Raw genomic sequence first — 57,671 nt, forward strand, 5'->3', positions numbered from 1 at the left:
CCACCATTAAAATAGTGGGTTTTCTCGCCCGTAAATTCTATAATTTCCCATTGAAAAACCTCCTAATGTTATTTAAAACGCATCCATTCATTAAAGACAGGCAATCCGCAAAATTCTACACTAAAGTCATCCGCTAACACACTGACGAACAATTGGGCTTTAAAAAAGTTGGTAAATAACGAGTTCACGAAAACGATTCGATATGATCATCTCTTTCCAATGACCCTGATATTCCTTTTTTGCACTCCATTTCTTTAAGTAATAAATAAGATATTGTGATATTTTTCACTTATATCATTAGCTCTTTAGTTCATTTTCGAAGCGACTCTTCTACTGATTGATCAGCGACTTCAGCAATTTCGTAGCCACCACTTCGTATAAACTAAAAGGTAAAGTATACAAGTCTTCTCCTTTCGATGATGATCAATCCTATCTGATTTGAATACACGTTTTTAGCATTTTTGACTTCTATCACGAACCTATGACTGACGATAACCCTTCAAAAACCGATGATAACGAGCCTTCATCGCCATCTAGCGTTCTGTTTTTTCATCGATCAAAACACTCAAAAATTCGTTCTTGAATCGATCAACAGAGTCCTCCACTATCTCGCCACACTAAATGTAAGCGATATCATTTAACGATAAAAAGAATAAGGCAATTCCCGATTTACTCGTCCGGAACTGTCTTATGGAAAACATTTGTTATGTTTTTCATCATAACACATTCATTCACAAACTTCTACTGATTTTGAAATTTTTATTTAAACAAGCTAGTTGTTCTAAGAACTCTTATCTAAAAAATCTTGAGATATACCCTCTTGTGCGACAATTACTTTGAATTTACGTAAATCAAAATGACTGCCAGTAGTTTTTGGTAATTTAGTGATTTTCTAGGTATGTGAATTCTTTTTAAAATAACGGTAGACAGAAAAGATTGATCCACTTGATTAAAGTCCATTTCTTTGGAAGATAATCTTTTCAAAGAAGACGCTTCGAAAATTCATTCACTTCTCGCTAGGAGAATTCTCCTGGATTTGCAAAATAGTTATTGTTATCATTAATATTGCTGATATTTTATCTTTTTTTAAGAAAATTATAAAAATTGTATATAGTCTGGTGAATTTTTTTAGTTTTTTGCAACTATGGATGCGGCGGTTTCTTGATGATAATATGCTTCTATCATTACAAGCTCGTTTGGTGTAAGATGGGTATAAGTCATTTATGTTCACTCTCCTTGTATGCTTTAGCGGGTATTACAATTTGAGTGTAACATAAATGGCTCTTTTATTTGTCTCACTTAATTATACAATCGGCGTAATCAAAAGAATTATGTATAATCGTTGTCCTTTTTTAAACACTTAAATTAAAAATGATTCTTTCTGACTGTTAGTGTCACAGTCAGAAAGAATCATTTAATTACTACTATTTGCGAAAGCGTTTTATTTCAGATTATTTAAAATTTTTAACAAGCTATTTTTTTCATTTATAATAAACGTTGGGTGAATATTACTGTTAGGATTTTTTTTGTTTTTTCTGTTACTCCAAACTGTATTCCAACCAGCATTTGATGCACCCAAAATATCGTTGTCAAAAGAATCTCCAACATAATAAGTTTTATTAGGGACTAAGTTCAATTTCTTTTGAACTAATTCAAATATTCTGATATCTGGTTTAGCTATTCCAACTTCAGAAGAGATAAATATATTTTCTCTTGGAATCCATCTTTCTAAACCCAGTTGCTTAATTTTATTTTTTTGATGTTCCTTTGGGCCATTAGTGATAATTCCCATAGTGATGTTATTATCTAATAGAAAATCAAATGAATCTTGAATATCTGATAATAACTCTATTTCTTTTTGATTATTTTGATAGTCGTTCTGAAAATTAATTGCATCTTCTATACTAATAAACATTCCAAAATGTTTACAAGCCTCTTGAATTCTGTATATATGCATCTCTTCTAAACTCATTTCGCCGCTTTCAGTTAGTTCAAATACTTCATCACTAAGTTTTCTACTCATTTGGTATAGTTTTTCTACATCGATATTATTATTTAGAAAATTTTTTTCAACTGCTTTTTTAAATGGAACTACTTGATCATATAGCGTATCATCCACATCAAATATTATTGCTTTCATTTTTCACACCTTTCGATTAATTAAATAGATTATAAATATTAACGATATTTTCAACTGTAAATCCATATTCTTCAATAATTTCATTACCCGGAGCACTCATGCCGAATCTATCAATACTTAATACTTTACCTTTATCTCCAACAAGTTCTTTCCATCCAAAACTTGATCCCATTTCAATTGAGATTCTATTTTTTACATTTTCTGGTAATACTGATTCTTTATAATCATCGCTCTGATTATAAAATAATCTAAAACATGGGACAGAAACTACTGAAACATCTTTACCATCTAGTAACAACTCTTTTTGAGCATTGATGGCTAAGTTTACTTCCGAACCTGACGCAATCAGTATTCCTTCAGGCTTGCTTCCTTTTTGCGGAGAAACTACATATGCTCCTTTAGAAACACCCATTCTTGCTTTTTCTTTGGTTCCTTCAATAACGGGTAAATTTTGTCTACTTAAAGCTAATACTGTAGGTGTTTCACTTGAATTTAACGCAATCTTCCAAGCTTCTACAGTTTCATTACCGTCTGCTGGTCTAATTACATTTAAATTAGGCATGGATCTTAAACTGGCTAACTGTTCAACAGGTTCATGCGTTGGTCCATCTTCACCCACAGCTATTGAATCATGAGTTAAAACATAAATTACTGGTAGTTTTTGTAAAGCACTTAATCGAATTGCGGCTCTTAAATAATCAACAAAAACAAAGAATGTTCCGCCATAAATTCTGCTTCCACCATGCAATTGAATTCCATTCATTATAGAAGCCATTGCAAATTCTCTTACGCCAAACCAAATATTCTTTCCGGAATAATTATCTGGAGCATAATCTGATTCACCTAGTATCATTGTATTATTTGAAGCTGATAAATCTGCTGATCCACCCCACAAAAATGGTATGTTAGATGAAAGTTTTTGTAAAGTTTCACTACTAGTAACTCTACTAGCCGAACTCTCTCCAAAATTATAAGAAGGAAGATTGGCATCCCAATTTTGAGGTAGCTTGTCACTGTGAGCTATCTCATATTCTTTTGCTAAGTCTGGATATTCTTCTTTATATTTTTTAAATAACGAATTCCAATTCTCTTCCATTTCGATTCCTTTCTCCATCTCCTTCAAAATATGAATTTTGATTTTATTAGAAATAAAGAAAGGTTCTTTGCTCTCTACATCATAAAAATCTTTTACTGAGTTTACGTCTTCTTGTCCTAATGGAGATCCGTGTACTTTTGATGTTCCTTGATTTTTTGAACCGAATCCTATAATTGTTTTAACTTCAATCAATGTTGGTTTATCTGAAATTTTTGATTTTTCTATAGCGTCAAAAATCTCATCTAAATTATTACCATCCTTAACAAGAATATGCTCCCAACCATATGCTTCAAATCGTTTTCCTACATTTTCTGTAAAAGCTTTTGATGTCGGTCCATCTAATGAAATATCATTTGAATCATATAAAACAATTAATTTATTCAACTTCAAGTGGCCTGCTAAAGAGGCAGCTTCTTGAGAAACTCCTTCCATCAAATCTCCATCACCACATAATGCATAAGTATAATGATCCACAATCGGGAAACATTCACGATTATATTTTGCTGCTAGATGAGTTTCTGCCATAGCCATACCAACTGCCATGGCAATTCCTTGGCCTAAAGGTCCTGTAGTAGCTTCAACACCATCTGTATGATTCACTTCAGGATGTCCAGGAGTCAACGAATTTAATTGACGAAAATTCTTTAAGTCATTCAATGTAACATTGTAACCAGATAAATGCAATAAACTGTATAATAGTGCTGATCCATGCCCTGCTGATAAAACGAATCTATCCCGATTCTTCCAGTTTCTTGATGTAGTTGGGTTTACTTTTAAAAATTTTGTCCATAAAACATAAGCCATTGGTGCTGCTCCCATAGGTAAACCCGGATGACCTGAGTTTGCTTTCTCAATGGCGTCTATACTTAACGTTCTAATTGTGTTTACTGCCTCTTGATCTATTCTTGTAAACATAAAATCCTCTTTTCCAAAAAATAGCTAATCAAGAATGATTAGCTATTTTTCTTTTTATTAATATAAAATTCTGAGCATTCAAGATTTATCTGTTTTATTAGGTCTTCTTGTTATTTATAAACTAGTAATTCTTGTTGTTACCCCTTTCAAGTTATAGCATTCAGCATAATCACGAATCGGTCTCTTAATATGATCAACCACATATCTTTTCCCATTAATGTTATGTGAAGCTAAATTATTATATAGAATTTCGATTTCTTTTTTTACTTCATCATCATTAAATGTGTAATGACCAGCAATATCAAGAATATCTTCTTGTAACGCAGTATCACCTGAATTTAATATTTGATCAACTGTTAAATCTTTTTGATCGCCTACCATCCATTTTCTCCAACGTTCACTTTTAATTGCATGAACTAGTAAGGTTTCACGAATATTAGAAGCTTTTTCGATTAAGTTATTTTCTACTAGTCGTGCCTCCACAGATGCAAGATTTAAATATGCTCTAGTTTCTTCAGTACCGTATTGTGGTGCAACGTTAGTAGCTGTAATTTCTGAAGGGATATGCTCGAGTAAAGTAACATCATCAAGATAATCTCCATTATGTTCTTTTAATCCTACACCATATTTTTTAGCCATTTGTGCTAAATCGTAAGCATTTTTGAAGTTAAACGTTCCAACTTGTTCCGTTTTGCGTGTTAGTGTACCTGTTTGTCCAACAATAAAAGTTGGCATTGGTAAGTCTCGCTTCTCTAACTCTTCTTTTAATTGTGTAATAAACGTTTCATAAGTTTCAGTTGAAGTTAATCCTCCATTTGTTTCTTCTGTTCCAACTTCATAACCAATTTCTGGAAGGTTTCGTTTTTTTCTCTCAATCTCGCAAAATTCAATTAAATCAACAGTTCTGCTTAAAACAACATCTAACGGAATAACTTTACCAACTTCAAAAGGATCTTTAGTGGGATCAATCATCAATAAATCAAATCCTGCTTCAATATCTGCTACATAAGATTTTTTCCCCAATTCCATTGCTATATCGATTGGTAAATGGTCATTACGTTCTTTATCTCTTTGCCACGGTCCTCCGTGATCTCGACACAAGTAATACATATTATCATAATTAATCTCATTTGCTACTTCTTCTACAGCTTTAGCAAATGTAAACTGATTCCATCCGTTTACATATCCACCACCTAGTTCATCAGAATCAACTTGATTACGACTTGCAATAAACATTACTGGATAATCATCTTCTTTTGATAATTCAAGAGTTGCTTGAACACAGTTTTTCGACATTGGTCCAATTCCTAGCAGTGTTGCACTATCACCAGTTTTTTGTAATTCTAATAAATTTTCTACGACAGTCTTAATTGGTAATTTTTTCATAATATTCTTCATCTCCTAATTATTTTTCATTTAGTCCATCTTTACTCTCAAGATTTGGTTTAGTGAAATGTAGAATAGCCACTGACACTACGGTACCTATTAACATTGATAATACGAACCAAACTTTTCCATTAACTACAGGTAAGATAATTAAACCTCCATGAGGCACTAATGCTTCTACACCATTCGCCATACTTAAAGCTCCACCAACTGCACTACCTATAATGATGGCTGGTAATACTCTCTTCATGTCTTTAACCGCGAACGGAATTGCTCCTTCTGTGATACCAATTAATCCCATAAAGAATGCTGAAATACCTAAATCACGATCTTCTGAAGTATATTTTTTACGATCAATAAATGTTGAAATTGCCATTGCTAAAGGAGGAATAGCTACAGCTACTCTATGGGCTCCATTTGGGGCATAAATTCCTTCTGCCATTAATGCTAAAGTAAATGCAGTCGCAGTTTTGTTAATCGGACCACCCATATCTATTGCAGTCATTGCTCCAATAATTAATCCTAAAAGAATCGCACTCCCACCTTGCATATTACCTAAAACTTCTACTAACCAATTCATAGCTGCTCCAATAGGAATAGAAATTACATAAATGTAAATTAATCCTAGAACAAAAGTTGTAATCACTGGAACAATTAAAATCGGCATAATTGTTCGAATAGTTGCAGGAACTTTCCAGGTTTTAATCCATCTAACAAAATATCCTGTAGCAACCCCTAAAATCATTGCACCTAAGAATCCTGTTTTAACTTGATTTTCACCAATTGGATTATTTGCTATAAAACCCAAAATCATGGCTGGCGCTAAAGCCGGTTTACCTGCTAATGAGTTGGCGATATAACCAGAAAGAATAGGAATCATCATTGCAAATCCCGCAGACCCCATATCTAAAAGGTTCTTCATAAAAGGATTTGTTACCTCCATCCCTGCATCTGTTGCTTCACCAGTTGCTAAAGATACTGCTAAAAAAATACCACCCACAACAACTGCCGGTAACATAAAAGAAACACCAGTATTAAAAGCTTTTTGTAAATCTTTCCAAAACTTATTTTCTTTTTTCATAGTATTTTACCCCTTATTTTTTATAGTTGCTCTGCTTTATCAATTGTTTTAACTGGATGTTTAATTACTTCTCCAGGATCAACATTCAATACTTTTCCAGCATTCTCCTTTTCTTCAAACCTTTCTTCTCCTTCAATTCCAATTGCTACCGCTAAAATAACAACATCAGCTGCATCAACGTCTTCTTGTTCTAATTCATTTTCAATTCCCATACTACCTTGAGTTTCAACTTTAACTTCGTATCCTCTTTTTCTACACTCTTTTTCGATTGCTTCTTGTGCCATATAGGTATGGGCGATTCCTGTTGGACATGCTGTCACTGCTACTACTTTCATTATTACTTCCTCCTTTTAAATCTCGATTGAACTTAATTGTTCAAAGATTTCATTTTTATTTTTTTTATTTAGTAATTTTCCTCTAAAACTATCATCTAAAAGTTTTTTACTTAATTGAGAAATAAATTTCAGATGTAGTTTCCCTTCACTTTTTTCAGGTACACCGATCAAGAAAACTAATCTAACCATCTCATCATTATCTTCAGTCCATTTTACTTTTTCTGAAGTTCTCACCATTGAAATAAATGGTGATTTAACTGCTTCCGTTTTTCCATGTGGTATAGCGATCAAGTATCCTATTGCTGTTGAAATTTCATTTTCTCTTTTCTTAACTGCTGTTAAAAGTTTATCTTCCTCTTCGACATAATCATTTTCAAAAGCACTTTTAACGATAAACTTTAAAATGTCTTCTTGACTAGTTAACTCTTTATCTAGAAAAATCATTTCTTCTGATATCACTTTCTTTTCATTTTCAGCCATTTAACTCACTCCCTAATTTAATAAACAAGTCTTCTTTACATTGAGCCTGTTTTATATCTTCAAGCTTTTTTGATGTATCTATTATATTGTAAATATCTGATAGTATTTTCCGTGTATCTGCTCTATTTTCATAAGATATTCCTATGACAAATATCACATCAACATAATAAGTATCCCATTTAAATTTCTTCTTATTTTTAACAATAGCTATTGTAGTTCTTTTTACGTCACTAGGATTGCCATGTGGCACAGCTACACCAGCAGGTAAGTCAGTTCCACCAAGTTCTTCTCTACTAATCAAACTTGTCACAAAATTTTCAGTGACATAGTTATTAGAAACTAATTCTTTTCCAACACTATTTAACAATTCTTCTTTAGTTGAGAAATCAGTATCTATATAAACAAACTCTTTATTTATATATCTTTTTAAATGAGAAGCATCAATTAAATAATCTAATTGCGATTTATGTTTCTCTCGGTCAAATCCTAATTTTTTTATTTTTTCAATATCAATATCTGTCAGAAATGGTGATACAAATATCACTTGTTTTTCAGGAATGTTTATTTTAATAGTTGAAATAATAAAATCAAATTGATCTAAATCCATATGGTCTAGTTCAGGGACTGATGCTACCTCTATTGAGTCTAATGAAGGAATAATATTCTTCATTCTATTCATTAATAATTCCGATGTGGCAACTCCCATTTGACAAATAATTAAAAACCTGCGATTTATTTTTGCTCGTTCAATTGCCGATTGAAAGTATATTGTTAAAAATGCTATTTCATCTTCATTGAATCTAATATTTAGTTCATTTTCATATTCACTTAGAATTACCCATATCACATTAAATGTTAAAGAAAATTCGACCTTAATTTGTTCAGTAAAAGGATTCTCAGTCTTATTATTATTTTGTAATCGATAAATCATTGGTGGAATATGTTTTTTTAACTGGTCCTCCAACTTAGCATCATTAGAAAAATCGATATTTAAAGCCGTAGAAACTTGATTTAATAGGTCCTCTACAAGATTGTTATCAATACTATCTTCAGGAAATGCTTCAAATCTATTTGCTATCATATGATGAGACAGGTATACAACGTCATTTTCTGAATAAGAAAGATTAAGTCTGAACTTTGCCTTCATCAAAAGATTAATCGCACTTTTATCAAAAAAAGTAGATTTAGTTGAGAACTTAAATTCTTTTTCAAAATCAATATGATAATCGTTAGTGATTCTATAAACTAAAATTATATAAATATTTAAGATATTTTGGATATAATAATCTGAAATTGCGTTAACATTCTCTCTTACATAGCTATACAAACTATTGGTACAAACTGAAATTATTTTTTCACCATAAAACGGAATTAATAAATTCATTTTTTGATGAATCGTTTCTTCATGATAAAGATCAGAATTGCTTAGTATGTATCTATTGAATTGTAAGAATGCTTTCTGCTTATCAATTTCACTACCACAAATTCTTGTTCCAGTCACATTACTTTGTAACTCAACGTTAGAACCTGCTTTCAAAATTTCCATGATAAACTCTAAATCTTTGATAATGGAAGTCTTACTAACAAAAAATAGATCAGATAAATAATTAAAGCTAACATTACTTTCTTCAAATAATAATAATCTCATTATTTCTATTCTTCTTGTTACAGTACTCTGTGGATCATAGTCTACTTCAACATTTTTAGATGAATTCTTCTCTTTTAATTCTCTTAGTACTATACCAACTCCTCTTTTTTTATCTAAGTATTTACCTAAGCTTTGAACGTATTCTTCTATTCTATGTAAGTCAGAATGAACAGTTCTTTGGGACACACCTAATTGGTTTGCGATTGCACTTACTGTTAAATAATCACTTTGTGATTCTAATAGTTCTAACAATCGTTTTTGTCTTTTCTTTAACATTATTATTCACACTTCCAATCTTTTTCATCAACTGTTAGCGCTACCATGAATACACTTACATTGTAGCCACTAATTTTCTTACTGAATATTACAAATACTTGCAACAAGTATTTGTTAAAAAATACTTGTTGCAAGTACGCTGTACCTTTTTGTAAATCTCTTTACTTTATTAGATAATATTCTTAGTACCGCGCGGTCCTAATCTAATACATTAAATTGACCTAGTTAAACATACATATTATTAAAATTACTAACTTTAGAAATACTCGGAAAAAATAAAAATGTCACTTATGTTACACTCAATTGTAATACTTGATAAAGCATTCAAAGAGAGTGATCATAAATGATTATCACTTATCTTACACCAAATTAAATTGAAATTATAGAGGAATTCTGTAACATGGACTTTTCAACGATTCAACGATTATTTGGATGATCTTACAAATTAACAGGTGCGATAGACTGTTTATTTTTTTCCAAATTAAAAACCTCCTGTGTACTTAAGATATCTTAAGTACACAGGAGACCATCAGGAATCACAGGCAGCTAACTATTTATCGCTTTCAATCACACCTTCATCATCCCCAATAACAAATCCAAAAAAGACTCCCCTCCGCCATAGGTTAGTCCCCTAACACTACATCCAGAAAGGAATCTCAAAAACGTTGCACACTAGAAATTGTTTTCACTTCAATCAATATCATATTCCATTTACTTTGCTATCACTAATTCAACTTCTTCTAATGTCGGTAAGGCGGGAATGGCGCCGTATTTGGTACAGGTTAAGGCGCCGACGACGTTTGCGACTGCTAAAAAGTCGATTAGTTTGGCAAAGGTTAGTTCTGCGGTGCCGGCTTTTTGGATTTGATACAAGAGTCCGCCGGTGAAGGCATCGCCTGCGCCTGTGGAATCAACTTGTTTAATCGCAATCGAACCGACTACTGCTTGTGCTTCCACGCTTTGTAGAAGGGTGCCTTCTTTTCCTAACGTGACTGCCAGGTATTTCGCGCCGAGTGCACAAATCTGTTGTGCGCCTTGACGGATGTCTGTCTCACCGGTAATTAAGGTTAATTCTTCGTCGCTGAGCTTCACAAAATCGGCTACTGCAATAAAGCTGCGCACTTTTGCTAAATATGCGGCTAAGTCCTCTGGGGCAATCAATGTCTCCCTGTAATTTGGATCAAAACTAATGAAGGCGCCTTTTGCGATTGCTTCATCTCGTAAACGGAAATAACTTTCTTCTAAGGCACCACCACAAAATCCTAAGGCCGCTCCAAAGTGGACGATGTCTGTAGCATCAATCTCAGATAATGGTACGTTCGCAGCTTCATAGTCGCCATCTGCTCCTCGCACGAACGAAAAGTGTCTTTCGCCCGTTGGATCGATGCCGACAAAGGCGAGCGTCGTGGTGCCCGCTTGAATCATCCCTTGCGTTTGCACGCCATGTTCAATCAACGTGTTTTTTAAGTGATCCCCAAAATCATCTTTCCCCACTTGGCCTAGGAAGCTGATGTCGCCGCCTAATTTTGCGACTGCGGCTGCGACGTTGGCGGGTGCGCCGCCTGCATTTTTTTCAAATTGTTTGCCTTGACGGAGTCCTAAAGAATCCGTACAAGCAAAGTCGATTAATGCTTCGCCAATACAGTAGATATGTCTCGTCATCAGATGGCCTCCTTATTCGAAATTTCCCATTGGGTTGCAATAACGCTCGCTTGTCCGTCAGCAAAAAATGCGACTTGATTCTGGTCTAATTGTGAATATATCCGAGCGGTAAAGACCTCTAAGCCATCATTCACAAAAATCTCAACGGAAGATTCGTCCATAAATAATTGAATCGTGAGTGTTTCTTCTGAAAAATCACATCGACGAATCGTGCCATATTCATCCGTGACAGATTTGCCAGATTGACTGCGATCAAAGACGAGTTTTTTAGCAACTAGGTCATAATAAAAGATGGTGACTTCCTCGGCTCCTTGACGAAAAGCCAAACCAACACGCGTTCCTTTTATGTCATTAAATGCGACTTTCAGTTCATAGGTTCGCGCGGTAAAATCTTCGACGACGACCGTTTCATTGTCTAGTGTCATGGCTTTGGTGACTTCTTTCCCACGGAGTGCCGCGAGTTCTGGGACGGGTCGTTGATATAGTTGGCCGTTTTGAAGACTGAGTTCTCGAGGAATCGTTAAACAGTGCGCCCATCCGAATTCATCGGTCACACAATCAACTCCTGGCAAGCCGAGCCAGCCAACTAATAATTGGCGTCCCTGAGGATCTGTCATTGTTTGTGGCGCATAAAAATCAAAGCCACGATCGAGTTCGTTAAAGCGCTCGGTCACTTCAAATTCACCGGTGGCAAAATCAAGCGGTTCGCCGATGAGATAACCCGACTGAAAAATATTATGATACTTGTCTCCCTCTGGTGCCATTCCTTGAGGCGAGAACAATAAAATACCTTGACCCGCTAATTCAAAATAATCCGGACATTCCCACATGAATCCTTGATTCTCTGTGGGAATGTTTCCTTTTAGTTGAATGGCTTGTTGGTACGTCCAGTTCGTTAAGTCATCTGACACGTAGTACGCGATGGCACCTTGGTGATCACTCGTTTCAGCGCCGATAATACAGTAATAACGCGGTCCTTGCTTCAGGACTTTCGGATCTCTAAAGTTATCGGTATATCCTGCCGGCGAATCACTGATCAACGGCTCAGCGTCTTTTTTGATTTGGTTATCATGCCCCATAACGGCGTGACATTGATACGGAATACGCGTCCAATCTGGCGTTCGCGTATTGCCGGTATAAAATAAATGCAACTGATCGTTTTCCACAAATCCCGTTCCAGAAAAAACGCCATGACTGTCATAGGTCGTATCCGGTGCCATTGCGATGCCTAAATCTTGCCAATCCACCAAATTGTCTGAAGCGACATGATACCAATATTTCACACCATGCACAGGTCCCAAAGGAAACCATTGGTAAAACAAGTGATATTGCCCGTTATAATAGCTAAAGCCATTCGGATCATTTAATAAACCGGTGTTCGGTTGAATATGAAAGGTTTGTCGGTAAGGACCCTCACTTGTCTTTTTTGCCAGTTTTACAATAGATGCTTCAGAAACATCTTCCATTCGTTGATAGCGTTCTTCTCTTGACCATTCCATTCTATTTTTCCACATCCTTTCTCTTTTCTTTTCGTATCTTAAGCTAATGGATTTTTTTCGCGACTCATCTTAGCAAATAAGATCGTCATCGCAAAGGCCACGATAAAGCCAATGGCCATTGAAACCAAGTATTGCACCATTGATTGCGGTCGAATCACGATAACGCCTGGTAAGCCTGCAGGTCCTTGCGATAACGAAAGAACTTCCATCCAAGTCGCATAAGCCGCTCCGACAGCAGAACCGATTAACGCTGCTACAAATGGGTATTTCAGTTTTAAATTGACCCCAAAAACAGCTGGTTCTGTAATGCCAAGTAAAGCCGATACGCCAGCAGCAGAAGCAATAGCTTTCATTTTCACATCTTTTTTGTAGAGGAAAAAGACAGCCAGTGCCGCAGCCCCTTGTGCCACGTTTGACGCCGCTACAACCGCAAAAGTCGGTGAGCCACCAAGTGTTTCGATGTTCGCTAAGATTTGCATTTCAGAGGTCACCAAACTGTGGTGCATCCCGGTAATCACGAGTAAGGGATAAACCACACCATAAATCGCACCACCAATTGGGCCTAATTCAAAAAATAACCACATCACACCGTTCGTCATCCAATCACCCACCACACGCATGATCGGACCAATGGCGATAAACGTAAAGCTGGCGGTAAATAAAACCGCGATTAAAGGTGTCACAATATTGTCTAACATCATTGGAATAAATTTACGTAAGACTTTTTCCGTTTTCGCTAACACAAAAGCCGCGCCAATGACCGGTAAAACCGTCCCTTGGTAACCGACTTTCGCGATTTCAAAACCAAAGACAGTCCAAACTGGTAACGTATTGTCTAAGACGGCCTGTCCGTAACCGTAGCCATTTAATAAATCAGGGTGAATCATGATCGCGCCAATGACCGCCCCTAAAACAGGTGTGCCACCAAAAATCTTAGCCGCATAAAAACCAATTAAAACCGGTAAAAAGACAAACGCCGCATTCGCAAAAATATTGATCATATCCGCTAAATCTGCAAACTGTGGATAGGCTTCAATCAGCGTTTTACCTGAAACAAACAACCCTTCAGCCGTTAATAAGTTATTTAGCCCCATTAACAAACCGGAAGCGACTAATGCTGGTAAAATCGGCACAAAGATATCTGCCAACGCTTTCAATACGCGTTGTCCAACGTTTAATTTCGAACTGGCAATCTCTTTTAATTCTTCCTTGTCTACTTCCGAAATATTCGTTTGTGCGACGAATTCTTGATAGACTTGATTGACTAATCCCGTACCCAAAATAATTTGGAACTGTCCCCCATTATTGAACGAGCCCTTTACGCCATCGATTTGCTCGATCACTTCTGTCTGGACAAGCGAATCGTCTTTTAACACAATTCTTAATCGCGTCGCACAATGGGCAGCCGAAACAATATTGCTTTCTCCTCCAATTGCCTCAATGATTTGTTTTGCTATTTGTTTGATATCTAACTTACTCATGACACACCTCCGTATTTTCGTTAAAAATGAAACGTTTCATTTTTATAATATAAACAACGAACTTCAAGTTGTCAACCTTTTTTCCTAAAGGTCCCCACTCGAAGTTCGTTCAGCTTGAATCTCTATTTTATTGCTTCGTCGTCATACCCGCTTGATACGTGACCGGTAAAATGGTTTCTAACGGTGTCTCTTTTTTTTCGATGATGTTCATTAAAGACTTCACCGCAGCGGCCGCCATCGCCGGAATCGGTTGGCGAATACTCGAAAGCGTTGACGGAATATTCGTCGATTGTTGACTGCCATCAAAGCCAATCACTTGGATCTCTTCTGGCACGCGAACATTATTTTGCTGCAGTAAATTTAATACTTCATAGGCCTGTTCATCATTGACCACAAAAATCCCATCGACCCCTTTACTGACAATCGTTTCTTGTACCAGTTCAGGCAACTTTTCATTAAATTCATGGTGATGCCCTTCATAATAAATGACCTCCGCTTCAAGCCCATGCGTTTGACAATACGCTTGAAACCCGCGATAGCGATCCCTTGTCGAATTATCATAAATCGAACCATAGCCAATAAATGCCAATTTCGTCGCGCCCGCTTGGATTAACTTTTCAGCCGCAAGCCCGCCCCCAGCAAAATTATCACTCATAATCGTTGGAATCTTCTCCGAGAAATACCGGTCAATACTGACAATCGGTAACTCACTCGAAATATACTCATCGACATTACTATACGTTAAGGCAATCAACCCATCGACCTTATTTTGACGCGCCATTGAGATATACGCAATCTCATTTTCATAATTATTTTGCGTATTACACAAAATTAATTTCGACTGATAATGCCGCAACTCGGTTTCAATATGAAACGCTAATTCACTAAAAAAAGGATGCCAAATCGTTGGCACAATTAACGCAATCGTATGAGTCCGATTCGTTCTTAAACCCGTCGCATACTCATTTTTTTCATAATTCAGCGCTTGAATCGCCTGTTCAATCGCAAGCGTCGTTTTTGCTTTTAACTTCCCGCCATTCAAATATTTTGAGACACTTCCTACCGAGACATCCGCTAGTTTTGCCACATCCTTGATTGAAGCCATCTTTTTTCTCCTTCATCCACACTTGATATACCTAAGAATACCATTGCTGGGCAGATTGCTCAAATGAAGTTGGGGAAGAGTTACTGATAAATAGAACAAGATAGAATCATTTTAATTCTTGTCTTTTTATTAGTACTTCATATTCATAAAAAACATCAAATTCTTTGATTAGAAGTTCATATAATAAAATTTTCCACTGTGGATCTAACCCATCCATTAAACCATCTTTCCTAGTCTTTAAAAATTCCTGTACCTGCTTCTTACTTAATTCTGTTTTATTTATTAAAATGCGTGAAAGTTTTATTATTTCATGTCCTGCTAGAGAGGATAATACTTCATTAAATTTAAAAACTTCCTCAAAATTATACTTAAAACTAATATTAGCGTTTTGACCAAGCTTGTAAGATGGAGAAAAATAAATATTTTTTCTAATTTTATAATCAATCACTAAGCCATGCATATCACCATAATCATGAAAATATGGATGGAATATTATTTTATTCTGATTTGTAACTTTATCTTTTTTTACTCTATTACACCTGGAACAGAGTGGTACTAAATTTATTGGAGTTATCGTATATTGTACGTACTTAGACTTAGGAAGAACATGGTCTAGCGTATCAGCATGAGAATCACACACCGCACAGATTCCGCCACTATTTATTAATATATTACTGGAGATATTACCTATTTTATTACCTATTATTTTATTCGTATAAAAAAAAGTAGCTATTTTCGAATCAACTCTATCTACAGTTTTTACCGCTTTGATTTCATGAAATCTCTCAGCTGCATTCTGATACTCTTTTTCATAAGCAACTGATTTTATAATATAATTTTCAGTAATATAAGATACATAACCTATATTATCTGTTTGATATGATTTCTTGATAAAACTAACAACTTCTTCTACGCTTATATCGGGAATTTTTTTCCTTTCAAACATATTAATTCTCCCTATCGCTTAAAAAAATATTTAAAAATAATTCAGCTTCTGATCCTAACCTACTCTCGTCCATTAGAGTTTTTGCTTTATCTTCTTGCTCGCTCAATTCAGATAAATATTGATAAAAACCCGTATTTCTTATATCTAGACCAAAAACATCATCCATTATCATGCCAATATTTTCACCAAAGGTTTCAATTTTAGGGTTTCTAACATTTAATTCTTTATTTTGATTTCTTTCAAGTATCCATACACACTTTCTAGGTATCTCCTGTAAAATTACTGGTGAATGAGTCGCTATAATAGCTACACCGTTTTTCTTACTTAGTATATCTGAAAGTATTCTTATATATGCAGAGACTAATGGAGGATGTAAATAGGACTCTGGTTCATCTATAATAATTAAAGTTTTTTCATCAATTTTAGATATCAAAGTTGATAAACCTAAAAGAATCATTTTTTGTCCTGAACTTAACTTCGCTACCTCATTAACATCTAGTTCGTTATCATTTAACATATTACTAATAAAATTACTAATTTCATGATCAAAATATAACTTAACAATTTCTTCTTCCCATAATTTAATTCTTTCAGGAGATTTTTTAATTTCTTTTATATTTTTAATAAGATCTTCTGCAAGTTCCGTTGGATTTTTCATCGCTTGTCGACCATTAATAAAAGTACTATTCCCTATATATTTAAATATTTTTTGTTCTTGAAAATCATCTTTTTTCTGACGATCCATTTTAGCAAAGTAATTTTCATTTATCATATCAAATGCACTAAATGAAACAAATAAAACACTCTCAAAATCTTCATTATCATAATCATCATAAATTTCTAAAGTTGCTCTAGAATCTTTTATTAAATAGCTATTGATAGGTTCCTCCTTTAAATAACATTTTACTATATCTTGAATAAGTGTTGTTTTTCCGGTTCCGTTATTCCCTATTATTCCATGTACATTTGTTGGAAGTAATGACTCTGGGTCTACTTTAAAAGTAAGTTCCGTACTTCTTGAATTTTCTACAGTATACTTTAATTTAAAATTGAAAGGAATTTGGCGTACACCATTTGTTGCAACACGATGTAACTGCTGCTTTAATTTTTTCACTGAACTTCCTCTAAGAAACGAGGTATGTATAACATCTACTGTTTTGTTTTCCTCAAATAATTTTAAATCGTAAGAAATATCTCTCAATTGTTCTAAGATTTGTTTAACTTCAGAAACAGAAAATTCTTTATATAGGTTTTCGTAATATTCAATACTCCCTAAAGAAATAATATTGTCAAAACTAAATGCTTGAACAAGATAAATAAATGATTTGTATGATACGCAATAGTCTGAAGGTTTTTTAGCTTCATAACTTTGGATTGCTTCAGCAACAGTCGCAATACTAACTGGTCCTAATTTCTTTTTTTTATTATCTTCTGAAACATAATAAGCCGTATATAATGTTTTATATCCAAAGTCATCCCAATTATCATAAATAAAGTGAATTCCTATTTTCATAGTGTCTAAATATTCGCTAAAATAGTATTCCATATATTCCCTCCAAATAGTTATTTTAATATTATATTTTGCAATGTAAAAGTTTAGAAGAATGCAAAGGAAGTTAAGAACTTTGCCAATCACTTTTGATTTAATTTTTCTGCATGGATAATGCGTGATTTACTCAGTAGCTATAACCGGTAAAGCTTAGTACATGAGCATGATGTATCACTCAATCGACCAACTCAGATTTCAAACGAGAATCGATAAAAATACGATTCCATTGACTGAACTCTAAATTCGACGTAATGACTAACTGCGTCTCTCATACCAATCCGATATGAATTAAAACAAACATTCTGCGCATTCTTTACTAAACGAAACGTAGCCCATTTCATCAAGAATAAGTATATAGACCTTATCGAATTTCCGGAAAAACGACTCAAAACGAACATCCTCCCCCCGTAACGAGATGTGTTTTACCCGTTCAAGGCAAGTCGGAAAGAACGATATTTTGCTTCTGATTAATAAACTCCGTCGACTCTAGTTCTTTCTGATTAAGTTGAGGTGAGAATCTTATATATTCATTCGACTGATATCTTTCTAATTCTTTTTCATTAAGAAAATTTACTTTTTTGAAATTGCGCTCAGCGAGAGCTAAATCTAGCATTTCTAATTCTTATTCTTATTCTAATAATGCTATGACATATTGTTCAGGTTTTTCAAAAGGAATCTTTTCATATAACTCAGCTACGTAGGCCACTCACAAGGATTTAAATCTGGTTTTTAGTCTATCTGAAATCTCATGCTTCTCCCTCAGATTTAGAATGACTGACGGGTTGAAGAGAATCATACAAAGTCCAATTCACATCAAAGGGATGAGCGACATCAATTTTACTCATTGCCAGTTCATCTTGTGGAACGTGTTCATAAAAGTGATCATCTATTTCTTCCAAACTATACGTGGAAAAAAGCTCGAGAATCCACTTATCACGTTTTTTTCTTAACTGAACAGAATCAATGTTCAAATTATAGGTATTCCGCCCCGGAAGATACGGAAAGTATCTTGAGTAAACAATAGATATTGGTTTTATCCGCCAATTAATTAAGATAGAAAGCCAAGGGGGAACCAAGTAGCTTCTAATTGATTGAAAGTGATTGTATTGTTGAGTCGAAGCCTCTTCTTTAATGTACGATTTTCCATCAACTAATCAGATACGATTTCTCTCCATTTTTCTTGATACATCATACTTTTTTAAGGAGTTTTTTTTTTGAGGGTAATTGATAATCATCTGCGCATTCCTTAACAGTTGACTAACAAAAACCAGTTCGTTTTGATATTTCATTAATAGATAGTGATTTATTATTTCTTAGATTTTTGATATGATTAACTTCAGGCATTGCCAGCATCCTTTCACTTCCTCCACCATTATTTGTTTAGTCACTAATAACGGTAAGGGATTTTGATTGTGCTTGTATGCCTTTGGTCTTTATACAACTTCTAAGATTTTCTTTACAATACTACCTACTTTTATTATGCAATAAACAACATGTTTGAAGACTTTATCAAAAGACTAACCGGTGCAAATAAATTGTTATATTAAAATCAGTGACATCTTTCAAGCTTGATTCTGTCTACACAAATTACAGACTTATTCTACTTTTGATTTCTTAACTTCCCCATATTTCAAAAGTTTTAACTTTTCCAGAATTAGTAATATAATAATTTGTCGCTGCTAATACTTCTTGAATTTTATATGGTATTGCCTTACTCTTACATATAGAAGGCTGTACCATTACTATCTTACCTCGAAATACTTTATCTTTTAGTTTCATATCTTTTAAAAATGTCTCATAATCTCCTCTTATGAATTCGCAGTGAGAAGTTTTTCTCCGACTCCTAATTTTATTAAGAAATGTTGACTTATTTTTTAGCCATATTATTGACTTAGTAGCCTGACCGGCTACTTCGTATACATCTCCTATGCTCGAATTATAATTTTTAGCACTCATTGCCTTGACATGATACAAAGTAATTTCAAATTCCGTTTCTTTACTCTGAATTGTAATGAAATCTGCTATTTCTCCAGAACTATGATCGTATATAATATAATCAAGCTCTGCGTTCTCAAAAAGAACTTCACGGAGCGTGTCCTGAATTGATTTTCCTTTTTTTCGAGTCTTACTTGTTCTAAATTCAATACTCACATTTGTATCATATTTTTCTTTCCAAGGTATTGTTGTGATATTGTCGCTTGTAAAAACTATAGCTTCTGGATTTCCCACGCTGATTTCATTCCCTTGAATCATAATATCATCAGTAGTACGGAGTATTAACGGATAGCTTGATAGATATGAAGATAAACTAATCTTCTGTCGTCCCTCGTATATCAGAATTTCTTCGTTTACTGATTGATAGTTCCCATTTATGTCACAAATGAGGCTCTGCTCTTTCTCCTCAATAGAGGCTTGTATCGTAATCATATCATTTTTGATATTAATGATTCTAATCTTAAGATCAGTTATAATACCAAGTGTGCTTTCAGTATTGTCATAGACTATTGGTGGATTTGCATAAGATTCTCCTGAAAGATCCGCAAAATAAATATTTTGAGGATACTTTTCAAGTTTTTTCGGAATAGGCAAAAAGTCAAAATTTGTATTAGTTTTTACAACCATTTCAGAATTAAATATTTTAGCTCCATTTAAATCACACCAAGATACAAAATCTTTAAGATTAGCATATGAACTACTCCAGATTTTCGAACCGCTACTATATCCAATTGTGATTCGTTGCTCCTCTTGGACTGCCTTACAAAATACGTGTCCCGCAGAATATAGCCTACCTGTACTTGGATCGATTGCTTGACTAACATCAGATCCAGCAGATATTCTGTATGATTCACCAGATTCATTAAATCTATTTTGCATACCAGAATTGAAAATTTCAAATTCTTTTAAATTTCCTAGAACCCTGTGTATTTCATGTTTTGGAATCTTATCAAAATTACTAGAAAAAGATTCAACTATTTGCTCATAGACACATTCACTTTTTACTTGTGAATATATATAAAGGATTCTAGTCTCTTTCTGATAGTGGATAATATATAAATGATTTTCTTCGTTTTTTATAAGGTTACCAGCATACCATTTGGGTTTTTCATACCCCTTTCCTATAGCAACGATAGTATTATCTTCTTCGTTCAAGAATGGCCCGTAGGCTATGTTGCAGATTTCAGGAAAAGTACCATGTATATTAAATCCTGTTACCTTGTATAGCTTTGCATGACAATTAGGTCTGATAGTATGTAACGATAAATTTAGGTCTGGGTCGATTTGTTCATTTTTATCGATAGAATAATCACCAATATATTTTCTTTCTATCTCTTCCTTATTTATTTTATTTTCACTTAAATCAATTATAATATCTTGCCAAATAGCATCACTTTTATATAAAGCTTTATTTTCTATTACTAATTCTTCATCATTCATCGCAATAAACTTTGCTATGTCAATATTTTCAGTATTTGTACGTGCAAATCTTCCAATGAATTGAAGAGTATTTCCTAATGATTTATGTGGATCATGGATTGCTGCAATCTTCAGATTGGGGAAGTCAAAACCTTCACCTAGCATATCCACACATATTATACCATCCAGTTTTTTTTCCCGTAGAGTATCAATAATTTTATCCACAGTTTTTGAACTCATAGAGCTATCAACTCTTTGTAAATTTAAGATTGTTTCAGAGCTATATAACTCCTGTAATTCTATAGCTCGATTTCTACTGCTCGCCCTCACCATTAAAAAGTGTTCATATCCCTTCTTACGGTCAAGTAGGAAAATTGACTCTGCTTTTTTAGCAATAAGATAGTCTTTATTTGGTTCATTGGGTATAGGTATGTATTGGATTTCACCAAAAATACCGTCTTTATAAGCTTGGGATAGTGGATAATTATAAACAAAAACTCCTTTTATCGTCTTATTATCCATTCGAAAGGGAGTTGCAGTAAATAGAACGTGTTTAGCTTTATTTATATTTTCTAATATTTCAGTCCATGTTTTTGCTGGGACATGGTGTGCTTCGTCAATCAAAACTAAATCGAATTTTTTTCTAATATTCTCTACTCTGGATAAGCTCAATCCAACTTGAGGTGTTGCAACAATTACATCTGAGTTTTCAATTTTATTGTAATGATTTTCTTTATAAAGACTTTTCATTTCAAATACTTTTGGTTTTTTTATATTTTTATTAAGAACATTTATTTTAGTTAGTGTTTTTAATGTTGAATATTCTCCTGAAACCTGACTTCGCACTAACTTACTCGAGGTAATAACTAAAACTTTGTTAGCCTCTAAGGCATAAGGAGTCATCATCAAAACAGCAGTTTTTCCAGAACCCGTAGGCATCACAATAACCGCTGCTTTTGTTTTATTCAAAGTGAAAAATGATGAAATTGAATGAATAGCTCCCAATTGTGCATTCCTTAATCCATTCGTTTTATTATTAAGTTTTGGATATTTTAGTTTCTTATAGTTTTCAAAAAAATAACTATTCAATTCAATTACCTCCTCTTATACTATTACATATTTAATGGTCTAAGGTATCCTCAATTTTCTTAAATTAAAGATCTACTCAACCTCAACAATCAGATTACATTTTATTATCGTAAAAACTGCGGTTTCCAATGGGAAAAACTATTACTATAATCTATGTAATATCTCACAAAAAAATAAAATAGAGTGATTTAACTAGTCACGACTGATAAAAATTATGACTAACTATTACATAACTGTAGCGTAATATAAAATTAATCTAGGTATAAAGAAAACGCTACCAATAAACCTTGCAATATAGAAACATCTTCCTACCACCAGTCCTGAATAGCTTAACCAGTGATAGAAAGACATTACAATTTTATAACTCTATTAATCCTTGCTTCTGCTCAAAATTCCAAGCGTCTCTTACCATCTCATCAATCCTAAATTCAGCTTTCCAATCAAGTTCGCGTTCAGCTTTACTGACGTCGGCGTAGCAAGTTGCGATATCTCCAAGACGCCTGTCGACAATCTCATAAGGAACTGCGGCTTGATTGACTCACATAAAAGCATTCACCATCTCTAAGACAGAGGTTCCTTTACCAGTTCCAAGGTTGTAACAATTTATCCCTTTAGTCAAATTCACAAAGCGTTTAGTTTATAAAGTATATTAAAACTAGACATCATGAGTACTCGACTTTAATCTTAAGCTTTAATCCCTACTAAATAAATCTCTTGTATAAACCTTATCAACAACATCTTTAATCTCATCTGATAAACGATTTGTCACAATCACATCAGAGATAGCTTTGAATTCATCAAAGTCTTTAATGACTCTCGAACTGAAAAATTCTCCTTCAGCAAGTGCAGGTTCAAAGACAACGACTTCAATTCCCTTAGCTTTAATTCGTTTCATCACACCTTGAATAGCAGACTGACGGAAGTTGTCAGAATCCATTTTCATTGTTAAGCGATAAATGCCGACCACTTTTGGATTACGCTTGATAATCATATCAGCGACGTGGTCTTTACGTGTCCGATTGGCATCGACTATAGCAGACATGATATTTTGAGGCACGTCTTGATAGTTAGCCAATAATTGTTTGGTATCTTTCGGTAAGCAATAACCGCCATAACCAAATGATGGATTGTTATAATGTGTGCCAATTCGTGGATCAAATCCGACACCTTCGATAATCTGTTTCGTATCTAATCCTCTGACCTCGGCGTAAGAATCAAGTTCATTGAAATAGGCTACTCTAAGTGCTAGATAGGTATTTGCGAATAATTTAATTGCCTCTGCTTCAGTTCCATCGGTGTAGAGAATAGGAATATCTTTCTTGATTGCTCCTTGAGCTAATAACTCCGCAAAGATTCGTGCTCGTTCAGATTGTTCTCCCACGACAATTCGAGAAGGATGGAGGTTATCATATAACGCTTTTCCTTCTCTTAAAAATTCTGGTGAGAAAATAATATTCTCGGTCTCAAATTTTTCTTTTACTGACTGCGTATATCCCACGGGTACCGTTGACTTGATAATCATCACTGCATCTGGATTAATGGATAAAACACTCGCAATGACAGCCTCAACTGTTCGAGTATTAAAGTAGTTTTTTTCGACATCATAATTTGTGGGTGTCGAAATAATCACATATTCAGCATCCTTAAATGCCTCATAGTTATCTGTTGTAGCTGTTATGTTTAAATCTTTTGTAGCAAGATAGTCTTCAATTTCGGGATCCGAAATTGGCGATTTCTTATTATTAATCATATCTACTTTTTCTTTAATAATATCCAACGCAATGACTTCATTATTTTGTGCTAATAGAATCGCATTGGATAATCCCACGTAGCCTGTTCCTGCAATCGTTATTTTCATAAGATTTCTACCCTTCATACTTCCATACTTCTCTTTTTATATAGTCTGTATAAGATAAAATAATTCTCAGAACTTTATCCGAAACATTCGGCATACTATAATCCGAAACTAATCGTAAAGTATCTTTTTCTTGTGTCTCCAGCACTTCTAATCCTTGAAGAATTCTATCTTTTTGTAGTCCTACCATCATCACAGAAGCTTCTTCCATCGCTTCCGGTCTTTCATGTGCTTGGCGGATATTTAAGGCTTTAAATCCAAGAATGGAGGACTCTTCACTAATCGTTCCACTATCGCTTAAAACGGCTTTCGCATATTTTTGTAGTTTCACATACTCATTGAATCCGAGTGGTTTCATTGTTTTCACTAATGAATGAAACGTAATCCCTTTGGCGTCAATCATTTTTTTCGTTCGAGGGTGCGTGCTGACAATGACTGGCATTTGGTATATTTCAGCGATAGTATTCAAACTGTCCACTAAATCCATAAAATTTTGTTCAGAACTAATATTTTCTTCTCGATGGGCAGACACAACAAAATAGTTTCCTTCTGTAAGTTCTAGTCTTTCAAGAACATCTGATTTTTCAATATCTTCTTTTCTAGAATGTAGAACCTCGAACATTGGACTACCTGTTTTAATGATACGATCTGCGGGGAGTCCTTCTCTTAACAAGTATTCCCGTGCGATATCACTATACGTAAGATTGATATCTGCTGTGTGATCAACAATCTTGCGATTCGTTTCTTCCGGTACACGTTGGTCAAAACAACGGTTTCCTGCTTCCATATGGAAAATTGGAATTCGTCGTCTTTTCGCCGCAATCGCACATAAGCAACTATTCGTATCCCCTAATACAAGAAACGCATCTGGTTTTACTGCTTCCAAAATTGGATCAATCTTTACTAAAATATTTCCAATGGTTTCAACCGCAGTCCCAGTTGCCGCGTTTAAAAAGTAATCTGGTTTCTTTAACTGAAAATCATTGAAGAAAACTTCGTTCAGTTCATAATCATAATTTTGTCCTGTATGGACGAGGATGTGTTCGATTGCTTCTGATTGATCTAATTTATTAATGACTGCTGATAACCGAATAATTTCGGGTCTCGTTCCGACTACTGTCATCACTTTTAATTTTTTCATGTATTATACCTCCAAGTAATGTGTATCGGGATGTTCAGGATCAAAGACCTCGTTGACCCACATAATCGTCACCATATCGCTGTCACCCAGATTTTCGATGTTGTGCGTATAGCCTACCGGAATATCCACCACTTCTAATTTATCGCCACTGACAAAGTACTCTATGATTTCATCGCTATCAAGTTTTCTAAAACGAATAACCCCAGAGCCACTAACGACTAGAAACTTCTCATTTTTCGTGTGATGCCAATGATTGCCTTTTGTGATACCTGGTTTCGAAATATTAACCGACACCTGTCCACGATCTGGCGTGCGAATGAATTCTGTAAATGATCCTCGAGCATCCACATTCATCTTCAAGTCATACGAAAACTGATCTTCGGGCAAATAACTTAAATAGGTACTATATAATTTTTTTGTAAAAGGTTCCGACATGTCAGGAATGGACCGTTCGGCACGACTTGCTTTAAATGATTCAATTAAGTCCACAATTTTACCGAGAGTCGTTTGATGCGTTATAGGCACGACACAATACTTCCCTTCGCGTTGTTCTTTTCCTTCTGATGCATCCATTAATGATTTTACGACGTCATCGATATACACAAGTGTCATCTCGACACTTGGATCATTAACTTGAATTGGTAAATCATGCGCAATATTATGACAAAATGTTGCTACCGCACTATTATAGTTCGGACGACACCATTTCCCAAAGACATTCGGGAAACGATAGATCAAAACGTTTGCTCCCGTTTCTTCGCTGTAAGAAAACAGTAACTCTTCTCCCGCTTTTTTACTCTGTCCATATGGATTATCTAATGCTGCTTGGATTGAAGATGAAATCATGACCGGGCAATTATTTTGGTATTGTTTTAATAAGTCTAAAAGTTCCGACGTAAACCCGAAGTTTCCTGCCATAAATTCCGCTTGCTCTTTTGGTCGATTAACGCCTGCAAGATGAAAAACAAAATTGGCTTCTTGACAATACTGTTTTAAGAGGGAATACTCCGTGTCTTGGTCGTATTCAAAAATCTCATGATTTGTTTGAGTTTTTAATTCTGCGATAAGATTCTTTCCAATAAAGCCTTTTGCTCCCGTGACTAATATCTTCATTAACGATTCCAACTTTCCAATTGTTCTCTTACGTAATCTAGTTCAAGAAGTTTGGCTTTAATTTGTTCAATAGTTAATCGCTCTGTATTGTGCGAGTTGTATTCTTCTTCTGAAGATAACTTTTGATCGCCATCAACAAAATATTTATCATAGTTTAAATCGCGCTTATCCGCAGGTACTCTGTAGAAGTTTCCCATATCTTTTGCTACCACATTTTCTTCTTTTGTAAGTAACGTTTCATAGAGTTTCTCTCCATGACGAGTCCCAATGACTTTGATTTCATTTTCGACATCAAATAACTCTTTAATCGCTTGTGCCAAGTCTCCAACTGTTGAGGCTGGTGATTTTTGTACCATAATGTCCCCGGCTTGCGCATTTTGGAAAGCAAAAATCACTAATTCTACCGCTTCTTCTAAACTCATTAAAAATCTAGTCATCTCAGGATCGGTTACCGTAAGTGGTTGACCTGCTTTAATTTGATCGATAAACAAGGGAATGACAGATCCTCTTGACGCCATGACATTCCCATAACGGGTACCACAAATTAACGTGCTCGTTGGATCGACCGTATTTGCTTTTGCAACAAAAACTTTTTCCATCATTGCTTTTGAAATCCCCATGGCATTGATGGGGTACGCTGCTTTGTCAGTAGATAAACAAATAACTTTTTTAATCCCCATTTCTATCGCACCTGTTAGCACATTATCCGTTCCAAGTACGTTCGTTTTAACCGCTTCTAGTGGGAAAAACTCACACGATGGTACTTGTTTTAATGCCGCTGCATGAAACACATAATCGACATCATGCATCGCATTTTTGACGCTTGCCAGATCACGAACATCTCCAATATAAAATTTTAATTTGTCATTTTTATAAAGCTTACGCATATCATCTTGTTTCTTTTCATCACGCGAAAAGATCCGAATTTCTTTGATATCAGTATCCAAAAATCTTTTCATGACAGCATGACCAAATGAACCAGTCCCACCTGTGATTAGTAAAGTCTTTTCTTTAAACATTAATTTTTTCCTCCATTCGATTTATTTAATTCTAGAAGCCTTTTTCAAAGACCCCATTAGTATTTTTTTTTCATATTCGTTGAAAGAAAATTTATAAAGTAGTGTGCCATATATGATTACAAATGTGCTTGCTTTGATGATAAAGTAACCTACTGTATCTTCTAAAATTAACGCTAGTGGGAAAGATAGTAAACTTGCAATAATTATACTAGAAAAGGTGCCCCTGAAAATCTCTTTGAACATTCTAATAACATTCAACCCTATAACTTTGTGATAATATAAGTTCATAAGTACAATATTGCCTATAACCAGAGAGATGGATGTACTTATTGCAGCCCCCATATACCCTAATTCCCCCACTAATATAATCGTTAACACAATGTTTAGCCCTGCCATAATTGCCAGGATGAGTGATCTAGTCATCCTTTTTAACATTGCATCTAGAATAGCTATAGTAACATTCTGTACTAAAGTTATAGTTGTTGGCACTAGCAAAAGAATTGTAGGAATATAAGCATCTAAAAAATTGTCCCCCACCCATATTTTAATGAAATTCTGACCGAATAATATAAAACCTGCGACTGCAGCTCCTGCAACCATAAACTGTAATCTTCCTGGTCGAATAACAAGATCAGTGAGTTCTTCTCCAGTTGCATTAGCTGCAATCATTTTGGTTGCTTGAGGGAGAAAAACTCCCCCGATGACTCCAGTTATATTGCTAAACATGGTAAAAAATACCAATGCAATAGAATATAACGCTACCGTTTCTGTATCAGTCATTGCTCCAAGAACTACCCTATCAACATTTTGATTCACTTGGTTTATGATAGCTTGTAAAAAAACAGCAGAAGAAAATGAGAATATCATCCACAATAATGCTTTATCATAAAAATGAAATTTAATTTTTACTTCTAACTTTTTGAAACTATAACTTGCTTCAAAAACAGTTAAAATAATTGTTAGAAATAGATCAGTTGCAACAATGGCTATAGATTTGAATCCCAGCAATAGAAGAATTACCAATAAGATAACGCGTAAAACGATTCTCAATAGTTTGAATATATTTGTAACTGCGAATTTTTCATATCCAGTCAATATGCCCGAAAAAGCATTAGTGAAAAATGAAAATGCAATATTGGTCACCATCAATATAAATAATTGCTTTGCCTTAACAAGTTCAACTGTTGTTAGAGAATTTCCAAATAATCCATCAATACCAACATAGAGAGCTGAACTTACAAATATTGTCAAAATAGATAAAATACCGGTAATCATAAATGCCTGAAACAAAAAATTCTCTTGACCTAAGGAATCTTTTTTTGTTCTGTACAAAGCAACATATCTCGATATTACAGCACCTGTTCCAAAGTTAAGTATTACTAGGTACCCCGCAAAAGAATTGACTAACTGATAAAGACCATATTCTGACGCACCTAATGATGAAATCAGAAAAGGTGTGAAAAATATCCCAAAAAATGAATTTATAAAAAGCGTCAAGTATGATATGACTATTCCTGATTTTTTTTGACTTCTCAATCCGATCCACGTCACTTTCATGTATTTCAAAATTACTTTAAAAATTGCCACTATATTCAGTTAAAATAATTTCGATTCAAATAAACTACTTAAATATTATTCTTCTGATCAAACTCTCAATTCTTCGCTTCATTGCGACCACCTTATTAGGGTTCATTATTTTATTAAGCTTCCTATCAAATTCAACATCTTGAACAATATATTTGGGGTGTTTAAGAGGAAAGTCCAGCTTATATGTTTTCATGTAAAACAGCTTCTGTGTTGCTTTAGGTATCTTTTTAATGGAATTCACAGCATGGACAGAATCATCAGTTAACCCAATATTAGTAACCAAATTTTTATGTGGAACTATTATTAAACCATGATGTAAATAGGTGTTTATTCCCTTTTGGTAAGACCATGATGTCAACTTACCACCTGTTTTCAGAACATCATATTTTTTCTTACCATTCTTAATCAAATCATTTGCTATCCTTCTAGGTTTAATTAAATTTTTAATAAGTCTGATCGCATCCTCATCCTCCATGAAACTCAGATCATAATCTACTGTATCCCACACTCGCTTCCATGTGGCCCATCCCCAGATTGACCCTGTCCTCGCAAAAATATAACTATATGGAGTTACGTCATATGTCTCTAAGTTGTTCATTCCACTTATCATGTCTATTCGCTGATCATCTTTATATTTTTCAAGCAACTCTTCACAAAATTTAAAGTAGTCTATAGTCGGTTTACAATCATCTTCTATGATACATAATCTATCAACATGTTCAAAACACCAAGATATACCTGAGTAAATTCGCATCCCACAACCTAGGTTTGTTTCAGAGTAATTTCGATAAACTTCACATTCCCAGTCAATTTCCGCTACAATATCTTTACACTTCTTAATATTTAGCTCATCATTAGGCCTTGCTTCCCTAGCACCATCTTGAATTAAAAAGAGCTTTGATGGTCTAGCTTCTTTTATTGCATCAAATACTTCGCGTAAAGGCTCTGGTCTATTAAAAAAAATCAGAGCTACTGGTACATCTATTCTATACGGTTCCATATTATTTTCTCCCTTCATATCGCGCTCCATCTCTATATTCTATATTTAATGACTTTTGCGGGTATTCCAACTGCAATTGCATAATTATCGATTTTCTTATTTACCAAACTCTTAGCTCCAATGACTGCTCCATTTTTTATTATACTGTTTTTTAAAATAGTACAGTTTTCTGCGATCCAAACATCATCCTCTATACAAACCTTTCCACTAACAAGTCTCTGATTTCTAATCAACTTGTCTTTCTCAATTCCATGGTCGCTATCAATGATATAGCAATTTGCTGCAATTGCAACATTGTTACCTATGTAAACACCACCATTTTTCGAAGAAAAAATGATTGTATTATAGCCAATATCAACGTTATCTCCGATTCTTATTTCACCATCACCCCAGAAAGTTACATTAGGATATATTGTTACATTATTACCAATTATGAGATTGGTAGCATTGCAATTTACTTTACCTATGACTCTACAATTTTGAACCTTACTATTAATCTTTAATAAAAATATTTTTTTGTTATAATATCTTAATAATTTGTCTTTTATTTTATCGACAAGTAACAACATTTCAACCCTCCAGTAGTGTTTGTAGCGACTTTGAAAATTCCTTGTGCAGTTTTTCTATTGCTTTACTGCTATCATAGTTCGTATCTATATTAATAGTCTTAATTGATTCTGCAATAGCTTTCGGTTCATCTTCCTTGTAATATGTTATTAAATTAGATATTTTGCTTTCAGTGACACATTTGATTTCACAAGAAACAACTCTAAGTCCTAAAGCTAAATATGACAATATTTTACTTGGAAAGGAGGATTCAAGATATTCTCCACTCATGGTTTGGGTACTTAATCCAATATGACAACTCTGACAATACTGAACATATTCATCACCGCTTTTAAGACCATCGTATTGTACTCTACACTTGTTAGTTTTATTAACTTCCTCAATCAAATTTTTCAACATCTCTATTTGACCAAATCCTACTATATGTAAAACATATTTTTCAGATAAATATTTAGAAGCTTCTAGGGCATTAAAAGCTCCTTTCTTATGTTCATCAATTATACCAGCATATAGAAGATGAATTTTACCATCATTAGATGGTGTTGATAATTTGGGATAGATTTTATACTCTCCGTAAATTACTAAAAATGGTTTATCGATTGCTAATTTATCTTTTAGTAAATCTGTTGAATATAGAAAAGTGTCAGCTTGGTTAAGTAAGGCATTCTCCCACTTAACAAAACGGTCATTGAAAACCATAACATCACTGTATATCTCCTCTACCTCCAAAACCAAGTCAAATTTCCTAATTGACTTAGCCATTCTAACAGGCAATGAAATCCATTGGACATGGTAAGCAATTACTTTTTCGTTTTTCTTCGTCGTGAGCAACAAATATATAAACAGCCATATCAAAGCACCAAGGATTTTTAAATTTCTCATAAATTTATTTCTTGTTTTCCATGATGGACAATATGTCACGTATTTGTGTTTTCCAATATTCACTGTTTTTTGCATTTCAAATAATACTTTTGTTTGATCTCCCATCCAAGAAGGTGAGATAAATTGAACTTCATATCCAGCTTCGACCAGAGTATCCGCAATATAGTTCATTTTATTCGTAGCTGCAAGATTACAAACCCTATCTGTTTGACTTACTGCAGTATCATAAAACCCAATATATTTGATTGTTTTGCGTTCCATAAAAAACACCCCTACTTAAAAATCTAATTACTGCCAAAAGAACATGTACTGTGGGTTACTTCTTAGTAAAAGCAGTACCAATAAGCTTATCACGACGAAATAGACAATTGGTCTTTCATCTTTTTTAAATGAATTTATAATTTCAGGCACCAACAACATCAAGAATATCGAATAATACTGTACAACCCTCATTGCACTGGGGTTAACCCAAGTAAGTGGAGTTACCAGAACTGATATAATTAAAGCATTGAAGAAATGTAATGCTTGGGGATTATTTGCCAGTATAGTTTTTGATTTCCATATTCCAACAATTGTAACAAGTAGCAATAATATAGTAAAATTAAAAGTGCCAGCGCCCTCATATATACCATACTCATACCCCCCTAAGTCTTGGAAAAAAAGTGCAAGTGGTACACGAAAAAACATGAATAGTGGGAAAATAGCCAGTATAGTTATCAAATACTTTTTTGTTACTTTCTTATTTGCTAAAAAGTAAAAAGGGAAAAATACCAAAGCTGACTTATGAATAGTGAACCCTATGAACGTTAATAATATAAAAGGAAGTAATCGTCTTTCCTTTATATACTTATATCCTATCAATACTACAATCGAAGTTGCGATTGTTTGTCGAAATCCTGTAATGGAGAAAAATGAGTAAAATAACACAGAATAAATTAAAAAACTAATAAATGAGTTTTTCGAGTTTCTATATATCCAAAGTCCAAGCGGTACTGTAAAAATCAAAGCAATAATTACAAGAAAGATTTGATAGTTATGTGTTACCAGTTGTGTGATTTTCACAAATAAGTAATACCCTGGATCCTTTCCTAGTTCCTCGGAACCATGAATAATGATTTCTACGAAATTGTTAAATAAATCACTCCAGCTTGTCCATAACGTTCGATTATAGCTTTGAAAATATGCACGAGTATCTGAACCAATAGAAATATGTCTCATCCCCGATAGCACAATCCAATTTAGGGTCGCAAAAATAACGAATAGTTTGTTTCGATTCTTCAAATTCCTATTATTACTTAATATAATAGAAAATGCTATTAGCAAAAATATATTTATATAGTATGGATTTAAAAGTCCAGAGATCATCTTCACACTTCACTTTCGATTAAAGATGCGTATAATTTTACATAATCTTCCATTCTCTCTTTAGAATCAAAGTTTTCATGAGCGAATCGTATACATGATTTTGAATAATATTTCTTCCCGTTTCGTCTGATTAAGCTTATTTTTTGTCTAATATCATCAAAAGTATCTATTATATACCCACACCCCTCACCTATGATTTCAGGATTCGCAGTTGAATTATTTGTTATAACCGGAGTCCCGCAAGCTAGGGCTTCCGCTGAAACTTTACCAAAGGACTCCTCTATAGATAGATTTATAAAGACATCTGCCATTGAGTAATACCCTACTAATTCCCCAATATCATGAGTTTCTGGTATATTAATTATATTTTGCGGTAACCTTATATTTTCATTTACTCTTCCAACTAGTACAATATATTCATCTTCTTTTAGGATATTAGACAACTCAATAAATTTATCAAGCCCTTTATTATTACTCCACCCACTTGCTACTCCTAGGATAATAAATTTATCCTGAAGTTTGAACTTTTCATTTAATGATGCATCAACGACAGGATGAAATGTATCCAGGTCTATCCAATTGTAGATAGTCTGTACTATTGCTCCACTTGTTACAGTTGAGTGTTTTGCTTCTTCTGAGATCCAGTTTGATACACCTACAAAAGCAACTCTAGGAATATTAGTAAACCATTTTATTTGATCACTAAAAAGTAACTCACTTTTGTCAAAAAACCAGCTGGGATTCCCCATCTTGTTTTTATTTCTGTTTTGTTTTGAGAATCCATCTCGCCAGTCATAAAATTCATCTTTAAAATAATGTGTATGACCTCCAGAATAAAACCAACAATCATGTAATGTGATTACTGTTGAGATATCATTTCTTGCTAAATAATCGAATAGTATAGGTAGGTTAATAAAGTTTCCATGTAGATTTCTTAGATGAACGATATCTGGTTTTATGGTTTCCATCCACTTGATAAGTTTTATTGTGCTGTGTTTAGAAAAATATCCTTGTTTGCCAGAAATTCTGGATAAAATCCCGTGAAGTTTCCTATCGATTTTATTCCCAATCTTAAAGCCTTTGCTATATGGTGAACCGTCTGAATAAGCTACGTATGCTTCATGACCATTTATATTTAAATAATTAGCTAATTCTATAGTCGTTCTTCCGGTACTACGTATGCCATTCACAGCATTAATCTGCAATACTTTCATTTTTCACTTCCTTTACTAAAGAACTTAAATCTTGATATAAGTTATTTTGAATCTCATAGATTTGATGATTTCTTTTTCCACAGGACCAGGCTTTATCTGCATATTCTTTCAAAATATTGCTATTTAATTGAATTTCATTCAATAAATTCGATATATTATCTGCATCCGTTGCGACCAAAGCAGCATCATTCTTTATCAAGTAGTCTATACTTGCAGCCCTATCCCATCCGATAGCCATTAAGGCTCTCCCACTATTTAAACAATCTACTATTTTCGTAGAAAAGGATAGTCTTGTTTTTTCCTTTTCTACATCATCAAAAGACTCTAAATGAAGGACTACATCACCACTCATAAGAGTATCTTTGACTTGATTCGACGGGATTTTCCCTTTGAAAATCGACGCACCTTCGATTATCATTTTTTCTTTCATTTCTTTTGTTAGTGTATATTGTGAATAAATAACTAGCACGAATTTGTTTTTCACTTTGTTGATTTTACTAATTTCTTCTGCTAGTATCGATAAAGTTTTCCATCTACCGTATAGTACTGATCCGACATAAATTATTTTTATTGGCTCGTCTTCTTTTGGCAATGAATAGTCAGGTTGATTAGAAAAATTAGCGCCTTTATGTAACAGTTTCATTTCTTTGCCTATCTTTTTTTGATATTCTTCTTGTTGCAGCGTCGATATACAATAATTAATATCTGCTAAGTTTGTACTTTTTATAATTGCTTTAAATCTCATCTTATTATAAACAGAATCAATTAGACCTTTGCTCTTATTAGTAGATAAGTAATCGTCTGCATGAAATAAAACAATTTTCACACCAACTTCTTCTTTTATATACCATAGCAATCTATGCACATACGGTGTAGAAAATGCAGGTGCAAAAATAACATCTGGCTTAAATTCATTTAGAAAATTATTCAGAAGTTCGCTATTCCATCTACCCAAATGCCATAACAATTCTTGACCAAATAACGCAATTTTTGAGCCCTTGTTTCTAAAGAAACTGTATAATTTTTCGTCTGTTTTTGTATCTAAGACATGTTCTAAATTGGATTTATTTTGTTGTATTTCAAAATATGTACCTATGTCTAAATTTCTTCTAAACAAAGTCATTAATACATCTTTATCATTAATACGAAAATACTTAGTACATACATTATTTGATGGATTTGTTGACCTTAAATATAAATGGGCAATTTTTTCGCTCGATATACTTGAAAACAAGTTTGAAAGTGTATTCCCTAAGCTATTTGTATCATCCCATGGACTTCTACTTAATATTAATATTCTCATCTTATTCACTCACTTCTGACTGTTTACATTATTTTTTATCATCCTAAACTTGCCACTTTGCTCTCTCGGAATTTCATCAACATGCTTTATATTGATTTTCGTTCCTTTACCAAACTTATGCAAAAATTCATCTTCTAGCATTTCATCATATTCAGGCTTATATATTTTTTTATCTACTTCTAAAAGTATGGTAATTTCATTCATTTCATCTTGTATTGTTTGAGCTCTTATTAGGGCATTTGGCATATTCTTGAATAAATTCGCCACATTACCACCATTTATTTTTGCTCCGTCTGAAGTATATAAAAAGTCCAGTTTTCTTCCTTGAATCGCTTTAACTATAGGACTATCCATGCCACACATACATCTTGTATTATCTGAGTCAAAAGTCATTGAATCTCCAATCCGATACCTGATTAGTGGGGTTCCATGAGTGGTAAAACTCGTTACAAGCACCTCATCACTATTTTCTTCAAATTGCTCAAATACTCCTGATGCCAACTCTACATGTAAAACCTGCTTTTCACATTCTGTCACAAAAGGTGCACCTTCACTAGATGCGTACTGATCATACACTTTACAACCGAATACTCTTTCCAGTAATTCTCTACCTGAGTCAGTCAATGTTTCGGATGTCGGGAATATAGCGACAGGATTAAATGTCAGTTTTATGTTATGCCTTTCAATATATCCAGCTACATCACACATAGACATAAAGAAACCATCGATTGCATCAGGCTGAAATTTATTTAGATTTTCTACATAAAACTTCATATTTGCTTCAGTAAGATGAAATGAAGAATAAATCATCTGTTTGCAAGCCGCATTATATCGCCAAAAATTTTTCTTTTTTTGATTTGGCGGAACAATATGCTTTCCGTTAAATGTTGCTCTTTTCATCTTTAAATGCTCAAATCCTACTCTTGATTTAAAATGGTCAAGCATAGCCATTCGCTTCATCATGTCTTCAGGTGTCATCAATACTACCAGTGATTTACCTGTAGTACCTCCAGTATGTCCTTCTACAGCACCCATGCGTTCAACCGTATTTACTTGATTGATATTTGCTCTAATCATTTCCTTATCAACTATCGGAAGCTTCTTTATATCAGACATCTGTTTAATGCTATTTATATCAATATCTCGATACAATTCTTTGTAGAAAGAACTGTTCTCATATGCATAATTGATAAAATCGATGAACTTATCTTCTTGAATTTTAAGTTTTTCATTCAAAGTAAGCTTATCAAACTTTTCAAGAAATTCTCTGTGTTCGTAATAGACTTTCCCGTATCTTGTTCTATTACGTAGGTATCCCGAAATAGAAACCATTAGATTTTGAAAAAATATTGGTGATTTATCATAGAAACTTTCTAAAAGACCCATTATAAATTCTCCCTATACCATTCTATTGCTGCTTGAATTCCTGTTTCAAAACTCCAACTAGGATCATATCTTAGCATCTCTTTAGCTTTGCTTATATCAGCATTACTATGCTTTATATCACCTTTTCTATCTGGTCCAAAGATTGGTTCAATGTCTTTCCCAAGTGCTCTACAAAGAGAGTTGTAGACATCAATCAAATATTCTCTTCCCCCGTAAGCGATATTAAATGCTTCTCCGGCAACTTCAGAGGATGCCTGGCAAGCTTTTAGATTCGCCTCTATCACATTTTCGATATAAGTGAAATCCCTGCTTTGCTTACCATCGCCATTTATTGTAGGTTGTTCGTCCTCTAGCAATTGCTTAATGAATTTAGGCAATACAGCAGCATATGATCCATTTGGATTTTGTCTCTTTCCAAAAACATTAAAATATCTTAGCCCATACGTATCGAGACCGTACAATTTTGAATAGAGCCTACCGTACTCTTCATCTATTTTTTTAGTGAGCGCATAGGGAGATAAGACATTCCCCTCTCTTCCTTCTCTCTTTGGAAGATTTGGTTCATCACCATAAACTGATGAACTCGAAGCATAGACAAATTTTTTAACGCCTTTTTGTCTAGCAGCTTCCATCATATTAAGAGTGCCACGAATATTGATTTCTTCATAGAGCAATGGCATTTCTATACTTCGAGGTACACTCCCCCATGCTGCTTGATTAAGAACATAATCTACACCTTCACAGGCTTTCAGACATGTTTCTAAATCACGAATATCTCCTTTAATAAATGAATAATTCGGATTATCAATAAATAAATCAATATGTTCTTGCTTACCGTTAGATAAATCATCTAAACATCTAACTTGGTATCCTTTATTAAGTAACACTTCACAAAGATTAGAACCGATAAATCCAGCTCCGCCTGTTACTAGAAAGACACTCTCTTTTTCAAATACGATATCTTCATAACCCATTCTTATATACGACCTCTCTTTACAATCTCCAGTACTTATATCCTACTTCTTCATATTCTTTTTTATTTAGTATCCCTTTGATATCAATGATTACTTTGTTTTCATTTGATTCTTTTTTGAACATTTTATCAAAATCTTCTTGAGATAGATTTATGAATTGGTCATGTCCAACTGCCACAACAATAGCATCTGCCTCTTGTACATCTGCTATTTCATCGAAGGTAATTCCATATTCGTGTTTAGCTTCTTCTGCATCCGCTTGTGGGTCTGCAATCATTGGTGTTATTCCATATTCTTTTAGTTCTTCTACAATATCAATAACTCTTGTATTTCGTGTATCTGGACAATTTTCTTTGAATGTAAATCCTAAAATTGCAACTTTTGCCTCTTTCACTGGAACATTTGCTTTAATCAGATTTTTTATTAGATTCTCAACAACATATTTACCCATATCATCGTTAATTCGTCTTCCAGAAAGAATAATTTGAGAATGATAGCCCATTTGTTCAGCTTTATACGTAAGATAGTAAGGATCGACTCCAATACAATGTCCTCCGACTAGACCTGGTGAGAAGTTCAAAAAATTCCATTTTGTACTAGCTGCTTCAAGAACTTCTTTTGTATCGATTTCCATTTTATTAAAAATAATCGACAGCTCGTTCATAAAGGCAATATTGATATCTCGTTGAGAGTTTTCAATAACTTTCGCTGCTTCAGCAACTTTAATAGACGCTGCTCTGTGAACACCCGCATCTACAACAAGTTCATAAACTCTTGCAATTACATCTAGAGATTCTTCATCCATACCGGAAACAACTTTCACGATTGTTTCTAGTCTATGCACTTTATCTCCTGGGTTAATTCTCTCAGGAGAATAACCTACTTTAAAATCTTTACCACATTTCAGCCCAGACTCTTTTTCTAGAATAGGAATACAAATTTCTTCTGTTACTCCTGGATAGACGGTTGATTCAAAGACCACGATTGATCCTTTAGTAAGATTACGTCCAACGGTTCTACTCGCAGATTCTACTGGTTTTAAATCAGGAGTATGATCTGAATTAACTGGCGTAGGAACCGCTACAATATGAAACTTCGCTTCTTTAAGTTTCTTCTCATCTGAGGTAAATTCCACAGTTGTTTCTTTAATTACTTCATCGCCAACTTCTTTGGTTGGATCAATTCCTTGTTTGTATAAATTTACTTTTTCTTGACTAATATCAAATCCAATTACTTTAGCTTTTTTTGCAAATGCTACAGCAATTGGCATTCCTACGTATCCTAGTCCTATAAGTGAGATTTTTTCTTGTTTATTTTTGATTTTTTCATATAAATTCATTTTGATAGCTCCTTCTAACTATAGTATTTCCATAGTTCTCATAATAGATTGATTGATCAACTTCACGTCATACTTCTCTTTTACAATTTCTAAGTTTCTTTGTGCCATCTCTTCATTTAATACTTTATTTACTATTAAAATTTTCATCTTTTCTACTAAACAATTAATATTTTTAATCGGAACAAGAAAACCGTTATATCCATCTGTAACCGTTTCTCTACACCCAGGAGCATTAGTAGTAATAATCGATCGACCCACTGCCATCGCCTCAAGAACGGTTTTTGGAGTTCCTTCGTGATAGGATGGTAATACATAGGTGCTGCACTGTCTTAAGTAAGGTCTCACATCGCTTTGTTCCCCAAAATATTCTATAATTCCTTGTTCAATAAATGGTTGTAATTCTTCTGGTAATAATGCTGAAGGGTTACTGTCATACGGTCCCACCAATAGGCATCTTACTTTAGGATCGATTAATTTAATTTGTTTACATGCTTCTAGATACTCCATAACTCCTTTATCCCTTATCAATCTACCAATAAATAAGAATGTAGGGTGGTCAGGTAATGGTTCCGATTTAAATTTTTCAAGGTTCACACCAGATCCATTAATAATTACCGTTTTATCTTCTTTAACTAGTCCATTATGTATAAATTCATTTTTATCATCATTATTCTGAAAAAAAACATTCTTACTTGCATGACATGCTAAACGATACTCTGTCATCATGATTGCTCTAACTAATCTATTTTTAAAACCTTCACCTCTAAAAACAGAACCTAGTCCGGCAATTAACGGATATACTTCCGAAATCCCATTTGCTTTTGCAGCCAGACTTCCATATACTACTGTTTTTGCTTGATATGTGAATACTTTATCCGGTTTTTCCTTCTTCATAAATTTCTTTAATTCTCTATAAGTTCTCAAATCATTAAATGGATTTATACCATTTCTCTCAACATAAATTTGCTTATAACGAATACCATATTCATTAAATTTTTGACTCCAAATAGATTCCGGCTCGGGGCCTAAAGCAATAACAGAATGACCCTTTTTTATAAAATCCTTCATCATATCCATACGAAACCAAAAGAGTGATGAGGTATGACTAGAAAGCACGGCTATTTTCATTTATTATTGGTCTCCTCCTGCGTAGAATCTAAGACATCACGTATATCATTATCTATTCTTCCAGTACCACCTTCAACAACGCCATCACGTCTTAACACACTAAAAATCGTACCAAAGAAACAACGAACATCCATTGGAAAACCAATCTTTTCTGCATATTCTCCGTCCAGTCTTGCTTTAACATCAATTTCAAGTTCGTCACGCCCGTTAATTTGTGCCCAACCGGTCAATCCAACTGGTACATCATTGGCACCATATATATCTCTAGCTTCAATTAAATCGAATTGATTCCAAAGGGCTGGTCGTGGACCGATAATGCTCATCTCCCCTTTAAAGATATTAATGATTTGTGGGAGTTCATCTAAAGATGTTTTACGTAAGAACTTTCCTACTTTGGTAATCCATTGATCCGGATTTTCTAAAAGATGAGTCGGCATATCTGATGGTGTATCAATACGCATTGTTCGAAACTTTAATATATTAAAGTGCTGCTTATGAATCCCTACCCGTTTTTGTTTAAACAGAACTGGACCTGGTGAATCGAGTTTAATCGCGATGATCAGTAATAAAAACACAGGAGATAATAAAATAAGTCCAATACCGGATAAAACAAAGTCGATGACACGTTTGATTTTTAAATAAATCATAGTTGGTTCCTCCTGTTTAAAGTTAATAAAATTTAACGATTAGCAAATGCCACAACTTCTTTCGCTAACAATCGGTCTTCTTCTGACAAACTCTCAACAAAATCCATCACTTCTTCAAGTTTCGCACCTTTGATATTTCCAACAAAAATTTTATCAAAGACTTGTTGATCGTTGCGCTCTTCATCGAGTAGCAATTCTTCATATAGTTTTTCCCCTGGGCGAATTCCGCTTTCAACGATTTTAATCTCATTTTCGGTATAGCCGCTCAGTTGAATCATATTTTTCGCTAGATCAACGATTTTGACTGGTTCACCCATGTCTAAGACGAAGATTTCACCCCCGCTTGCTAATGCACCTGATTGAATCACGAGGCGACTTGCTTCGGGAATCGTCATGAAGTAGCGTGTCATACGAAAATCGGTAATCGTAATCGGACCACCCTTGGCAATTTGTTCCCGGAATACCGGGATGACACTACCGCGTGAACCTAAGACGTTACCAAAGCGGACCGCTGAAAATTTTGTTTGACTATTTTCATTGAGTCCGGTCACAATCAGCTCCGCAATGCGTTTGGTTGCGCCCATCACGTTTGGTGGGTTATTGGCTTTATCGGTTGAAACCATCACGAATTTTGCGACACCGGCGGCTTTAGCAGCTTCGGCGACATTTTTTGTACCGTAAACATTGTTTTTAACGGATTCTCTTGGATTGGCTTCCATCAACGGTACATGCTTATGCGCGGCCGCATGGTAGACAATCTGTGGTTGGTGCTCGGCCATGACGTCCATCATCCGCTCTCGGTCTTGCACGTCGGCAATGACTGGGATGATTTTGGTCGTTTTTGACGCAAACGTTTGACGCAATTCACGTTCAATTAGATAAATCGAATTTTCGCCGTGCCCCAATAAAATTAAGGTTTTCGGCGTAAACTGCATCACTTGGCGACAGATTTCTGAACCAATCGACCCACCCGCTCCAGTGACCAGAATCACTTTATCCGTCAGTTGGTCTTTGATTTGTTCAATATCAAGTTTGACTTCTTCTCGTCCGAGTAAATCCACAACGTCAATCTTTTTCAAGCGAGAGATACTGACTTTCCCTGAAGCCAGTTCTTCCATTGACGGCATCGTATTGATTTTGACGGGCGTCGTTTTTAATAAAGTAATCATTTCGCGCAGCCGTTTAGGCGTCAAGGATGGAATGGCAATTGTCACCATGTCGATTTGATGCTCTTTAATCAAATCAGGCAAATCTTCAATCGTTCCTTTGACTTGAATGCCTTCTAAATAAATCCGTTGTTTGTTTGGATCGTCATCAATCAGACCAATAATGTCAATTTCATGAGCGGTGAGCGAATGCGTCACACTATTAATTAAGATGCGTCCTGCTTCTCCCGCACCAATAACTAGTGTCCGTTGTGCCTTTTCGCCTCGATCTTTGCGCCAACCGTTTTTGCGTTCGATATACAGTCGCCACATCAAGCGACTCATTACAATCAGCAAAGTACTGACTAAAAAAATAAACGTCATCATGCGTTTGCTAAAAGAACCATAAAATAGCCAATTCAAAAACAAACTACTAACTGCCATTGACGTTGTCGTTAAAACGATGGCGATAATTTCTTGTAAATTCGTATAGCGATTCATCCGAGTGAAGACTTTAAAGAGAACACCAAAGACAAAATACATCCCGGTCGTAATCAACATCATCCCCGGTAAAGAGGATACTTCGAGTGAAACAAAAGGATCCATAAATAAATAGGCAAATAGATTGGAAAAAAGTAAAATTAAAAAATCGACGAGCGCAATAATCAAAATTTTCCGTTTTCTTGTTAAAACAAACACCCGAACTCCCCCTAAAACAATCCAAATTTTTTCTTTTTCACTTCTGTATAACTTGGATAAGAGACCTCATCACCATTAACGAGGTCTCTAGCGACCTGTTGCATCTGCAAGACTTTTTCTTTGCCCCATTCTTGCTCGATGATTTCATAGGCTTCTTTTAAATAAAAACGACGCTTTGAGATGCCGTGTGCATCCGAAGCGACCATCTGGACGAGATTATGTGTTACCATCTCGTGCGCTGTCTTTTGAATGTTTTTGCCGAAAATACCGACAATGCTTGGTGCAGTTAGTTGCGCCAAACAGCCCATCTCTAAAAACGGGATTAGGCGATTAGGATCTTCGCGAAACATCGCATTGCGTTCTGGATGGACAATTACAGGAACCTTGCCTAATGTTCGGAGTTCAAAAAATAATGACTCACTATAAGCCGGAACGTCCATTGTCGGGAATTCCAACAGTAAATAGGTATCAGTCAGATCGGTAAATAACAGTTCATCTTGGTTTAATAACGTGAGGAGTTCGCCCGTGACATGCACCTCTTGACCTTCGAGTAAGGTCAGTGGGAGGTGACGTGCGTCAAGGACGGATTGTAAGTGGTGAACAGCCGCAATGATTGACTTTTTATCATTTTCATAGCGTCCGTTGTTGTGATGCGGGGTACATAAGAGGTGGGTAATGCCTTGTTCGATGGCTTGTTCCGACATTGCAAGGCTTTCCTGTAAGCTTGCGGCTCCGTCATCGACTGCGGGTAAGATATGGCAATGTAAATCGATCATGCGTATTCACTTCCTTTCTCACTTGAATATTTAAATTCTTTTTAAGTTCTTTTTAAGGAAACTTGTTTTTAATAGTAATAGTAGCCTTGGTCACGAGTGTGTGTGGCACCGTTATAGACCACACCTAAGACTCTAGCTTGCACTAACCCAAGTGCTTCTTTGGCTTTCGCGATTGACTCTTTGCTTGTCACATTTTCACGAACGACGAGTAGCGTCCCGTCGACCTTCGAGGACATGATTTGCGCATCGGTGACAGTAATCACTGGTGGCAAATCGAAAATGATAAAGTCATAGACTTGTTTGAGCTCCATCTTCACTTGATCCATGCGTTTAGAGTCGATTAATTCAGACGGGTTCGGTGGTTTGGGACCACTCGTTAATACGTCAAGATTCTCGACAAACGTCGGTTGACAACTTTCAACGGCCGATTGGTTCGTACTTAAGACCGTACTGAGTCCTCTCGCGTTCGGTAAATGAAAGGTTTGATCGACGGTTGGTTTTCGCATATCCGCATCTACTAGTAAGACTCTTTGACCTGATTTGGCAAAGACAATCGCTAAATTCGCAGCGGTTGTTGATTTTCCTTCACTCGGTCCTGAAGAGGTGATTACCATTGATTGCAAGCGACGATCAACCGAAGCTGCAAATTGAATATTCGTTCGGATGGTGCGATATTGTTCAGAAATGGGAGAAGACGGATTGGTTAACGTAATGAGTCCAACCGCTCGTTTCGATGCTTCTTTGTTTTGTTTTTTTGACATTCGCTTCTCCTCCTAGACTTTCGAGCGACTACGACGTCCCGCTTCACTCGTAGGAGTTGTCGGTTTTGCCGTTGGTTTATTCGCTGGTTTCGGTACGTATTGGGCATTGATTTCTTTGGCACTCATCAGTGGGACGGTTCCAAGAATCGTAAGTTCTAGATTCTCCGAAATAAAACGTGGGTCTTTGACCGTGCGATCGAGTAGTTCAAAGACAAAGGCTAATCCGACACCGACCATCATTCCGAGCACAAGACCAATCGCTAAGTTCAATTGATTGTTTGGCGAAATCGGGTTCGGACTTGCTACCGCACGGGAAACAATTGTAATTTCTTCAACGTTCGTTAAAATGTCTTTGACGGTTTCTTTAAAGACTTCCGCCGTTGTATTGGCAATCGCTTCAGCGGTCATCGCATTATCGGCCGTTGCTTGAATCGAGAACATTTGCGAATTTTGCGCTTGAACGACTTGTAAGGCCCCTTTAATTTGGCCCGTCGTCATCTTAATATCATGGTCTGCGGCTAAGCGACGTTGGACTTCTTCCGCTTGTGCGTCCCCTTGTAAAATAATATCTTTATAGGTGTTTAACATTTGTAAATTAAAGTTAATATCATTTACCGTACTCGTTTCTGATTGTGGCAAGGACACGATCAGTTGGGCACGTGAGCTATACTGAGGTGTCACGAAGAAGAAGGTGAATCCTCCCGCAAGTGCTAATCCGATAAAAGTACTTAATAAAATGGTTGTGATACGTTTACGCAAGAGATCAAAAATCTCTTTTAAGCTAATTGTGTCTTCCATAGTTTCTCTACTTTCTCTACTAAATGACGAGGCATTTATTTTTTTGTCGTGCAGGTGAGTTCAGAAGCATTGTTACCGAATCGATGCGTTGTTTAACATCAACGCGTTCAGCTTGTTTCTTCATTAGTATCCCATTTGTTCGCTAATTTGCGATAATTGGGTTTGGAACTGTTCTTTTAGTTCGGGATTACGAACTTGCGCGACGCTATCGACGGCATTTAAGTAACGCTCATACGTCGCTGCTTCCGTTACGATACCATCTTGGAGCATTTCGTCAAAGCTCTTCGTTAACGCGTTCGACCGACTGACTTGCGCCTCGGCATAATCTAAATAGTCATTCATGAGCGTCGCCCATTGTTCGCCTGGTAAATCCTTAACGGCATCACGTATTTTGGTGATTTCATCTAGCGTGACATCTTGACGAATCACTACGTCGTTAGTTGCGACTTCAAGATTGATGGTGTCATTCGTAAAAAGATTGGTGAGAGACGTTTGAACATCGATTTTCTCCCGTATAAGTAGAAGTTGCGCTTGAAGTTCGGTTTTTTCTTGACTTAGATTTTCCGCATTGCTTGGCAAATCGCTCGCGTTAAGGGAAAAGTCCGCCGCCGATACTTTCAGGCGTTCTAGTTGATTTTCAATAGTAGTGACTTGCGTTACGGTTAACGTCGGTTGCAATAAGTCTTGTGTCTCATCGACATATGCTTCCTCAATCGCCAATCGGACGCTTTCAAGTTGTTTTTGTTGACTGTGGATGGTGTTGACAGCCTGTTCAATTCGTTGCGCCTCCTGGGATTCTTTGGTTCTCATATACCCTAGGACATTCACACCGATGGCAATCAGAGCGACAATGAAGACACTCACACCTTTGAGCCATGGATTTTTCATTTGAAGTACTAACCTCCTCCTATATAACTTTTTTTATCTACAAATTGTTATCGTTGATTGCTTCTATTATATAGAATTCTTACACTTTAGCAAACCTTTTCTTGGATTTTTATTCAAAGTAAAAACCGAACAATCGGCTTTCACAGAATAAATCGATTTCATCAAATCGCGCAACGAATGCTTTCTATTACTTTTTAAATGGTCTATTTGATATAATTATCGTTTTATTTTTTCGATTATATATTTTAATTTTTGCTGGTTTAACGCTAATTTTCTGTATACCAACGGAAATGAATGAACTGTTATTTTATGAATTAAAATGACTAGTTCGATCCCTTTTTCTAGGAGGATCAACAAGTTTCATTGTATCGTGCTTTGTTACGTTGTTTTTCGGGAGTTTCTGAGAAGCTTTACATTTATTGTTAGTGAATATGATTTTTTGCGGTTTGGACGGAGAGCATGGTTTGAGGACTTTGGATAGGTAGAAGAATTTTCTTGCAGTTTTTTGAATTGTTTTGTATTCTAAAATAAATTACTAAATAAACAGTCCTATATTATTAAAAGCTAAGAAGATCGATGCGCTACTGGTCTATTAATTTCATTTAGATAATGTAGCTCACAACTATCTGTCTTAATCGCTTATGAGTGTATATAATACATAAGATTCCGCTATTTATATTACTATTTTTTAGAATATACTATTTATCTACACACATTTTGATTTCTCCCAATATAAACGAACCAAAAAAGAGCAAACATCGTTTGCCCTTTTTGTCATTTTATAACCAATAATATTATTTTAACGTTGGCCACAGTTCACCATTCTCTTTTATAAAGGCATCTAATAATTGTTTTGCAACTTCCATGCTTGGAACTGTTTTATTTAAAGTAAAGGCTTGTAATGCCTTTTCGTAACTTCCTTCAATAGCTGCTTCAACAATTAATTTTTCGCTATTTAACTGTTGCATCATTAATCCTTGTTGGAACAATGGTACAGGATTTTGTGCAATGACTTCTGGTCCCTTTTTCCCAATATATGCTGGGACTTCTACCATTGCATCATACGGCATATTTGGTAACGCACCTCGGTTTTCAGTTATCACTAAGAATCGTGCATGAGTATCATTTTTTAAAGCAATCGCTAAATCACTGATCCAATCTCCGTGTGAACCTGCATAAAACGTATCTTCTTTTAATTCTCCGGTTGCTAAATAATGATCAACTCCTGCAAATAAGTCTCTTTCACGACCGTTCATTACCTCATTAGCACGAGTATATGTTGGATCCTGATGTTCAACGGTTTCTTTAGAGAGTAAGTAGTACGTTAAATACGTATTAGGTAAATAATCTGGAAAACTTTCCATCATGGTATACACAGATTCCCAAACATGTAACCAGCTACTTACCGCATGGCGGTCGCCCGTCGACTTATTTTTCCGAATTTTCTCTAGATGTTGCGGCGGTAATAAAACTTTATTTTCTTTAATATATACTTTGATTTCTTCAAGTAGATCACGGCCTTTATAATCAATCGACGTAAACCAACCAAAATGATTCAATCCAAAATAATCATAACGGATATTGCTTACATCCTTGATATTTAATGAGGCAGCAAGCATATCTATAATCGCAATTGGCATATCACAAATATTAATAATACGCGCATTCGGACGTAGCTTACGACACGCTTCAGAAACAATTGCTGCGGGATTTGAATAATTTAAAATCCAGTGATCTTTTTCTGCATATTTTTCAACATCATCGATTACTTTAATCATTGGTAAAATTGTACGCATTCCGTACGAGAGTCCTCCAGTTCCACAGGTTTCCTGCCCAACGCACCCAAAACGTAATGGTACTTTCTCATCTAATTCACGCATCTTATATCCGCCTACACGCATTTGAGCAAAAATAAATGTTGCACCCGTATAAGCTTCTTTCGCACTATTTGTAACGGTCAATTTAATATCACATTTAACGTCCTCTTTTAAAATCCAATCTACTACAACAGCTACTTTATCTTGACGTTCCTTATCAATATCGAATAAACAAATTTCTGCTAATTCTAATTCCTCTGCTCTTAACGCAATTGATTTTACAATCCCTGGAGTAAATGTACTTCCTCCACCTACAAGTGTCACTTTTATTTTTTTCATTAAATTTTCCTCCTACATTCCAAGTTCTTTTTTTACTTCATAACTTATATCTGTCACATTCAAACCAAATATGATCTGAATATCATTATCTTTTTCGACAATTCCACTATGTTCCAACTGATTCATTCGTTCTTTGTCTAATTTTGTGGCATCATTTAATGTTACACGTAAACGAGTAAAGCAATTATCGACACTTACAATATTTTCTTTATTACCTAAAGCCATGATTAATTCTTTAATATCGTTGTCTGTTGTTTCGTCATTTCCATCCTGTTGATTTTTTGCAGACACTGAAGTAACTGGAACAACTTCATCTTCTCTACCTGGCGTTTTTAAATTAAATTTTTTGATTAAATAACTGAATAAGAAAAAGTATAACAATATTTGAATGACGGCTAATAACATCAGTAAGGGCCACTTCGTTTTCTCTGCTCCAAGTGCAATATTTAAAATGATACCACTCAACCCATTTGTACTCGCACGAATTCCCAACAGATTAATGATTACCATAAAACTACCCGCAATCACTGCATGTAAGAAATATAAAACAGGTGCTGCAAAAACAAATAAGAAATCTATAGGTTCTGTAATCGATACCATAAAGGAAGTCACTACTAAAGGTATCAACATCGCTTTAATACGATCTTTGTTTTCTGGTTTTGCCGTATAAATAAAAGCTGCAACGATTCCGATATAACCAAACGTTTTAGTAAAGGCTGTCGTCATCCAACGCACCGTATCCGAAAATTGGGTGATTGCTGGATTGCTCATTTCTGCCATGAAAATGGCATAGGCACCTGAAATTGTTTGACCACCCATTTCGATTGTGCCACCTAGCGGCGAAAATTGGAACGGAGCATAGATCAAATGATGTAATCCAGTTGGTATTAAAATTCGTTCTAAAAATCCATACAAGAATAAACCAAAATTTCCTGTTTCTGAAATTAGATTAGCGACACTTTCAATAGCATATTGAACTGGAGGCCAAATAAATGTTATTGCAAAACCAAACGTAATCATAATGCCAATTAACCAGAGTAAACTCCATTTTGCACCCGCCCACATCTGTAACCAAGCTTGCGAGAATTTCTTATCCGAGGTACGATTATAAACTGCTCCAATCACAAAACCTAGAATGATTCCTCCAAACACTCCAGTATCAAGCACTTGAATCCCTAAAACGTTCCCCTGACCAGTTCCAATTAATCCCAACATTTCTTGTGGTTCAGCTAGCTTACCTAATGCAGTAAGAGTAGCATTATTGGCAGTTAGGAAGATTAGTAATGATATAAAAGCTAAAATAGCGGCTTGATGTTTTTCTTTTTTTGCTACAGCAGCAGCAATTCCGATACAGAATAACGTCGATAGATTATTAATGACAACCATCATTCCTTGATAAATTAGCATTCCTAACATTTGAATAGGACCCCATTGTAAAAATGGTAAAATTCCTACAATCGTTTTATTTGTAATTAGTACTCCGATTACCATAACAATACCGATAACAGACAGATACATGAGTGGTTGAACCATCGTTTTAGAAATAGTTTCTAATACGCTCATCACTTTTTTTTTCATTTTATTACTTCCTCTCAGTTTTAATTATTAATAAACTTCGTTAGATGCATCAGTATATATATAAGTTCTTGTATCGTTAGTTCGTGATCAAAATTCTCTTTTACCATTTTTTTGTAAGCATCTGCAAAATGTAGATGCTTTTGATTTTTTTCTACCAATAATTCATAAACATCTTGATAATTATTTTCATCCAACGTTTTCTTTAAAAATACTCGTTGCGCTAAGAATTTTAAATGTGTTATTAAACGCATTGAATCAAATTCACTTTGAAGAATTTGAATATCATATAATTCTTCAATACATATAATAGAGTGTTTTACAAACCTTAACGTATCAACTGTTTCTTTTGAATCAAATCTATGTAAAGAATTAATGACATGTAGTGCAATGTATCCGGCTTCATTTTCGCCCAAATCAACATTGAAATGAACTCGTAAATATCGAACTCCCCATTGACCAATAGCAAACTCTTTTGGGTAGTAGGATTTAATCTCTTGTAACATTAAATTGGTTGTTTGAAGCCCTTCTTCAAATCGTTGAATAGCAAAACTAATATGTTCAGTTAATGCCATAATAGCTGGAGCCGTTACCTCCATTCCCAAATCTTTTGCATGTTGTAAAATTTTTTCAGCAGCAACAAAATACTCCTCTTGTGTACCTTGGAATAAATCAAGAAATTTTGTTTGTAAATTCGATTGGACATAATAAATTTTTTCCGCTTGTTTTTCATCTATTGAATCATTTATTTTTTTGTTAAATCCAATACCTGAACCAATAATAACGGCTTCTTTATTATCTTTAGTCAGAATTGCTACTGCATTATTATTGTATACTCGGACAATCTTCATTGTTTACTCATCCTTTAATCCATATTTAAAACAGTGACGTCATCTTTTCCTCCTAAAACTCTCCCACTCGTTTGAATATGCTCGATTTTATTATTTTGGAGATTTAAATAGACTAAAAATGTTGTTAAATCAACACCTTCCTCTTTCATGCCTTCCTTATCAAAATTAATTAACAAATCTCCTTTTTTTACTTTTTGTCCTTTCATGACATTCGTTTCAAATCCTCTTCCCCCACGTTTTACCGTATCTATCCCAATATGTATTAATACCTCAATACCTTCTTTACTCTTTAACCCCAACGCATGTTTTGTATCAGAAACTAATGTTACTTCCCCATCACAAGGAGAAAATATTTGATTCGCTTCCGGATAAATGGCCACTCCTTCTCCCATTAGTTTTTGCGAGAAGACAGGATCATTACACTCTTCGATAGGGACTAAAACTCCGGAAACAGGACTCACAAATACCGCTTTTTTCTTTTTTAATAAAAACATATGCATTCCTCTTTTCTTTTTTCCGAATAAAATAAAAAAAGGCATGAGACAAGTAAACACTACACTAGTTTATAAACCAGTATCAGTTAATTACTTGATCTCATGCCTAATTAAATAGTCACACGGATTATTGATGTGTTTTCATTATAGATTTTGATTTAAAAAAATGCAAGCCTTTTCTTTAACAATTTTTCAATCGAATAAAAATACGTTGTAAAGATGAGATATTATTGACTTTGTTTCTTACCTCATCCTTTAGCTAGTATTTAATGCTTATAAGCTATTGATATTCTGTAAATTTGAGATAGAAACCGTAACTGATACTGATTTAACGATGCTCTTATACTAGGCGACAAAACATTTCGTAAGTAAGTGCCAAGATCCATACCAGCAAAGAAAAAACGCCTCATCCATCTTCGCTCTACACGAAGACAAATGAGACGTCCGCTTATTTTTTATGCAATAATCATTTAATCTAAAATCGTCACTTTGACATTGAAGCGGCGTCCCCACTGACGACAGGCTTCCACACTGCCAAGATGGACGTCTAAGATGTTCCCTTTGATGGCGCCACCGGTATCTGCAGCTAAGGCAATGCCGTATCCTTCGACTTCTACCAGAGTTCCAAGTGGAATGACGTTTGGATCGACAGCGACGACTTGTGAGTTTTGACGTAAATCAATTCCCAGTGCCGTGTAATAACTTGAGCCAGGTTCGGTATATGAATAGGCTGTTGACTCCATGTATAAGACTTTGCCTGTACTCGTTGGTTTTTCTTCCACGACTGGTGTCTCTTCCACAGATGGTGCTGGTTGTGGCGTTGATGGTGTCGTCGTGCTTGGTTTGCTGACGGACTGGTTCGTTGACGTATTTTGGTTCACGTTGGTTTGGGTTTGTTCTTTTTGCGCTTCTTCAGCGGCTTTTTTCGCGTCGGCTTCGGCTTGTTTTTGGGCCGCAGCTTCTGCTTCTTGACGTTTGGCTTCTGCCTCAATGCGCGCGAGTTCCACGGCTTTGCTGTTGGCAATCGTCGTTAACGCTGCTTGATTGGTCGCGAGTTGTTCTTGCAATGCTTGAACACGTGTTTCAAACGTTGCGGCTTCTTCTTCTAATGCCGCTTGGTTTTGTGTCAGATTTGCTTGTGTTTCTTCCATCGTTGCTTCGAGTGTTTCGAGTTTTGCCGTTTCGCTTTCTAAACTTTCCACCGCTTCTTTTTCGGCGTTTTGGAAGAGAGTAATGGCGTAAACACCGTTAATTAACTCTTGGAGGCTCGATGATTCTAGGAGCACGAAGAGTTTATTTTCGTTGACGCGATTGACTTGTAGCTGACGTAAGCGTTCTGCCACGACTTCTTTGCGTCGTTCGATGGCTTCTTGCGTTTGGCTAATCTCTTCTTTGGTTTCAACGAGGCGCGCCTCGTTTTCGGCAATATCACTTTTCAGTGTTTCGACCGCTTGATACGTCTCATTGACTTGCGTTAAAGCGCTCTGTACTTCTTGACTGATCGCTTGACTTTGTTGTTGTAACTGATTTTCTTCTTTATTCAGCGAGTCGATCGTATCCGCTGAGACGGCCATTGGGGCGATAAGTTGGAACAATAAGAGGCCATAGGCGATACCTTTTTTTCCCTTCAACAAAAATAATTCACACCTTTCTTTTGTTAAACGAATTCTTTGGATAGTATACTTGATTTTCGGTTGTTATTTATTGCAATTTGCTTACAGATTATTACAATCATGCGTGAAATTCGACAGTTAACTTGTATTCTATTGAACAAACGAGTCAAAAGAGTGAATGAAAGCCATTTCTTTTTCGTTACATTCGTTACTTGTTTGTAACATCATGCACAGTTCTTTTCATTTCATCCTTTTTTCGCTATGATAGAACAAGGAAACCACTGAAGGAGTTGGAGGAATGTTCCATTTATTGAAATATGCAAAAGACTATCGCAAGGAAATGATTTTAGGTCCCGTCTTTAAATTTGCGGAGGCGATCTTTGAATTAATTCTTCCATTATTAATGGCAGTCTTAATCGACCAAGGGATCCAGCAACAAAACTGGACAAAAGTCTGGGAAATGACTGGCTGGATGATTTTCTTCTCGATTACCGGTTTAATTTGTGCGGTGACGTGTCAGTATTACGCATCCATCGCCTCACTCGGGCTTGGAACGGAGCTACGCAAACAGTTACTGCAAAAAATTAACCGCCTGAATCACAGTGATTTGAATTACTTTGGCTCCGATACGTTAATCACGCGGATGACCAATGACGTCAACCAAATGCAACTGGCACTGGCGATGCTCATTCGCCTCGTTGTTCGTGCGCCGTTTTTAAGTATTGGCGCGCTCGTCATGTCGTTTTATATTGATTGGCAAATGGGTCTTGTGTTTGTGGCCATTTTACCGATTTTCTCGCTCTTATTATTTATTTTAATTCGTTTTTCGGTGCCGCTTTATCGCACGGTCCAACAACAACTCGACCGCCTCAATCAACTGGTCGCGCAAAACTTAAGTGGCGTACGCATCATTCGGGCGTTTGATCGCCAATCAAATGAAGTTAAAAAATTCAATGACGCCAGTGACGCGTTGAATAAAGATTATTTACGGGTGGCGCAACTATCAACCATTTTGTCGCCCCTGACGACCTTGATTTTAAACCTCGGCGTACTCGGCGTGTTTGCCATCGGTGGCTTAAAAGTTGAAGTCGGTGATCTGCAACAAGGTGAGATTTTAGCGCTCGTCAATTATATGAACCAAATGTTATTAGCCTTAATTGTCGTCTCCAATTTAGTCGTGATTTTTACCCGCTCAGAAGCGTCCGCGCGTCGAATTAATGAAGTCTTCGATCGCCCCGTGACCTTACTTGAACGTGGCACCGACTATACACCAGAAGAAATGGCGGGTGAAATCGTCTTTGACAACGTGAATTTCCGTTATCGTCCCGATTACGGCCGTGTCTTAAAAGAAATCTCGTTTTCTGTACCAGCTGGAAGTACGGTAGGAATTACCGGGCCAACCGGTTCTGGGAAATCGACGTTAACGCAATTGTTACCCCGCTTTTACGATGTGACAAGCGGTAATGTTTTGATTGATCACGTTAACGTCACGGACTGGCCACTAGATAATTTACGCAATCAAATTGCGTTTGTCCCGCAAAAATCAGTCTTACTGCGTGGCACGATTCGGGAAAACTTGCAGTGGGGGAATGCGGAAGCGAGCGATGACGACTGTTGGGAAGCCCTGACGATTGCCCAAGGGGCGGAATTCGTCCGGCAGTTGCCGCAACAACTCGACACGTTAATTGTCGAAGGCGGTAAAAACTTCTCAGGTGGGCAAGTTCAACGCTTGGCCATCGCCCGTGCGTTAATGCGCAAACCCAATATCTTGGTGCTCGATGACTCGCTAAGCGCGCTTGATTACCAAACCGACTATCTCTTGCGCCAAGAATTAAAAGCGTTACCGATGACGGTTTTCTTAATTTCCCAACGCATTGCTTCTATTAAAGAAGCCGATCAAATTCTCGTCTTGGAAAAAGGTCGCCTAACCGCGCAAGGGACGCATGAGACCTTGCTTGCGACTTCTAGCTATTACCAAGCGATGGTCGACACACAAAAGGAGGCGATTTAAATGCGAAAAAAATCATTTGATTGGCAGACATTTACTCGTTTTCTGCCGTATTTAACGGCCTCATTAAAAGAAAATCTCTTCGCCCTCGTCTTTGGCGTCATCGCAGGTGGTACGTCGGTGTATGTCACCTTCTTGATTGGTCGCGCCATTGACCAATTAATCGGCTTTGGTCGCGTGAATTTCAATGCCTTATGGGACATCTTGTGGTTATTTTTAATCGTGATTTTGATTACGGTCTTTAGCCAGTGGATTATTCAACGCTTAGGAAACCAGGTCGCTTACCAAAGCGTCAATCGCTTGCGTCAAGATACGTTCGCGCATTTGAACCAACTGCCACTTCAAACGTATGACCAAACGCCACACGGGAGTTTAATGAGTCGTTTCACCAATGACTTGGATCAAGTCTCAGTAGCGGTCTCAGCCGTCTACCAACAATTATTTACCGGCGTCACCGTCATTATTTTAGCCTTTTTCTTAATGCTCACGCTAAATGTGACCCTGACACTCGTTGTCTTACTCGTGACACCGATTATCTTTTTTGTGAGTTACTGGGTAGCCAAACGCTCCCAAAACGATTTTCGCCAGCAACAAGAAATTCTCGGCGATATAACGAGTTTCATTAATGAACGCGTCGGCAATCAAAGTCTCGTCAAAGCGTTCCAACAAGAAACACGCAATGAAGTTGACTTTGATGGCTTGAACCAGACGTTACGCGTTCGCGGGCAACAAGCGATGTACTCTTCTTCCCTTACAAACCCGGTCTCACGCTTTGTCGATCACTTAGCGTATGTCGCGGTCGGTTTTGTTGGCGCGTGGTTAATTTTACGCGGGTCCACAACCGTGACTGTCGGCATGATTGCCAGCTTTACCATTTACTCGACCCAGTTCTCTAAACCATTCATTGAAATTTCTGGCTTAATGACGCAGATCCAAGGGGCCTTCGCTGGCTTAAATCGCGCCTTTGACTTACTCGATCAACCGATTGAAACCGTCGAAGCAACACGCACGTTACCAGCCGTCAAAGGTGAGATTGTGTTTGAAAATGTGGCGTTTGCTTACCAAGCGGATCGCCCACTGATCACCGACTTTTCGTTTACCGCACATGCTGGCGAAACGATTGCCATTGTTGGGAAAACCGGTGCCGGCAAATCAACCTTAGTCAACTTGCTGATGCGTTTTTACGACGTGCAAGCTGGCAAAATCTTGCTTGACAATGAAGACATCCAAACGATTCCGCGGAATCAATTACGCCAATCGTTTGGGATGGTCTTACAAGACACGTGGCTCTTTGACGCCACGCTCCGTGAGAACCTCACGTACGGCAGACCCGAGGCCACCAACGAGATGATTTATAACGCACTCAAAAAAACCGAAATGTTCGACTATGTCATGGATTTACCCGAACAACTCGATACCCAAATTGGCCATTACGGCGTTAAATTATCCGAAGGGCAGCGCCAGTTATTGACAATTACCCGGACGATGATTGCCAACCCGCCGATGTTAATTTTGGATGAAGCCACCAGTTCCGTTGACCCATTAACTGAGAAGAAAATCCAAGACGCCTTCTTAGCGCTGATGTCTGGGAAAACAAGCTTTGTCATCGCCCATCGCTTGGCGACAATCCAAGCGGCCGATCAAATCTTGGTGATGGATCAAGGCCAAATCATTGAACAAGGAACGCATGAACAGTTACTCGCAGCAGAAGGGGCGTATCACGCACTCTATCACGCGCAGTTCCAACAATCTATAACGTTAGAATGAGGATAAACAAAAAGCAGCGACCGTAAATTCGGCCGCTGCTTTTTTGTGTGATGTTATTGTCGTTGGATAGTGTTATTCGTTTAGAAGACCTAGCGATTCTTTGAGCGTGAGAATCCGACGCACGGACGCGTCTAAGTCCGCTTCTGGATAGTCGCCATTTTCCACTGCCGTAATGACGACGGGAATTTGGCTTGCATAACTTGAAGACAAGACTAAATCATTGCCGGCTTTAAGCGCAGTTAGGCCCGCTTGTTCTTGGCTCGTAAAATCGGCGAGCCCTAGCATGTCCATGTCATCGGTCATAATGACACCCTCAAAGCCCAGTTCCTCGCGTAAGACTTGGATGACTTTAGGGGATAGCGAAGCGGGTTGCGTGTCGTCAATACTCGTGACGATATTATGTGACACGAGGATACTATCGGCTCCGGCTTTAATCCCTGCTTCAAAAGGTAGAAAATCATTGGTCCGCAGTTCTTCAAGGGTTCGCGTATCGCGCACGATCTCGACATGCGAATCGCGATTATTGCCGTAACCTGGAAAATGTTTCAGGGTCGAAGCAACACCTGTTCCGGCAAGGCTCTTCACGACCGTTTCGACAAAGGTACTCGTCCCCGCCGCGTCTAAGCCAATCGTGCGATCATAAATGAAGGCATTCGGATCGGTCGAAACATCGGCCACTGGGAATAAGCCGAGTTGAATGCCGTAATTGGTTAAGATTTCTGCTTTTTGTTTCGTATCGGCAGTGATGGCTTCCCAGCCACCATTTTGGTACAGCGTTTGTGGGGCTAAAAATGGACTTGCCACAAGATTCGCGTTACGGCTAATCCGTGTCACGGTCCCTCCTTCTTCATCGGCGCCAATCAAGAGCGGGATCTCACTATTTGCTTGTAAGGTTTGAATTTGAGTAATCAGACTTTCAGCCGTCGCATTTTCGACATCTTGGCCAAAGAGTAAAAAACCGCCTAGATGATACATTTGGCTATCGGTAAGTGCTGTATCTCCTGGATAACGGACAAGAAAGAGTTGGCCGACTTTTTCTGCGATGGACATTTCTGCAATTTTTTGATCAAGCCAAGTAGTGGATTCGTTTGGAGCAGTTGTGCTTTCCGTTGTGTTGTCAGATGATCTCGTCGTGCTTGGTTGTGTTGCGGTTGTGCTCGTGGTTGTCTCGGTGCTAGTCGTCGAACTTGTGTCTGTTGGACCGGTCGCATCGTTTGAGGGTTGGTTGAACCAAATCATTACGCCCACAATGAGCGCGAGTGCGAGCAGACCAAGTGATGCCAGGGTTTGTTTATTCATTAAAAAATCTCCTTTCCAGACTCTATTTTAGAGTACAGGGAAAGGAGATGCGATGCAACTATTACGCTATTAGAAAGAATAGCGACTTCTTCTCATTAATGTCTTCATTGGAATGGCACGACCGACGACATACGTTAAGATGGTTTGGATTGGTAACATCAACGCACCCTTTACGAGGCGTGGTCCCCAGATGACCCAGCTTGTTAATGGTTGATTGTA

At 36.1% G+C, this 57,671-nt stretch carries 45 protein-coding genes and 1 pseudogene (1 of these 46 running past the window's edge); 2 read left to right on the forward strand and 44 right to left on the reverse strand.

The window, feature by feature from the left end; all coding sequences use genetic code 11:
- Window positions 1–1,085: 1,085 nt before the first annotated feature.
- The 42 genes and pseudogenes from RU93_RS12400 to RU93_RS08660 form a co-directional block, all read right to left on the reverse strand.
- Window positions 1,086–1,221: pseudogene (locus RU93_RS12400) on the reverse strand (IS30 family transposase); the annotation flags it as partial.
- 220 nt (window positions 1,222–1,441) lie between these two features.
- Window positions 1,442–2,140: an HAD family hydrolase gene (locus RU93_RS08460; RefSeq protein WP_071875186.1), complete on the reverse strand. Its 699-nt coding sequence runs from the start codon at window positions 2,138–2,140 to the stop codon at window positions 1,442–1,444.
- A 16-nt stretch (window positions 2,141–2,156) separates the two neighbouring features.
- Window positions 2,157–4,151, reverse strand: a complete 1,995-nt coding sequence (tkt, locus tag RU93_RS08465) for a transketolase (protein WP_071875187.1) — start codon at window positions 4,149–4,151, stop codon at window positions 2,157–2,159.
- A 114-nt stretch (window positions 4,152–4,265) separates the two neighbouring features.
- A complete protein-coding gene (locus RU93_RS08470; protein ID WP_071875188.1) occupies window positions 4,266–5,537 on the reverse strand; it encodes a class II D-tagatose-bisphosphate aldolase non-catalytic subunit in 1,272 nt (423 codons plus the stop codon).
- Window positions 5,538–5,556: 19 nt separating this feature from the next.
- Window positions 5,557–6,618 carry a PTS fructose transporter subunit IIC gene (locus RU93_RS08475; protein ID WP_071875189.1) on the reverse strand — a complete coding sequence of 354 codons (1,062 nt, stop codon included), beginning with the start codon at window positions 6,616–6,618 and terminating at the stop codon, window positions 5,557–5,559.
- A gap of 20 nt (window positions 6,619–6,638) precedes the next feature.
- Window positions 6,639–6,953 (reverse strand): PTS fructose transporter subunit IIB, encoded by a 315-nt coding sequence (locus RU93_RS08480; RefSeq protein ID WP_071875190.1) that lies wholly within the window; start codon window positions 6,951–6,953, stop codon window positions 6,639–6,641.
- A 15-nt stretch (window positions 6,954–6,968) separates the two neighbouring features.
- On the reverse strand, window positions 6,969–7,433 hold the full coding sequence (locus RU93_RS08485) for a PTS sugar transporter subunit IIA (RefSeq protein WP_071875191.1): 465 nt from the start codon (window positions 7,431–7,433) through the stop codon (window positions 6,969–6,971).
- On the reverse strand, window positions 7,426–9,357 hold the full coding sequence (locus RU93_RS08490; RefSeq protein WP_071875192.1) for a BglG family transcription antiterminator: 1,932 nt from the start codon (window positions 9,355–9,357) through the stop codon (window positions 7,426–7,428). Before RU93_RS08490 ends, RU93_RS08485 begins: the two co-directional genes overlap by 8 nt.
- A 711-nt stretch (window positions 9,358–10,068) precedes the next feature.
- Window positions 10,069–11,019, reverse strand: coding sequence for a carbohydrate kinase family protein (locus RU93_RS08495; RefSeq protein WP_071875193.1), 951 nt, complete (start codon window positions 11,017–11,019; stop codon window positions 10,069–10,071).
- A complete protein-coding gene (locus RU93_RS08500; RefSeq protein WP_071875194.1) occupies window positions 11,019–12,518 on the reverse strand; it encodes a sucrose-6-phosphate hydrolase in 1,500 nt (499 codons plus the stop codon). The genes RU93_RS08495 and RU93_RS08500 overlap by 1 nt, the downstream gene beginning before the upstream one ends.
- A gap of 38 nt (window positions 12,519–12,556) precedes the next feature.
- Window positions 12,557–13,999: a sucrose-specific PTS transporter subunit IIBC gene (locus RU93_RS08505; RefSeq protein WP_071875195.1), complete on the reverse strand. Its 1,443-nt coding sequence runs from the start codon at window positions 13,997–13,999 to the stop codon at window positions 12,557–12,559.
- 127 nt (window positions 14,000–14,126) lie between these two features.
- Window positions 14,127–15,104, reverse strand: a complete 978-nt coding sequence (locus RU93_RS08510) for a LacI family DNA-binding transcriptional regulator (RefSeq protein WP_071875196.1) — start codon at window positions 15,102–15,104, stop codon at window positions 14,127–14,129.
- A gap of 106 nt (window positions 15,105–15,210) precedes the next feature.
- Entirely contained in the window at window positions 15,211–16,050 is an 840-nt protein-coding gene (locus RU93_RS08515) for an HNH endonuclease (RefSeq protein ID WP_071875197.1), read from the reverse strand.
- A 1-nt stretch (window position 16,051) separates the two neighbouring features.
- Window positions 16,052–17,596, reverse strand: a complete 1,545-nt coding sequence (locus RU93_RS08520) for an AAA family ATPase (protein WP_071875198.1) — start codon at window positions 17,594–17,596, stop codon at window positions 16,052–16,054.
- 749 nt (window positions 17,597–18,345) lie between these two features.
- Window positions 18,346–18,498 carry a hypothetical protein gene (locus RU93_RS12095; protein ID WP_169818103.1) on the reverse strand — a complete coding sequence of 51 codons (153 nt, stop codon included), beginning with the start codon at window positions 18,496–18,498 and terminating at the stop codon, window positions 18,346–18,348.
- Between the two features lie 715 nt (window positions 18,499–19,213).
- A complete protein-coding gene (locus tag RU93_RS08530; protein WP_071875199.1) occupies window positions 19,214–22,102 on the reverse strand; it encodes a DEAD/DEAH box helicase in 2,889 nt (962 codons plus the stop codon).
- 691 nt (window positions 22,103–22,793) lie between these two features.
- A complete protein-coding gene (locus RU93_RS08535; RefSeq protein WP_071875200.1) occupies window positions 22,794–23,960 on the reverse strand; it encodes a nucleotide sugar dehydrogenase in 1,167 nt (388 codons plus the stop codon).
- Window positions 23,961–23,967: 7 nt separating this feature from the next.
- On the reverse strand, window positions 23,968–25,098 hold the full coding sequence (wecB, locus tag RU93_RS08540; protein WP_071875201.1) for a non-hydrolyzing UDP-N-acetylglucosamine 2-epimerase: 1,131 nt from the start codon (window positions 25,096–25,098) through the stop codon (window positions 23,968–23,970).
- 3 nt (window positions 25,099–25,101) lie between these two features.
- Window positions 25,102–26,211 carry a capsular polysaccharide biosynthesis protein CapF gene (locus tag RU93_RS08545; protein ID WP_071875243.1) on the reverse strand — a complete coding sequence of 370 codons (1,110 nt, stop codon included), beginning with the start codon at window positions 26,209–26,211 and terminating at the stop codon, window positions 25,102–25,104.
- On the reverse strand, window positions 26,211–27,230 hold the full coding sequence (locus RU93_RS08550) for a polysaccharide biosynthesis protein (protein ID WP_071875202.1): 1,020 nt from the start codon (window positions 27,228–27,230) through the stop codon (window positions 26,211–26,213). The genes RU93_RS08545 and RU93_RS08550 overlap by 1 nt, the downstream gene beginning before the upstream one ends.
- A 21-nt stretch (window positions 27,231–27,251) precedes the next feature.
- Window positions 27,252–28,727, reverse strand: coding sequence for an oligosaccharide flippase family protein (locus RU93_RS08555; RefSeq protein ID WP_211272578.1), 1,476 nt, complete (start codon window positions 28,725–28,727; stop codon window positions 27,252–27,254).
- Window positions 28,728–28,851: 124 nt separating this feature from the next.
- A complete protein-coding gene (locus RU93_RS08560; protein WP_071875204.1) occupies window positions 28,852–29,835 on the reverse strand; it encodes a hypothetical protein in 984 nt (327 codons plus the stop codon).
- Window positions 29,836–29,849: 14 nt separating this feature from the next.
- Window positions 29,850–30,386, reverse strand: a complete 537-nt coding sequence (locus RU93_RS08565) for an acyltransferase (RefSeq protein ID WP_084131331.1) — start codon at window positions 30,384–30,386, stop codon at window positions 29,850–29,852.
- A gap of 1 nt (window position 30,387) precedes the next feature.
- A complete protein-coding gene (locus RU93_RS08570) occupies window positions 30,388–31,527 on the reverse strand; it encodes a glycosyltransferase (RefSeq protein ID WP_071875205.1) in 1,140 nt (379 codons plus the stop codon).
- 27 nt (window positions 31,528–31,554) lie between these two features.
- The gene (locus RU93_RS08575) at window positions 31,555–32,631 is read right to left on the reverse strand and encodes an EpsG family protein (RefSeq protein WP_071875206.1); all 1,077 of its coding nucleotides are present in this window, start codon (window positions 32,629–32,631) and stop codon (window positions 31,555–31,557) included.
- Window positions 32,632–32,633: 2 nt separating this feature from the next.
- Window positions 32,634–33,845 (reverse strand): glycosyltransferase, encoded by a 1,212-nt coding sequence (locus tag RU93_RS08580; RefSeq protein ID WP_071875207.1) that lies wholly within the window; start codon window positions 33,843–33,845, stop codon window positions 32,634–32,636.
- Window positions 33,826–35,148 carry a glycosyltransferase gene (locus tag RU93_RS08585; protein ID WP_071875208.1) on the reverse strand — a complete coding sequence of 441 codons (1,323 nt, stop codon included), beginning with the start codon at window positions 35,146–35,148 and terminating at the stop codon, window positions 33,826–33,828. The genes RU93_RS08580 and RU93_RS08585 overlap by 20 nt, the downstream gene beginning before the upstream one ends.
- Before the next feature lie 9 nt (window positions 35,149–35,157).
- Window positions 35,158–36,534 carry a phenylacetate--CoA ligase family protein gene (locus RU93_RS08590; protein ID WP_071875209.1) on the reverse strand — a complete coding sequence of 459 codons (1,377 nt, stop codon included), beginning with the start codon at window positions 36,532–36,534 and terminating at the stop codon, window positions 35,158–35,160.
- Window positions 36,534–37,508, reverse strand: coding sequence for an SDR family oxidoreductase (locus RU93_RS08595; protein WP_071875210.1), 975 nt, complete (start codon window positions 37,506–37,508; stop codon window positions 36,534–36,536). Before RU93_RS08595 ends, RU93_RS08590 begins: the two co-directional genes overlap by 1 nt.
- A gap of 19 nt (window positions 37,509–37,527) precedes the next feature.
- Window positions 37,528–38,847: a nucleotide sugar dehydrogenase gene (locus RU93_RS08600; RefSeq protein ID WP_071875211.1), complete on the reverse strand. Its 1,320-nt coding sequence runs from the start codon at window positions 38,845–38,847 to the stop codon at window positions 37,528–37,530.
- Window positions 38,848–38,865: 18 nt separating this feature from the next.
- Window positions 38,866–39,975: a glycosyltransferase family 4 protein gene (locus RU93_RS08605; RefSeq protein WP_071875212.1), complete on the reverse strand. Its 1,110-nt coding sequence runs from the start codon at window positions 39,973–39,975 to the stop codon at window positions 38,866–38,868.
- Window positions 39,972–40,619, reverse strand: coding sequence for a sugar transferase (locus RU93_RS08610; protein ID WP_281246336.1), 648 nt, complete (start codon window positions 40,617–40,619; stop codon window positions 39,972–39,974). Before RU93_RS08610 ends, RU93_RS08605 begins: the two co-directional genes overlap by 4 nt.
- A gap of 35 nt (window positions 40,620–40,654) precedes the next feature.
- A complete protein-coding gene (locus tag RU93_RS08615; RefSeq protein ID WP_071875214.1) occupies window positions 40,655–42,466 on the reverse strand; it encodes a polysaccharide biosynthesis protein in 1,812 nt (603 codons plus the stop codon).
- 11 nt (window positions 42,467–42,477) lie between these two features.
- On the reverse strand, window positions 42,478–43,242 hold the full coding sequence (locus tag RU93_RS08620) for a tyrosine-protein phosphatase (protein WP_071875215.1): 765 nt from the start codon (window positions 43,240–43,242) through the stop codon (window positions 42,478–42,480).
- A gap of 68 nt (window positions 43,243–43,310) precedes the next feature.
- Complete coding sequence (locus RU93_RS08625; RefSeq protein WP_071875216.1) at window positions 43,311–44,003, reverse strand: CpsD/CapB family tyrosine-protein kinase; 693 nt, start codon at window positions 44,001–44,003, stop codon at window positions 43,311–43,313.
- A gap of 12 nt (window positions 44,004–44,015) precedes the next feature.
- Window positions 44,016–44,801 carry a YveK family protein gene (locus RU93_RS08630; RefSeq protein ID WP_071875217.1) on the reverse strand — a complete coding sequence of 262 codons (786 nt, stop codon included), beginning with the start codon at window positions 44,799–44,801 and terminating at the stop codon, window positions 44,016–44,018.
- 123 nt (window positions 44,802–44,924) lie between these two features.
- Window positions 44,925–45,689 carry a hypothetical protein gene (locus tag RU93_RS08635; RefSeq protein ID WP_071875218.1) on the reverse strand — a complete coding sequence of 255 codons (765 nt, stop codon included), beginning with the start codon at window positions 45,687–45,689 and terminating at the stop codon, window positions 44,925–44,927.
- 794 nt (window positions 45,690–46,483) lie between these two features.
- Window positions 46,484–47,845, reverse strand: coding sequence for a family 4 glycosyl hydrolase (locus RU93_RS08640; RefSeq protein ID WP_071875219.1), 1,362 nt, complete (start codon window positions 47,843–47,845; stop codon window positions 46,484–46,486).
- Window positions 47,846–47,857: 12 nt separating this feature from the next.
- The gene (locus RU93_RS08645) at window positions 47,858–49,423 is read right to left on the reverse strand and encodes a PTS transporter subunit EIIC (RefSeq protein WP_071875220.1); all 1,566 of its coding nucleotides are present in this window, start codon (window positions 49,421–49,423) and stop codon (window positions 47,858–47,860) included.
- A gap of 20 nt (window positions 49,424–49,443) precedes the next feature.
- On the reverse strand, window positions 49,444–50,271 hold the full coding sequence (locus RU93_RS08650; RefSeq protein WP_071875221.1) for a PRD domain-containing protein: 828 nt from the start codon (window positions 50,269–50,271) through the stop codon (window positions 49,444–49,446).
- A 14-nt stretch (window positions 50,272–50,285) separates the two neighbouring features.
- Entirely contained in the window at window positions 50,286–50,765 is a 480-nt protein-coding gene (locus RU93_RS08655; RefSeq protein WP_071875222.1) for a PTS sugar transporter subunit IIA, read from the reverse strand.
- Window positions 50,766–51,235: 470 nt separating this feature from the next.
- On the reverse strand, window positions 51,236–52,396 hold the full coding sequence (locus tag RU93_RS08660; RefSeq protein WP_071875245.1) for a 3D domain-containing protein: 1,161 nt from the start codon (window positions 52,394–52,396) through the stop codon (window positions 51,236–51,238).
- Between the two features lie 280 nt (window positions 52,397–52,676).
- On the opposite strand from RU93_RS08660, the gene RU93_RS08665 reads away from it, so the two are divergent.
- Window positions 52,677–54,389 carry an ABC transporter ATP-binding protein gene (locus RU93_RS08665; RefSeq protein ID WP_071875223.1) on the forward strand — a complete coding sequence of 571 codons (1,713 nt, stop codon included), beginning with the start codon at window positions 52,677–52,679 and terminating at the stop codon, window positions 54,387–54,389.
- Window positions 54,390–56,153: an ABC transporter ATP-binding protein gene (locus RU93_RS08670; protein ID WP_071875224.1), complete on the forward strand. Its 1,764-nt coding sequence runs from the start codon at window positions 54,390–54,392 to the stop codon at window positions 56,151–56,153.
- A gap of 72 nt (window positions 56,154–56,225) precedes the next feature.
- Here RU93_RS08670 and RU93_RS08675 read toward each other — a convergent pair whose 3' ends face one another.
- Together RU93_RS08675 and RU93_RS08680 are read right to left on the reverse strand one after the other, a co-directional pair.
- Window positions 56,226–57,452: a glycoside hydrolase family 3 N-terminal domain-containing protein gene (locus tag RU93_RS08675; RefSeq protein ID WP_071875225.1), complete on the reverse strand. Its 1,227-nt coding sequence runs from the start codon at window positions 57,450–57,452 to the stop codon at window positions 56,226–56,228.
- A 69-nt stretch (window positions 57,453–57,521) separates the two neighbouring features.
- Window positions 57,522–57,671, reverse strand: partial view of a folate family ECF transporter S component gene (locus RU93_RS08680; protein ID WP_211272579.1) — the 3' portion only. Its footprint extends 390 nt past the window's final position; only the last 150 of its 540 coding nucleotides appear in the window; its start codon lies beyond the right edge, outside the window; the stop codon is at window positions 57,522–57,524.

Origin of the sequence: Enterococcus aquimarinus (assembly GCF_001885765.1) — a bacterium.
Lineage (GTDB): Bacteria > Bacillota > Bacilli > Lactobacillales > Enterococcaceae > Enterococcus_I > Enterococcus_I aquimarinus.

What these genes read in the sequence shown, in the direction of transcription:
- RU93_RS08560 (WP_071875204.1), bottom strand. Translation starts at nt 29,835, where the DNA reads ATGAAGGGAGAAAATAATATGGAACCGTATAGAATAGATGTACCAGTA.
- tkt (WP_071875187.1), bottom strand. Translation starts at nt 4,151, where the DNA reads ATGTTTACAAGAATAGATCAAGAGGCAGTAAACACAATTAGAACGTTA.
- RU93_RS08605 (WP_071875212.1), bottom strand. Translation starts at nt 39,975, where the DNA reads ATGAAAATAGCCGTGCTTTCTAGTCATACCTCATCACTCTTTTGGTTT.
- RU93_RS08655 (WP_071875222.1), bottom strand. Translation starts at nt 50,765, where the DNA reads ATGTTTTTATTAAAAAAGAAAAAAGCGGTATTTGTGAGTCCTGTTTCC.
- RU93_RS08480 (WP_071875190.1), bottom strand. Translation starts at nt 6,953, where the DNA reads ATGAAAGTAGTAGCAGTGACAGCATGTCCAACAGGAATCGCCCATACC.
- RU93_RS08645 (WP_071875220.1), bottom strand. Translation starts at nt 49,423, where the DNA reads ATGAAAAAAAAAGTGATGAGCGTATTAGAAACTATTTCTAAAACGATG.
- RU93_RS08580 (WP_071875207.1), bottom strand. Translation starts at nt 33,845, where the DNA reads ATGAAAGTATTGCAGATTAATGCTGTGAATGGCATACGTAGTACCGGA.
- RU93_RS08585 (WP_071875208.1), bottom strand. Translation starts at nt 35,148, where the DNA reads ATGAGAATATTAATATTAAGTAGAAGTCCATGGGATGATACAAATAGC.
- RU93_RS08460 (WP_071875186.1), bottom strand. Translation starts at nt 2,140, where the DNA reads ATGAAAGCAATAATATTTGATGTGGATGATACGCTATATGATCAAGTA.
- RU93_RS08640 (WP_071875219.1), bottom strand. Translation starts at nt 47,845, where the DNA reads ATGAAAAAAATAAAAGTGACACTTGTAGGTGGAGGAAGTACATTTACT.
- wecB (WP_071875201.1), bottom strand. Translation starts at nt 25,098, where the DNA reads ATGAAAAAATTAAAAGTGATGACAGTAGTCGGAACGAGACCCGAAATT.
- RU93_RS08575 (WP_071875206.1), bottom strand. Translation starts at nt 32,631, where the DNA reads ATGATCTCTGGACTTTTAAATCCATACTATATAAATATATTTTTGCTA.
- RU93_RS08505 (WP_071875195.1), bottom strand. Translation starts at nt 13,999, where the DNA reads ATGAGTAAGTTAGATATCAAACAAATAGCAAAACAAATCATTGAGGCA.
- RU93_RS08630 (WP_071875217.1), bottom strand. Translation starts at nt 44,801, where the DNA reads ATGGAAGACACAATTAGCTTAAAAGAGATTTTTGATCTCTTGCGTAAA.
- RU93_RS08520 (WP_071875198.1), bottom strand. Translation starts at nt 17,596, where the DNA reads ATGGAATACTATTTTAGCGAATATTTAGACACTATGAAAATAGGAATT.
- RU93_RS08635 (WP_071875218.1), bottom strand. Translation starts at nt 45,689, where the DNA reads ATGAAAAATCCATGGCTCAAAGGTGTGAGTGTCTTCATTGTCGCTCTG.
- RU93_RS08665 (WP_071875223.1), top strand. Translation starts at nt 52,677, where the DNA reads ATGTTCCATTTATTGAAATATGCAAAAGACTATCGCAAGGAAATGATT.
- RU93_RS08500 (WP_071875194.1), bottom strand. Translation starts at nt 12,518, where the DNA reads ATGGAATGGTCAAGAGAAGAACGCTATCAACGAATGGAAGATGTTTCT.
- RU93_RS08490 (WP_071875192.1), bottom strand. Translation starts at nt 9,357, where the DNA reads ATGTTAAAGAAAAGACAAAAACGATTGTTAGAACTATTAGAATCACAA.
- RU93_RS08620 (WP_071875215.1), bottom strand. Translation starts at nt 43,242, where the DNA reads ATGATCGATTTACATTGCCATATCTTACCCGCAGTCGATGACGGAGCC.
- RU93_RS08600 (WP_071875211.1), bottom strand. Translation starts at nt 38,847, where the DNA reads ATGAATTTATATGAAAAAATCAAAAATAAACAAGAAAAAATCTCACTT.
- RU93_RS08595 (WP_071875210.1), bottom strand. Translation starts at nt 37,508, where the DNA reads ATGGGTTATGAAGATATCGTATTTGAAAAAGAGAGTGTCTTTCTAGTA.
- RU93_RS08550 (WP_071875202.1), bottom strand. Translation starts at nt 27,230, where the DNA reads ATGTTTAAAGAAAAGACTTTACTAATCACAGGTGGGACTGGTTCATTT.
- RU93_RS08535 (WP_071875200.1), bottom strand. Translation starts at nt 23,960, where the DNA reads ATGAAAATAACGATTGCAGGAACAGGCTACGTGGGATTATCCAATGCG.
- RU93_RS08570 (WP_071875205.1), bottom strand. Translation starts at nt 31,527, where the DNA reads ATGGAACGCAAAACAATCAAATATATTGGGTTTTATGATACTGCAGTA.
- RU93_RS08565 (WP_084131331.1), bottom strand. Translation starts at nt 30,386, where the DNA reads ATGTTGTTACTTGTCGATAAAATAAAAGACAAATTATTAAGATATTAT.
- RU93_RS08650 (WP_071875221.1), bottom strand. Translation starts at nt 50,271, where the DNA reads ATGAAGATTGTCCGAGTATACAATAATAATGCAGTAGCAATTCTGACT.
- RU93_RS08485 (WP_071875191.1), bottom strand. Translation starts at nt 7,433, where the DNA reads ATGGCTGAAAATGAAAAGAAAGTGATATCAGAAGAAATGATTTTTCTA.
- RU93_RS08515 (WP_071875197.1), bottom strand. Translation starts at nt 16,050, where the DNA reads ATGTTTGAAAGGAAAAAAATTCCCGATATAAGCGTAGAAGAAGTTGTT.
- RU93_RS08495 (WP_071875193.1), bottom strand. Translation starts at nt 11,019, where the DNA reads ATGACGAGACATATCTACTGTATTGGCGAAGCATTAATCGACTTTGCT.
- RU93_RS08625 (WP_071875216.1), bottom strand. Translation starts at nt 44,003, where the DNA reads ATGTCAAAAAAACAAAACAAAGAAGCATCGAAACGAGCGGTTGGACTC.
- RU93_RS08545 (WP_071875243.1), bottom strand. Translation starts at nt 26,211, where the DNA reads ATGAAGATATTAGTCACGGGAGCAAAAGGCTTTATTGGAAAGAATCTT.
- RU93_RS08590 (WP_071875209.1), bottom strand. Translation starts at nt 36,534, where the DNA reads ATGGGTCTTTTAGAAAGTTTCTATGATAAATCACCAATATTTTTTCAA.
- RU93_RS08675 (WP_071875225.1), bottom strand. Translation starts at nt 57,452, where the DNA reads ATGAATAAACAAACCCTGGCATCACTTGGTCTGCTCGCACTCGCGCTC.
- RU93_RS08510 (WP_071875196.1), bottom strand. Translation starts at nt 15,104, where the DNA reads ATGGCTTCAATCAAGGATGTGGCAAAACTAGCGGATGTCTCGGTAGGA.
- RU93_RS08470 (WP_071875188.1), bottom strand. Translation starts at nt 5,537, where the DNA reads ATGAAAAAATTACCAATTAAGACTGTCGTAGAAAATTTATTAGAATTA.
- RU93_RS08475 (WP_071875189.1), bottom strand. Translation starts at nt 6,618, where the DNA reads ATGAAAAAAGAAAATAAGTTTTGGAAAGATTTACAAAAAGCTTTTAAT.
- RU93_RS08670 (WP_071875224.1), top strand. Translation starts at nt 54,390, where the DNA reads ATGCGAAAAAAATCATTTGATTGGCAGACATTTACTCGTTTTCTGCCG.